The sequence below is a fragment of the Desulfacinum hydrothermale DSM 13146 genome (assembly GCF_900176285.1).
GTDB lineage: Bacteria > Desulfobacterota > Syntrophobacteria > Syntrophobacterales > DSM-9756 > Desulfacinum > Desulfacinum hydrothermale.
In genome coordinates, this window is record NZ_FWXF01000012.1 from 57,113 (window position 1) to 100,796 (window position 43,684).

Annotated in this window: 40 protein-coding genes (1 of these 40 only partly in view); 14 read left to right on the forward strand and 26 right to left on the reverse strand. The window is 60.4% G+C overall.

Annotated features, from left to right (window positions below; all coding sequences use genetic code 11):
* A protein-coding gene (dprA, locus tag B9A12_RS11200) for a DNA-processing protein DprA (RefSeq protein ID WP_212636914.1) crosses the window boundary here: on the reverse strand, positions 1 to 233 show its start. The gene continues 895 nt to the left of window position 1, outside the view; only the first 233 of its 1,128 coding nucleotides appear in the window; its start codon is at positions 231 to 233; its stop codon lies beyond the left edge, outside the window.
* A 103-nt stretch (positions 234 to 336) separates the two neighbouring features.
* On the opposite strand from dprA, the gene B9A12_RS11205 reads away from it, so the two are divergent.
* A complete protein-coding gene (locus B9A12_RS11205; protein ID WP_084057982.1) occupies positions 337 to 1,620 on the forward strand; it encodes a peptidase U32 family protein in 1,284 nt (427 codons plus the stop codon).
* Positions 1,621 to 2,042: 422 nt separating this feature from the next.
* On the opposite strand, the gene B9A12_RS11210 is transcribed toward B9A12_RS11205, so the two are convergent.
* The 19 genes from B9A12_RS11210 to B9A12_RS11300 all read right to left on the reverse strand — a co-directional run bounded on the left by B9A12_RS11210 (position 2,043) and on the right by B9A12_RS11300 (position 20,075).
* Complete coding sequence (locus tag B9A12_RS11210) at positions 2,043 to 3,836, reverse strand: molybdopterin-dependent oxidoreductase (RefSeq protein WP_084057983.1); 1,794 nt, start codon at positions 3,834 to 3,836, stop codon at positions 2,043 to 2,045.
* Between the two features lie 6 nt (positions 3,837 to 3,842).
* The gene (locus tag B9A12_RS11215; protein WP_170920550.1) at positions 3,843 to 4,352 is read right to left on the reverse strand and encodes a 2Fe-2S iron-sulfur cluster-binding protein; all 510 of its coding nucleotides are present in this window, start codon (positions 4,350 to 4,352) and stop codon (positions 3,843 to 3,845) included.
* Between the two features lie 120 nt (positions 4,353 to 4,472).
* Complete coding sequence (locus B9A12_RS11220; protein ID WP_084057985.1) at positions 4,473 to 5,348, reverse strand: NADH-ubiquinone oxidoreductase-F iron-sulfur binding region domain-containing protein; 876 nt, start codon at positions 5,346 to 5,348, stop codon at positions 4,473 to 4,475.
* 62 nt (positions 5,349 to 5,410) lie between these two features.
* A complete protein-coding gene (locus tag B9A12_RS11225) occupies positions 5,411 to 6,832 on the reverse strand; it encodes an NADH-quinone oxidoreductase subunit N (RefSeq protein ID WP_084057986.1) in 1,422 nt (473 codons plus the stop codon).
* A 22-nt stretch (positions 6,833 to 6,854) separates the two neighbouring features.
* A complete protein-coding gene (locus B9A12_RS11230) occupies positions 6,855 to 8,336 on the reverse strand; it encodes a complex I subunit 4 family protein (RefSeq protein WP_245802431.1) in 1,482 nt (493 codons plus the stop codon).
* A gap of 52 nt (positions 8,337 to 8,388) precedes the next feature.
* Complete coding sequence (locus B9A12_RS11235; RefSeq protein ID WP_084057987.1) at positions 8,389 to 10,329, reverse strand: NADH-quinone oxidoreductase subunit 5 family protein; 1,941 nt, start codon at positions 10,327 to 10,329, stop codon at positions 8,389 to 8,391.
* A gap of 79 nt (positions 10,330 to 10,408) precedes the next feature.
* The gene (nuoK, locus tag B9A12_RS11240; protein ID WP_084057988.1) at positions 10,409 to 10,717 is read right to left on the reverse strand and encodes an NADH-quinone oxidoreductase subunit NuoK; all 309 of its coding nucleotides are present in this window, start codon (positions 10,715 to 10,717) and stop codon (positions 10,409 to 10,411) included.
* A complete protein-coding gene (locus B9A12_RS11245; RefSeq protein ID WP_084057989.1) occupies positions 10,714 to 11,238 on the reverse strand; it encodes an NADH-quinone oxidoreductase subunit J family protein in 525 nt (174 codons plus the stop codon). The genes nuoK and B9A12_RS11245 overlap by 4 nt, the downstream gene beginning before the upstream one ends.
* Positions 11,235 to 11,675, reverse strand: a complete 441-nt coding sequence (locus B9A12_RS11250; RefSeq protein WP_084057990.1) for a NuoI/complex I 23 kDa subunit family protein — start codon at positions 11,673 to 11,675, stop codon at positions 11,235 to 11,237. The genes B9A12_RS11245 and B9A12_RS11250 overlap by 4 nt, the downstream gene beginning before the upstream one ends.
* Before the next feature lie 55 nt (positions 11,676 to 11,730).
* Complete coding sequence (gene nuoH / locus B9A12_RS11255) at positions 11,731 to 12,717, reverse strand: NADH-quinone oxidoreductase subunit NuoH (RefSeq protein WP_084058027.1); 987 nt, start codon at positions 12,715 to 12,717, stop codon at positions 11,731 to 11,733.
* Positions 12,718 to 12,738: 21 nt separating this feature from the next.
* The gene (locus B9A12_RS11260) at positions 12,739 to 13,860 is read right to left on the reverse strand and encodes an NADH-quinone oxidoreductase subunit D (RefSeq protein ID WP_084057991.1); all 1,122 of its coding nucleotides are present in this window, start codon (positions 13,858 to 13,860) and stop codon (positions 12,739 to 12,741) included.
* On the reverse strand, positions 13,853 to 14,326 hold the full coding sequence (locus B9A12_RS11265; protein WP_170920551.1) for an NADH-quinone oxidoreductase subunit C: 474 nt from the start codon (positions 14,324 to 14,326) through the stop codon (positions 13,853 to 13,855). Before B9A12_RS11265 ends, B9A12_RS11260 begins: the two co-directional genes overlap by 8 nt.
* Positions 14,327 to 14,328: 2 nt before the next feature.
* Positions 14,329 to 14,844, reverse strand: coding sequence for an NADH-quinone oxidoreductase subunit B (locus B9A12_RS11270; RefSeq protein WP_084057993.1), 516 nt, complete (start codon positions 14,842 to 14,844; stop codon positions 14,329 to 14,331).
* Positions 14,826 to 15,200: an NADH-quinone oxidoreductase subunit A gene (locus B9A12_RS11275; RefSeq protein ID WP_084057994.1), complete on the reverse strand. Its 375-nt coding sequence runs from the start codon at positions 15,198 to 15,200 to the stop codon at positions 14,826 to 14,828. Before B9A12_RS11275 ends, B9A12_RS11270 begins: the two co-directional genes overlap by 19 nt.
* Before the next feature lie 12 nt (positions 15,201 to 15,212).
* A complete protein-coding gene (locus B9A12_RS11280; RefSeq protein ID WP_170920552.1) occupies positions 15,213 to 17,066 on the reverse strand; it encodes an NADH-ubiquinone oxidoreductase-F iron-sulfur binding region domain-containing protein in 1,854 nt (617 codons plus the stop codon).
* Positions 17,067 to 17,077: 11 nt separating this feature from the next.
* Entirely contained in the window at positions 17,078 to 17,548 is a 471-nt protein-coding gene (locus tag B9A12_RS11285) for an NADH-quinone oxidoreductase subunit NuoE family protein (RefSeq protein ID WP_084057996.1), read from the reverse strand.
* Positions 17,549 to 17,707: 159 nt separating this feature from the next.
* Positions 17,708 to 18,799, reverse strand: a complete 1,092-nt coding sequence (locus B9A12_RS11290) for an ATP-binding response regulator (RefSeq protein ID WP_139796599.1) — start codon at positions 18,797 to 18,799, stop codon at positions 17,708 to 17,710.
* Positions 18,800 to 18,938: 139 nt separating this feature from the next.
* Positions 18,939 to 19,358: a response regulator transcription factor gene (locus B9A12_RS11295; RefSeq protein WP_084057998.1), complete on the reverse strand. Its 420-nt coding sequence runs from the start codon at positions 19,356 to 19,358 to the stop codon at positions 18,939 to 18,941.
* Between the two features lie 126 nt (positions 19,359 to 19,484).
* A complete protein-coding gene (locus tag B9A12_RS11300) occupies positions 19,485 to 20,075 on the reverse strand; it encodes a GNAT family N-acetyltransferase (RefSeq protein ID WP_084057999.1) in 591 nt (196 codons plus the stop codon).
* 239 nt (positions 20,076 to 20,314) lie between these two features.
* Here B9A12_RS11300 and proC point away from each other — a divergent pair, with 239 nt between their 5' ends.
* Entirely contained in the window at positions 20,315 to 21,127 is an 813-nt protein-coding gene (proC, locus tag B9A12_RS11305) for a pyrroline-5-carboxylate reductase (protein ID WP_084058000.1), read from the forward strand.
* A gap of 192 nt (positions 21,128 to 21,319) precedes the next feature.
* Here the strand turns inward: proC and B9A12_RS11310 are convergent, their stop codons facing one another.
* From B9A12_RS11310 to B9A12_RS11320, 3 genes are all read right to left on the reverse strand, one after another.
* The gene (locus B9A12_RS11310) at positions 21,320 to 22,630 is read right to left on the reverse strand and encodes a GGDEF domain-containing protein (protein WP_139796600.1); all 1,311 of its coding nucleotides are present in this window, start codon (positions 22,628 to 22,630) and stop codon (positions 21,320 to 21,322) included.
* Positions 22,631 to 22,723: 93 nt separating this feature from the next.
* Complete coding sequence (locus tag B9A12_RS11315; RefSeq protein WP_084058002.1) at positions 22,724 to 24,103, reverse strand: sigma-54-dependent transcriptional regulator; 1,380 nt, start codon at positions 24,101 to 24,103, stop codon at positions 22,724 to 22,726.
* Positions 24,075 to 27,092, reverse strand: coding sequence for an ATP-binding protein (locus B9A12_RS11320; RefSeq protein WP_084058003.1), 3,018 nt, complete (start codon positions 27,090 to 27,092; stop codon positions 24,075 to 24,077). The genes B9A12_RS11315 and B9A12_RS11320 overlap by 29 nt, the downstream gene beginning before the upstream one ends.
* 311 nt (positions 27,093 to 27,403) lie before the next feature.
* Here B9A12_RS11320 and B9A12_RS11325 point away from each other — a divergent pair, with 311 nt between their 5' ends.
* The 12 genes from B9A12_RS11325 (at position 27,404) to B9A12_RS11380 (ending at position 40,575) form a co-directional block, all read left to right on the forward strand.
* Complete coding sequence (locus tag B9A12_RS11325) at positions 27,404 to 27,832, forward strand: Crp/Fnr family transcriptional regulator (RefSeq protein ID WP_084058004.1); 429 nt, start codon at positions 27,404 to 27,406, stop codon at positions 27,830 to 27,832.
* A 17-nt stretch (positions 27,833 to 27,849) separates the two neighbouring features.
* Positions 27,850 to 28,350, forward strand: a complete 501-nt coding sequence (locus B9A12_RS11330) for an OadG family protein (protein ID WP_084058005.1) — start codon at positions 27,850 to 27,852, stop codon at positions 28,348 to 28,350.
* Positions 28,351 to 28,435: 85 nt separating this feature from the next.
* Positions 28,436 to 29,560: a sodium ion-translocating decarboxylase subunit beta gene (locus B9A12_RS11335; protein WP_084058006.1), complete on the forward strand. Its 1,125-nt coding sequence runs from the start codon at positions 28,436 to 28,438 to the stop codon at positions 29,558 to 29,560.
* A gap of 387 nt (positions 29,561 to 29,947) precedes the next feature.
* The gene (locus B9A12_RS11340) at positions 29,948 to 30,940 is read left to right on the forward strand and encodes a TAXI family TRAP transporter solute-binding subunit (protein WP_084058007.1); all 993 of its coding nucleotides are present in this window, start codon (positions 29,948 to 29,950) and stop codon (positions 30,938 to 30,940) included.
* Between the two features lie 127 nt (positions 30,941 to 31,067).
* Positions 31,068 to 32,873, forward strand: a complete 1,806-nt coding sequence (locus B9A12_RS11345) for a TRAP transporter permease (protein ID WP_084058008.1) — start codon at positions 31,068 to 31,070, stop codon at positions 32,871 to 32,873.
* Between the two features lie 423 nt (positions 32,874 to 33,296).
* On the forward strand, positions 33,297 to 34,205 hold the full coding sequence (locus B9A12_RS11350) for a transposase (protein ID WP_084058009.1): 909 nt from the start codon (positions 33,297 to 33,299) through the stop codon (positions 34,203 to 34,205).
* 692 nt (positions 34,206 to 34,897) lie between these two features.
* Entirely contained in the window at positions 34,898 to 35,689 is a 792-nt protein-coding gene (locus tag B9A12_RS11355) for a putative hydro-lyase (protein ID WP_084058010.1), read from the forward strand.
* Positions 35,690 to 35,778: 89 nt separating this feature from the next.
* Positions 35,779 to 37,098, forward strand: coding sequence for an ABC transporter substrate-binding protein (locus B9A12_RS11360; RefSeq protein WP_170920553.1), 1,320 nt, complete (start codon positions 35,779 to 35,781; stop codon positions 37,096 to 37,098).
* A gap of 101 nt (positions 37,099 to 37,199) precedes the next feature.
* Entirely contained in the window at positions 37,200 to 38,114 is a 915-nt protein-coding gene (locus tag B9A12_RS11365) for a branched-chain amino acid ABC transporter permease (RefSeq protein ID WP_084058012.1), read from the forward strand.
* Positions 38,102 to 39,106 (forward strand): branched-chain amino acid ABC transporter permease, encoded by a 1,005-nt coding sequence (locus B9A12_RS11370; RefSeq protein ID WP_084058013.1) that lies wholly within the window; start codon positions 38,102 to 38,104, stop codon positions 39,104 to 39,106. The genes B9A12_RS11365 and B9A12_RS11370 overlap by 13 nt, the downstream gene beginning before the upstream one ends.
* Positions 39,106 to 39,852: an ABC transporter ATP-binding protein gene (locus tag B9A12_RS11375; protein ID WP_084058014.1), complete on the forward strand. Its 747-nt coding sequence runs from the start codon at positions 39,106 to 39,108 to the stop codon at positions 39,850 to 39,852. The genes B9A12_RS11370 and B9A12_RS11375 overlap by 1 nt, the downstream gene beginning before the upstream one ends.
* A 6-nt stretch (positions 39,853 to 39,858) precedes the next feature.
* Positions 39,859 to 40,575 (forward strand): ABC transporter ATP-binding protein, encoded by a 717-nt coding sequence (locus B9A12_RS11380; RefSeq protein ID WP_084058015.1) that lies wholly within the window; start codon positions 39,859 to 39,861, stop codon positions 40,573 to 40,575.
* Between the two features lie 102 nt (positions 40,576 to 40,677).
* Here the strand turns inward: B9A12_RS11380 and B9A12_RS11385 are convergent, their stop codons facing one another.
* From B9A12_RS11385 to pxpB, 3 genes are read right to left on the reverse strand one after another with little or no spacing between them, the layout of a single operon-like run.
* Positions 40,678 to 41,445: a LamB/YcsF family protein gene (locus B9A12_RS11385; protein WP_084058016.1), complete on the reverse strand. Its 768-nt coding sequence runs from the start codon at positions 41,443 to 41,445 to the stop codon at positions 40,678 to 40,680.
* Between the two features lie 13 nt (positions 41,446 to 41,458).
* Positions 41,459 to 42,406 (reverse strand): 5-oxoprolinase subunit C family protein, encoded by a 948-nt coding sequence (locus tag B9A12_RS11390; protein ID WP_212636915.1) that lies wholly within the window; start codon positions 42,404 to 42,406, stop codon positions 41,459 to 41,461.
* Positions 42,393 to 43,094 carry a 5-oxoprolinase subunit PxpB gene (gene pxpB / locus B9A12_RS11395; RefSeq protein ID WP_084058018.1) on the reverse strand — a complete coding sequence of 234 codons (702 nt, stop codon included), beginning with the start codon at positions 43,092 to 43,094 and terminating at the stop codon, positions 42,393 to 42,395. Before pxpB ends, B9A12_RS11390 begins: the two co-directional genes overlap by 14 nt.
* Between the last annotated feature and the right edge of the window lie 590 nt (positions 43,095 to 43,684).

Here is a 43,684-nt window from a genome sequence, read left to right on the forward strand (position 1 = left end):
AGCGCCTCCCATTCTTCCTCCACCGGTCGCAAGGTCCGCTTCCGGCCCAGGGCTTCTTTGGCCTGGCGCCGCAGCCCAGGAACCGTTTCCAGGTCGCGGCCGCCGGCGCGCAGCACCGCTTCGGGAGATCCGAAACGTTCCAGGAGACGCCGCATGGAACGCGCCCCCAGGCCGGGTGTGAGCCGGAGGGTGAGCCAAGCCCTTGTCTTTGTGTCCAGTTCGGTTCGTGTCACGAAGGCTTCCTTGATCCGTTTTTGCTGGCAGTGATAGTTATAGATCCCTTGAGCGTTTGTCAAATCCGGACGCGGCTTGCCTCCCGTCCCCTTTGGAGAAACGATGACCCAACCTGTCAAGAAGCCGGAACTGCTGGCCCCGGGCGGCACCCTGGAAAAGGTGCGCATCGCCTTCCGTTACGGCGCCGATGCCGTCTATGTGGGAGGGACCCGCTTCAGCCTGAGGGCTCAAGCGGGCAACCTGACGGATGAAGAGCTGGCCCAGGCGGTCCAACTGGCCCACTGCTGGGGAAAGAAGCTTTATCTAGCCGTCAATGTCTTTGCCCATCCCGAGGAATGGGCCGAACTGGAAGAGGCTGTCGCCTATGCGGCGGGAATCGGGGTGGACGGACTCATTGTGAGCGATCCCGGGGTGATCGACCTGGCCCGGCGGACCGTCCCCCACGTGGCGCTCCACCTGAGCACCCAGGCCAACACCACCAACGCCGCCAGCGCCCGGTTCTGGGCCCGACACGGTCTGCGCCGCATCAACCTGGCTCGAGAACTCAGTTGGGAAGAGATGCTGGCCATTCGAAAAGCGGTGGACGTGGAATTGGAGGTGTTCGTTCACGGGGCCTTATGTATGTCCTACTCCGGAAGGTGCCTTCTGAGCGCCTTTCTCACCCGGCGGAGCGCCAACCGGGGCCTGTGCACTCAGCCGTGCCGGTGGCGCTATCATCTGGTGGAGGAAAAGCGGCCCGGAGAGTACCTGCCCGTGGAAGAAGACGGCCGGGGCACCTATATCTTCAATTCCCGCGACCTGTGCCTTCTTCCCAAGCTGCCGGAGATACTGGGCCTGGGAGTGGATGCCTGCAAGATCGAAGGGCGCATGAAGGGCGCCCATTATGTGGCATCGGTGGTGCGGGCCTATCGGCTGGCCATCGACCGCTATTTCCAAGATCCCCAAGGCTTTCATCTGGACCCGGCTTGGATGGAGGATCTGGACCGGGTGAGCCACCGGCCTTACACCTGCGGGCTCATGTTTTCCGACCACACCGGGGCCGATGCCGCCGTGGCCCACCACGTGGACTACCGGCGCACCCACACGCTGGCAGGGATCGTGAGACGTCACCCCGCCTCCCACCGGGAACACCCGGAATATGGCCGTCGGGATCCGCTGCCCGTTGTGCTGGAAGCGCGCAGCCCCCTGGTTCCAGGTGCCCGCCTGGAATTCCTCTTCCCCGACGGCTCCAACAGGCCCTTTCACATAGCCGAAATGCTGGACGTGGCGGGGCGCCCCCTGGAAAGAGCCCACCCCAATCAGCGGGTCCTGCTCCAGGTCCCCTTCGAACCCTTTCCCGACCAGGTGGTGCGCATGACATCCGAGCCCATCCGACCGGCGAAGTAAAAGGCTTGAAAGGACACTTCAGCGGGTCCCTTTCGGCCGGTCCGCCGCCTGTGCGGCGGCGTCACGACTCATTCCCGTACCGGCGGACCGTGGCGACAAAAGATAAAAAGCGTGTGGAAAACGAGGGAGGGGGATGGGAACGCAACGCGCCGCGGTGATGAACGATCCGGGCACCTTGTCGGAAGACGGCACCAGCCGCCGGGAGCGCACCCCCCGTCCAGGAGGCTATCTGACAAGGGCCTTTCAGCCTTTTCGGGAGTTTTCTAGCTGACTGCAATTCCACAGTGCTCTGTGGCTCTTATGGAGCGTTGTGGGAGGCGGGTTCGGAACCCGCCCCTACTGCTCAAGGGCCAGGCCGGTAGGACGGGCGCGCCGGGTAACTCTAACCTTCCGGCCGCACAAGAAATGAGGAGGACAAGCTCCTAGAGGCGGGCGGCGTAGAACTTGATCGGCTTTTCCGCCCCTTCCAGCTCCATGCGCTCGGTTCCCGCACCATCGTCTCCGATGGGCCAGCACAGGCCGTCCACCGCCTCATAGGAGACGGGCCCCAGATCCTTGACGAGTTGGGCGGCTTCCGCAAAGGCGGCCGCCGGTCCGGCCAGGGCCAGGCTTCCGTTGAGGCGCCTGAGCAGGCCGTTGATGAGGTCGAAGTCCGTTTGGGCCTGACCGGGCGGGTCCATGACCGGGGCGAGTCTTTGGAAGCGCCGCTCGCAGTTGACGGCCGTTCCCTCCTTTTCCATGTAGGCGGCGCCCGGCAGAACCACGTGGGCGAAGTCGGCCGCCCGGTTCTTGGCCGTATCCTGGACGATCAGAAGCTGCAGTTTGGCCAGGGCCGATTCCACCTTTCTTTCCGGAAGTCCCAACCCATAGGGATCCACCCCCACCAGGTAGAGGGCCTTGATTTGGCCCTTTTCGATGGCTTCAAACATGCTGGGCCAGGAAAGGCCGGGATCGCCGGGCACGTCCGCACCCCACAGGTTGGAGGCGACCTTGCGGGAAGCCGCCTGGGTGGCCGACCGAAAGCCGGGAAGGTACTTGGGGCAGGCGCCGAACTGGAGGGCCCCCTGGCCGTTTCCCGCCGTGCCCATGGCCATCACGCCCCCGCCGGGGACTCCCACCGAGCCCAAGAGGGCCTGCAGGGCCACACACATCCGGTAGAAGGTCTCGTTGGCCGGCTCCCGCGCTTTGTCCGCCCCGTAGATGAGGCAAGCCGGTTTCTGGGAGGCATACAATCGTGCCGCCTCTCGGAGGGCATCTTCCGAAAGCCCCGTTTTCTCCGCCACATCGGCCAGGGAGATCTTTTCCAGGCTTCTTTGGAGCTTTTCCAAGTCCTGGGTGTGGGCTTCCACAAAGCCCTGGTCGTAGAGCTTTTCATCCACCATCACCTTGAGAAGACCGCACACCAGGGCGCCTTCGGACTCCGGCTGGATGGCCAGGTGGCATTGGGCGTTCTTGGTGAGCCCCACCCGGTCGGGATGGGCCACAATCATCACCGCCCCTTCCCGAACCGCCTTGCGGGCTCGGATGGCCGCGATGGCATGTGTTTCCAGGGTGTTGGACCCCAATACCAACAGGCTCTTGGCCTGGGCGATGTCCGATAGGGGATTGGTCATGGCCCCCAGGCCCACGCTGCTGGCCAGGCCTTCGTAGAGCGGAAGCTGCCAGGGACCGGCCACGCTGTCCACGTTTTGAGTTTGCAGACCGGCGCGGGCCAGCTTCTGGAGCAGATAGTACTCCTCGTTGGTCAACATATCGCCGCCCCAAACGGCCACGGCCGCCCCTCCGTTCTCTTCCGTCACCTGTCGCAGACGGTCGGCGGCCACATCCAGGGCCTCGTCCACGGGCACCGGGTCCAATTGGCCGGCGTCGCTTTGGACCAGGGCGCCTCGCAGCCTTTCCGGCGTGTTCACGAAGTTGTAATTGAAACGCCCCCGCTTGCAGAGCGCTCCGCCGCTGGCCGGGGACGGGAAGTATCCGTGGGCCGTTACCACCTTGCCCTCGTGAACCTCGTAGGTCACCCCACAGCCCATGGGGCACTGCAGACACACGGTGGTCCCCTTGCTCATCTTCCAGGGGCGCACTTCATAGCGCCCGGACCGGAATCCGATGGCGTCCACCGGGCAAAAATCGGCGCAGTGACCGCAAAATTCGCACCCGGCATCCTCCAGGGGCAGATCAAAGGCCGTGGAGATCCGCTGCTCAAAGCCGCGCCCCACCTTGGTTCAGATGTCGGCGCCCTGGATTTCGTGGCAGGCCCGGATACAACGCCGGCACAGAACGCACTTGTTCATGTCGATATGCAGGTACGGATTGGGGTCCGAATCCACGGGTAGCCGGTGGCGTTCCCCCGTGTAGATGTCCGGCCGGACCCGGTAGCGGTAAGCCAGATCCTGCAGTTCGCACTGGCCCGTAGCCTGGCACGTCATGCATTCGTTGGGGTGATCGGAAAGAAGCAACTCCAGGATCGTCTTGCGGGACTCCTGCACCTTTTCGGAGTCGGTCTCGATCACCATGCCTTCCCGGACCGGAAAGACACAGGCCGCCACCAGCGTGGACCAACCCCGTCGCACATCCTCCACAACACAGATCCGGCAGGCCTCTTCCAGCGGCAGATAGGGATGGTAGCACAAGGTGGGGATGTACACCCCCGCCTGATTCGCAGCCTCCAGTATCGTGGCTCCCTCTTCCACCTGCACTTCCTGGCCGTTGATCTTTAACGTGATCTTCGCCATACGCCTCATCCCTCTTTCCATGCTAGGATCCGTGGGCTCTTTCCACCGGGAGATCCTCAGGGCCCTTCCGCGCCTCGATCTCTTCGAAAGGCCGCCCCGCTGCCGCCCCGAAACCGGTTGCTATTTGCCCTTTTTCTTTTTCTTGGGCACCGCCATGCGCTCTCGGAACGCCTTCTTTCTCTGTATCTCCACCAAAGCCTCGCAGACGCCCGCCGGACACTGCTGTTCTTGGATGTGAGCCAGGAATTCATCCTCAAAGAAACTCACCGCACTCAACACCGGCCGGCTACTGGCCATGGCAAACTGGCAGTGGGCGGCATAGATCATGGTATGGGCCAGCACCTTGATTTGCTCCAGATCCTCCATGGTCCCGGCCCCTTCCACGATACGCCCCAACGATTCATGCATGCGCTTGATGCCCAGCCGGCAGGGAACACACTTACCGCAGGAAAGGCCCTCCTCGAAGTCCAGAAAATACTTGGCCACCTCCACCATACACACCTGCTCGTCAATGGCGGCCAGCATCCCCGTGGTGCGGTCGTAGAGGATGTCCTGCCGGTAGGAACGGGCGGGATTGACCGACAGATAAGGGAAGAGCAGTTTCCCCCGACGGAGGGTCTCTTCCACGATCAGTCCGGCATCCCGGGGATCCACATTCACGTAGAAAAACCCCTTCTGAGGAAATCCCACAAAGGGCCCCATGGCACACGAGCCGGGACATCCCGTCTTGGCTTTTCCCACCGCAATCTCCAGCCCCGATCGTTCCAGCGCTTCTTCCAGGGCCTGGCGCAGCTCCTCACAACCGCAGCCGCACCCTTCCCCGGGGGCGCACACCGTGATGCACGGGCGTTTGCCGTTGGGATCACAAAACGACCGTTCCGGGGCCGGTCGCCGCAGGGGCACCACTTTGGGCGCCGGCTCTTCGTGCGTCTTCTTGATCGACCCGCGCGCCTTGTCCTGAATGTCCCGAGCCAATTCCTTGAATCGTGCCAGCATCTTCACTTCCTTGCGAAAAGGGCGAAACGATGGATCCCCCCAGGGTATACCCGGTCAGGCCGTCACGGCAGCACGGCCACCGCGGCTTCCGAAAGGGCCACAAATCGGTCGGGGAAGATACCCACGTAGATCATGGCAATCACCAAAACGATGCTCAGAATCCGAGTCCAGGTATCCACTCGAACCGGAGGATACTCGCGAACGGGCTCCAGCAGATACGCGGCCTTGATGACGATGAGATAGTAGTAGAGCGAGATGGTGGCATTGATCATGCCGATGACCACAAGCAACAGATAACCCTTTTCCAGGGCGGCCGCAAAGACCAGGAACTTGCCCGTAAATCCCAGGGTGGGCGGAATGCCCGCCAGGCCGAACAGGGCCAGCATCAAGGTCATGGCCAGGAGCGGGGAGCGCTTGTGCAGGCCCGCCAGCTCCTTGATCTGCAGGTTGTGGCCGTCGTCGGCCACCTTGATGATCACCATGAAGCAGGCGAAGTTCATGATCAGGTAGGCCATGGCGTAGTAGACCGCTCCGGCGTATCCGCGCTGGGTCATGCACAGGATACCCACGAGCATGTAGCCGGCGTGGGCGATACTGGAATAGGCCAACAGCCGTTTGATGTCCTTCTGGATGATGGCCACCAGGTTGCCGAAGGTCATGGAAAGAACCGAAAGGACCATCAACAGCTGGATGAGGGTCTCAGAGTGCCCGGTGGTGAGAGCCACAAAGCGGATGACCATGGCGGCCGCGGCCATCTTGGAGGCCGTGGCGATGTAGGTGGTCACCTGGTTGGCGGCCCCCTGGTAGACGTCAGGCGCCCAGACGTGGAAGGGAAAGAGGGCCTGTTTGAAGAAAAAGCCCGCCAGGGTGAGCACCAGCCCCACCAACACCGCCGGCTGATGGAGCAGATGCGGCAGCACCCGAACGATCTCCGCCACGTAGGTGGTATGCGTCATGCCGAAAAGATAGCTCAGCCCAAAGATCATCATGGCCGATGCCGTGGCGCCCACCATGAAGTATTTCACGCCCGACTCCACGTAGGCGTCGGCCCGGTGGCGCATGGGCACCATGAGATAGAGCGAATAGGACGAGAGCTCCAAAGCGATGTAGATGGTCAGGAGCTCCACGGCACTCACCAGCATCATCATGGCCAGGGTGCACACGGACAGAAGGAAGTAAAACTCCGCATGCTTGCGCGGATCGATCCCGTAGAGCTCGCTGCAGACCAAGACCACGAAAAAGGTTCCCAGGGCGATGAGCACCTTGAAGAACTGGCTGAAGAGATCCACCTTGTACGAATCAAAGAAGAGAAACCCCTCCAAGCGCGTACAGGCCACGGTCACCGCCAGCCCGACCCCCGCCAAAACGACCGCCCATCGATAAAGCCGCCTGGAATCCACCCGCCTTTGCAGGGAGCCCACGAAGAAGACGGCCGCCATGGCCACATAGAACAACTCGGGGGTAAACAGGGTCCATTTCATCATGACCAAATCATCCCTCGCATCGCTACAGGCTGTTCACAAAAGGAATCACGGCACTTTGGATCACGTCCAGGATGAGCCTTGGGAACAGGCCGAAAAAGACCAGGATGCCCACCAGGATGATCCTGGGTGATGCCAGAGAAAGGGGCACGTCCGGTATGTGTTCCCATCGGGGGTTCTTCTCCCCGTAAAAGGTCTTTTGCACCACCCGGAGCATGAACAAGGCGCTCACCACAAGACCCGAAACGGCCAGAATACCCCGGATCGGATAGGTCTTCACCGCGGAGATGAAGACCAGCAGCTCCGCCCAGAAACTGCTCATGCACGGCACACCGATACCGCAAAAGGCCGCGATGATGAAAAAGGCCGACGCCTTGGGCATGGTCTTGGACAGGCCCCCCAGCTCGGGAATCATCTTGGTGTGGGTCTTGTCGTAGATGTAGCCCACGGCCGAGAAGAAGAGGGCCGTCATGACGCCGTGGGAAAACATCTGGAAGACGGCCCCGTTGATCCCGTCCACGGTCATGGTGGCCAGACCCAGCCCCACGATGCCCATGTGGGATACGCTGGAATAGCCGATCACGTACTTGAGGTCCGTTTGGGCCAGACCCACAAAGGCCCCGTACACGATGCCAATGGTGGCAAGAAGCGCCATGAGATCCGACCAGTAGACCAGGCCGTCGGGACACAGGGTCATGCCCACCCGAAGGATGCCGTAGGCGCCCAACTTCATGAGCACGCCCGCGTGGATCATGCTCACCGCCGTGGGAGCCGCCACGTGGCCCACCGGAGACCAGGTGTGGAAGGGCCACACGCCGGCCAGAACCCCGAAGCCCAAGTAGAGCATGAGGAAGGCGATGCGCTGCACGTTCACATCGAAGCCCATCCTCTGCAGTTCAAAAAGATCGAAGGTGTGGGCGCCCGCCACGGCCCACAGATAGAGGATGCCCGGCAGGATGAGCACGCTTCCCGCCAGCAGGTAGAGCGTGAGCTTCATGGCACCGTATTCCTTGCGGGTGCCGCCCCAGATGGCGATCAGAGGATACATGGGAAAGAGCGACACATCGTACCAGACGAAGATGAAGAAGAGATCCATGCTCATGAAGACGCCGTAGACGCCGGCCACGAGCAGGTAGGTGAGCGCGAAGTATTCCTTCACCCGCCGTTCCAGCTCCCACATGGTGAGCACTCCCGTAAAGAGCACCACCGCCGTGAGCAGCAGCATGGGCACGTTGATCCCGTCCACCCCCAGGAAATAGTAGATCCCCAGGCTCTTCACCCACAGGACCCGCTCCACAAACTGCAGCCCCCCCTTCTGGGTGTCGTAGGCGAAGTAGACATAGAGGCACAAAGCCAGCCCCACCGCTGCGAAGCCCAGGCTCACCTGCTTGACCAACTGGGGGCGGTCGTCGGGGATGAGGAGGATCACCACCAGGGCCAGGATGGTTGAAAAAAGAATCACCGAAAGAACCGGAAACTGTGCAAATTCCATGGCCGTCATAAGCATGCCCACTCGCTCTTAGTCGTTGCTGTCAGTGGAACCCCGCCGCCTTTCGCCACTAGAGCACAAAGAACAAGATCACGGCGCCCACGCCCGCCACCATGAGCACCAGATTGTACTGGACCATTCCCGACTGGAGGAAGCTGACCACTCGGCCGCCGCCCACCGTGAATCGGCAGATGCCGTCGATGGCCCCGTCGATCACGCGCCGGTCGTTGCGGGTGAACAGATTGGTGAACCCACCGTAGACCAGATGATCCAGCAGCCACCGGTAGGCATGGTCTATGTACCAGCGATTGGCGAACAGAGCCTCCACCTTGGGGTAGCGCCGCAGGAACCCCTCCTGGGCCGCCCCCTTGCGACCGAATTCCAGCCACGCCCACACGATGCCGCCCAAGGCCAGGGAGACCGCCGAAAAGAGCAGCACGTAATGGCCCAGTCCGTGGCCGGCGCCTTCGCCGTGGAACTCCGCCTCGTGGACCGCCGGGCCGGCGCCCAACAGGAAGTGCTCCAAGTCCTTATGGAAAAAGCCCAGGACCAGGGTGATACCGGCCAGAATCATCACGGGCCAGGCCATGGCCCAGAACGTGGCGCCATGATGGCCCGCTTCGTGGCCGTGATCGTCATGGCCGGTACCTTGGTGGGCCGCGTCGTGGTGGGCCGGCTGCCGGGGAAAGAGGATCATGAAGATGAGCCGGAAGCTGTAGTAGGCGGTCATCAAGGCCCCCAGGAGCCCCGCCACGAGCCACACCTTGTTGGGCTTGGCCGCTAAAACACCCATGATGGCTTCCTTGCTGAAAAACCCCGACAAGGGAAAGATCCCCGACAGAGCCAAGGCGCCCACGGTCATGCACACCATGGGGATGATGAGCTTCCGGCCGCCTCCACGGCCGATCTCCCGCATGTCGTTGGTGTGGTATTCATGGATGAAGATCCCCGAGCACAAAAAGAGCAGCGCCTTGAAACCGGCATGGGTCGTGAGATGAAAGACGCCGGCGAAATATCCGCCCGCTCCCAGGGCCATGACCATGAAGCCCAGCTGGCTGATGGTGGAATAGGCCCACACCTGTTTGATGTCGTAGGCGACCATGGCCATGGTGGACGCCAGCAGCATGGTGACCGTGCCGATGAAGAGCGTCACGGCCATGGCGTCCGGAGACGCGGCGAAGAAAGGAAAGATGCGGCTCATCATGTAGACGCCGGCGGCCACCATGGTGGCCGAATGGAGCAGCGCGCTGACCGGGGTGGGGCCTTCCATGGCATCGGGCAACCACGTGAGCAGCGGGAACTGCGCGCTCTTGCCCACCACGCCGCAGAAGATAAGAAGGGCGGAAAGGGTGACCACTGAAGGCGCGATCCTGTGCGCCTGAGCCGCCTCGTTCATACTGAGGATTCCCAGGTCCCCGAAGCCCAGCAGGACGGCGATGATGCCGAGGAAAAAGCCGATGTCTCCCAGGCGCGTCATGACAAACGCCTTCTTGCCGGCCTGGGAGGCGCTCCACTTTTCATAGTAGAAACCGATGAGCAGGTAAGACGCCAGGCCCACCAGCTCCCAGAAGATGTAGAGCTGGAGCATGCCCGGAGCGATGACCATGGTCATCATGGCCCAGGCGAAAAGGGACTGGAAGGCGTAGTAGCGGCTGAAGCCCGGGTCCCCCGCCATGTAGCCCAGCGAATAGACCTGCACCAGAAAGGCGATCACGGCCACGATGGTGAGCATCAAAAGGCTCAGTCGATCCAACAGAAAACCGAAGGGAATGATCATGTCGTTGGAAACGATCCAGGCCCATTGGTACTGAACCGGTTCAGGAGCGTGGCGCAGCGTCCACAGCAGATAGAGCGCTGAAAGCAAGCACGCCGCGATGGCGGAGATGGAGATGGCCGCCGACATGCTCCTGTAGCGGCGCGTGAAGATGAGAATCACCACCATGGACACAAACGGCAGGGTGGCACAAGCGGAAGCCGCCAAGAGAACCGGATCTTTTGCAAGCCACATCATGGACATCGTCCCTCAACGCATGCAGGTAGTGTTCAATGCAACACAGGTCACCGCCGTCAGACGCCTTGTGCTCTTTCGCTCAGCCCTCGAGCCGTCGGGCCTGCTCCACGTTGATGGAATGCAAGCGCCGAAAGAGGGCCAGGATGATACTCAACCCGATGGCCGCTTCCGCCGCCGCGATCCCCATGACGAAGAGCGTCACGATCTGCCCCACAGCCGGTTCGGGGGCCAGGAAGCGGTTGAAGGCCATGAAATTCAGATTGGCGCCGTTGAGCATGAGTTCGATGGAGATGAGCATCCCGATGAGGTTTCGGCGCAAAATGACTCCGAACAGCCCCAGGCTGAAGAGCACCGCCCCCAGCACCAGATAGACGGAAAGTGAATTCACGAGGACAACCTCCGGCTGAATCCTGTGGTCAAGATGGCCCCGATGATGGCCACCAGAAGCACCAACGAGATGAGTTCAAAGACCAGGTCGTAACGGGTGAGCAAGAGGTGCCCGATGGTGACGATGGACCAGTCCGCACCGCGCTCCGCCGCCGGGTGCCAGACCGTCTTCCAGATCACGGCGGCAATGGCGACAAAGAAGACACCAGAGGCCCCCGCGCTCAGCACCACTTTGCCCATGCGCCTCTTGGGAACCTCCAGGTGCAATGGTGGGGAAAGCATGATGGCGAACACAATGGCCACGCAGATGGCTCCCACGTAGATGAGCAGTTGCATGAGCGCCAGAAAGAAGCTGCCCAGGTAGAGAAAAAGGCCCGCCACCCCCGACAGGCACACGATGAGGCCCAGCACGTTGTAGACGATCTTTCGCGGGAAGACCGCCAGCACGGCCCCGCCGAAGGTCAAGCCCACCACGACCCAGAAGGCCGCGTGGATCAATCCGCTCGTCAGAAAGGAGTTCATGACCGGGATTCCTCCATCCTCGTCACCAGGTCCACCACGCCGTCCCAGCGCGACGGCCCCTCCATCTCGTATTCCGTGGAAAATTGAAGGGTCTGGGTGGGGCAACTCTCCACGCACAGCCCACACAGGCTACACCGGGTGAAATCAATGACATAATGGGTGGCCACCTTGCCGCCCCGGGCATGTTGCTTCACCCCCTGGACCTTGATCACCCCGGAGGGGCACACACGCTGGCAGGTGCCGCAGGCGATGCACCCGTGGGTCCCCGTCTCGGGGAAGACCTTCAGTTCGATGTGTCCCCGATAAGCCGGGGACAGCTCCAAGCGCTGGCGGGGGTACTGCACCGTCACCACCGGCTTGAAGAGGGCCCGGCCGGTGACCTTCATGCCCTCCACCAGGCTCCAACCGCCGACCACAATGTCTTTCCAGTATCCCATTGCCTTCCTTTACCCATCCGTCGACCGATTGACCCAGACCGGATCCTCATCACCCCTACACGAACTTCACCACCAGGGCCGTCACCAAGAGATTGAGCATGCTGAGCGGGATCAGCACCTTCCAGGAAAAGTTCATGAGCTGATCGAAGCGAACCCGTGGAAAGGTCCAGCGAAACCACATGAGCACAAAGAGCAGAAAGTAGGTCTTGGCCAGAAACCAGATCACGCCGGGAATGCCCAGGCTCCATCCGAAGGGACCGTGCCACCCGCCCATAAAGAGGCTGGTGGCCACGGCGGAGACGATGAACATGTTGGTGTATTCGGCCAGGAAGAAGAGGCCGAAGCGCATGCCCGAATACTCCGTGTGAAAGCCCGCCACCAGTTCCGATTCGGCTTCGGGGATGTCGAAGGGGGCCCGGTTGGTTTCCGCCGTGGCGCAGATGAAGTAGATGATCGCCGCCACCGGCTGCAAAAAGACGAACCAGACCCGGTGCTGGGCCATCACCAGTTCGCTGAACTTGAAGGAGTGCACCATGAGGACCACACTCATAACCGACAGGAGCAGCGGGATTTCGTAGGCCACGTTCTGGGCCACCGAGCGCATGGCACCCAGGAGCGCATACTTGTTGTTGGACGCCCAACCGCCCACCAGGATGGCCAACACGCTGAAGGTGGAAAAGGCGAAGATGAGCAAAAGCCCCACGTTCATGTCCCGGATGATGAGCTCGGGACCGAAGGGCAGGACCAGAAAGGGGATGAGCACCGGCATGAAGACGAGCACCGGCGCGATCACAAAGAGCTTCTTGTCCGCCTTGAAGGGGGTGATGAGCTCTTTTCCCACCAGCTTGATGCCGTCCACGATGGTCTGGAGCAGTCCGTGGGGGCCCACTTCCATGGGGCCGTAGCGCAATTGGATGTGCCCGGCTACTTTGCGCTCCAGCCACACCAAAAAGAGCGCGTTGAGCTGGCTGAAGATCAGAACCACGATCAGGCCCACGATGAGTCTCAGCCAGTCTCCGCCCGTGTTGGTCGCCGCTTCCATCATATCGGGGTTCTCCCTCGGCTATCGGTCAATCTCCGGCACAACGATGTCGATGCTTCCCAGGATCGAGATGGCGTCCGCCACCAGGGTCTCCCGGAACACTTCGGTGAGGCAGTGCAGGTTGCCGAAGCTGGGCACCCGCACGTGGCATCGGTAGGGATAGGGACTGCCATCGCTCACCAGATAGTAGGCGGTCAGGCCCCGGGCGCTTTCGAAGGCAAAATAGACCTCACCGCGGGGTGGCTTCACCTTGAGGCGCACCCGTTCCTGCCGATACGGTCCGTCCGGGAGCTGATCCAAGGCCTGCTCGATGATCCGGCAGCTTTGCTCCATCTCCTCCAGGCGCACCCGGTAGCGATCCAGCGCGTCGCCCTTTTCCCCCACCGGGATCTGGAAATCGAAGCGATCATAGACCTCGTAGGGCTCCACCTTGCGCATGTCGAAGGGCACACCCGCCGCGCGCAGGTTGGGGCCCGTGACGCCGAACCGCCGGGCCAGGTCCTTGTCGATCACACCCACGTCACGGGTCCGGTGGATAAAGATCACGTTCTTGGTCACCAGGTTGTGGTAGTCCTTCCAGCGGCTCCGAAGCCGCTTGACGAAGGCCCGGGTCTGTTCGATGAACACGTCGTCGATATCGCGGGTCACGCCGCCGAACCGGCAATAGCTGTAGGTGAGCCGCGACCCGCTCACCCGATCCAGGATGTCCAGGATGTTTTCGCGATCGTCGAAGCAGTAGAGAAACGGCGTGAAGGCCCCCAGGTCCATGAGATAGGTGCCGAACCAGAGCAGATGGCTGGAGATGCGGTTCAGCTCCGCACAGATCACCCGGATGTAACGGGCCCGCTCGGGAGGCTCGATACCCGCCAGCTTTTCCACCGCCAGGCAAAAACCGTGATTGAACAAAAGCCCGGACAGGTAGTCGATGCGGCTGGTGTTGGGCATGAACTGAAGATAGGTGCGGTTTTCGCCCATCTTCTCGTGGCCCCGGTGCCCGTAGCCGATGACGGGATCCGCCTCCACGATGTATTCGCCGTCCAGGGTCAACAGGATGCGCAGGACCCCGTGGGTGCTGGGGTGCTGGGGACCCAGGTTCAGACTGTAAAGGTGCTGCCGTACGGGTTCCGCAAAATGTTCAGCCATAGATCTCTTCCCGTTTTCGATAGGCGTGGACCGTGCCGAAAGTCTTGCGCAGAGGCCGCTCGTCCATGTCCTCCGGCAACAGGAGCGGTCTCAGATCCGGGTGTCCCGAAAAACGCACGCCGGTAAATTCCCAGACCTCCCGTTCCTGCCATAGGGCCGAATCGTAAAGACCCGTGGCGGACGGCACCTCCCCGTCGTGGGGGCAGAGCACCCGCAGGGCCATCCGGGATCGGGGCTCGTAGGTGTTCATGTGGTACACGATCTCCATCGTATCCTTGAAGTCCAGCCCCGTGATGGACTCCAGATAAAACCCGGCGTCCCGGAACACCCTGAGAACGTCCGGAAGGGATGGGGCCGGTGCCTGCACCGTCCAGCTCACCCCCTGGGCATAAGCCTCATCCGGCCTCAACGCCGCCTCACCCAGCAACTCCTGAAGCCGGCGAACCACCTCTTCTCGTGCCGCCATGATCAGCTCGTACCTCCCATCCGCCGAAAACGCCGCAACAGATTTCGGTCCTCGCCTTGGGTGATCTTGTCCTCCAGCGCCAGAATCCCCTGGGTCAAGGCCTCCGGTCGGGGCGGACATCCGGGGACATAGATGTCCACCGGCACGATCAGATCGGCTCCCGGAACGATGGCGTATTGGCCGTCGTATTCAAAGGGACCGCCCGAAATGGCGCAGTTCCCCATGGCGATGCACCATTTGGGATGGGGCATCTGGTCCCAGAGCATCTGGATGGCCGGGGCCATCTTCTTGGAAATGGTTCCCGCCACGATCATCACGTCCGACTGGCGGGGAGAGGGCCGGAAGACGCCGGCGCCGAACCGGTCCAGATCGAACCGGGCCGCTCCGGCGGCCATCATCTCGATGGCGCAACAGGCCAGACCGAAGGTCATGGGCCAGAGCGAATTGGCTCGAGCCAGGTTCAGCAGATCGTCCAGAAGAGCGAACTGAATGACGGGCTCTACTCTTTGGTTTTCCACTCGAAGACTCCTTTTCGCCACGCATACACAATGGCCAGGGACAGAATCCCCACAAAGAGCACCACTTCCACGAAATCGCGGATGGCATACTGGCCGTAGGCCAGGGTCACCGGGAAGAGGTACAGCACGTCCACGTCGAAGGCCAAAAAGATGAGGGCATAGATGTAATAGGCGGCGGTGAACTGGATCCAGGCACTGCCGATGGTCTCCATGCCGCTCTCATAGGTCTGGTCCCGATGCCGCCCCGTGCTTCGCGGCACAATGAGGTGCGACAAAAGGATGGGTATGACGGCGAAGACGACCCCCACCACAAGGTAGAAGGCGATGGCCAGGAAATCTCCCAGATGGGCTTGCATAGATCGTCCCTCTTACTCGATGTAGATGGCCTTGAACTTACAGGTCTCGATGCATATTCCGCACCGGACGCACACTTCCTCGTCGATGCAGTGGCATTCCTTCTTGGCCCCGATGATGGCGTTTTCCGGACATCGACGCCGGCACAGGCCGCAGCCCGTGCACTTGTCCGTGTCGATCACATAGCGGATGAGCGGTTTGCAGATCTTGGCGGGGCATCTTTTTTCATGGACGTGGGCCTCGTATTCGTCCCGAAAGTACTTGAGGGTGCTGAGAACCGGGTTGGGCGCGCTCTTTCCCAGACCGCACAGGGCCGTTTCCCGGATGGTGTAGCAGAGCTCTTCGAGTTTTTCGATGTCGCCCGGCTGGGCACGCCCTTCGCACATGCCCACCACCAGTTCATGCATGCGCTTCACACCCACCCGGCAGGGAATGCACTTGCCGCACGATTCCTCCACCAGGAAGTTCAAAAAATAGCGGGCCACGTCCACCATGCAGGTCTCTTCGTCCATGACGATCATGCCGCCCGAGCCCATCATGGATCCCGCTTCCTTGAGCTTTTCGAAATCCACGGGCAGATCGATCATCCGGTCGGGCACGCAACCACCGGACGGACCGCCCGTTTGAACCGCCTTGAACCGGCGCCCTCCCGGGATCCCGCCGCCGATGTCGTAGATGATCCGCTTCAAGGGCGTGCCCATGGCCACTTCCACCAGGCCCGTGTTGTTGATCTTTCCCACCAGGGAGAAGATCTTGGTGCCCTTGGAGCGTTCGGTGCCGATGGACGCGTACCAAGCGCCGCCGTTGTTGATGATCAGCGGCACATTGGCCCAAGTTTCCACGTTGTTCAGGTTGCTGGGCCGGTTCCACAGGCCTTTTTCCACCGTGTGGATGTGCTTGCCCCGGGGTTCGCCCACCTTGCCTTCCAGCGAGGCCATGAGCGCCGTGGACTCGCCGCAGATGAAGGCGCCCGCCCCGCGGTTCACATGCATGTCCAGGCTGAAGGAGGTGCCCAGGATGTTGTCTCCCAAAAGCCCGTACTGCTTGGCCTGCTCAATGGCCCACAGGGCGTTTTTCACCGCCATGGGATACTCGAAACGCACGTAGATGTAACCTTCCCGGGCCCCGATGGCATACGCCCCGATGATCATTCCCTCCAGAACCTGGTGGGGGTTTCCTTCCAGGAGCGAACGGTCCATGTAGGCCCCGGGATCCCCCTCGTCGGCGTTGCACATCACGTACTTGATGTCCCCATGGGCCCTCCGGCACGACTCCCATTTGACCCCGGCCGGAAAGCCGCCGCCGCCCCGACCGCGAAGCCCCGCCATCTTCACTTCCTCGATCACTTCCTCGGGGCTCATGCCGGAAAGCACCTTGGCCAGAGCCGAATACCCTCCCCGGGAAATGTAGTCGCCGATGTCCCGGACGAAATTGGACCCCGTGTCCTTAAAGACCATGCGCTCCTGCTTGGCAAAAAACGGGATTTCGTACTCGTGCACGATCTTCTCGCCCGTGGTGGGATCCACGTAGAGGAGCTCTTCAATCACCTCGTCGGCCAGGACGCTGCGCTCGACGATCGCCTCCACCTGATCCGCCTTCACCCGCTGATAGAAGATCTCCTCGGGTTCGATCACCACGATGGGCCCCGCGGCGCAAAAGCCGTTGCAGCCCGTGGGCACCACCAGAAAATCGCGCGCCACCCCCCGTTCTTCCAAGACCCGGTTGAACGCGTCCACCAGCCTTTCGGCACCCTGAGAATGGCAGCCCGTACCGTTGCACACCCGGATGCGTTTGCGGATGTGCCGGCGCCTTTCGATGATCTGCTGTCGCAGGGCGTCCAGATCCTGAATGCTCTTGAGCCGCTCCATGGTTCTCCCGCTCACGCGCTCTGTTTCTCGATCTCTTTGACGAGCGCCGCCATCTTGTTGGGGGTCATTTCACTGTGAGTTTCCCCATTCACCACCACCACCGGCGCCGACGCACAGGCCCCCACGCAGTTGACCGTCTCCAGGGTGATGGCCAGATCTTCGGTGGTCTGACCGGGATCCAGCCCCAGATCCTGCCTGACACGGTCCAACAGCTTGGGCGCACCCCTCACGTGGCAGGCCGTTCCCGTGCACACATGAACGATGGTGCGGCCCCGCGGCGTGAGACTGAACACCTTGAAGAAGGTGGCCACACTGTAGACATGACTGACGGGCATGCCCAGGCATTGGGCAATCCGGACGATGCTCTCCCGGGGCAGGTAGTTGAAGTGATGGTTCACATCCAGCATGATCTGTAGGAGCGATTCCGGCTTGGCGCCCCACCGATCGATGATCGCATCCACATCCTGAAGAATGTTTTCCATCGAAAGAGGCCTCCACGCTGCTCGTTGGGGGCTAGAGGTTGGATCGGGCGAGGGAGCACGGAAAGACAAGTGATTTTTTGCACAACGTCGCCTCGCCGTCAAGGGAAAAATTGTGCATTCAGAACCTTTTCCGCGCCGTGCGAGGCCCGGCGCCTGCCTTCAGGCCGCGTGGACCACCACCCGAAAGATGGATCCTTCCCCCTTGCGGCTCACCACCTGGATGGTGCCGCCGTGGGCGCGGACGATCTTGCGGACGATGGCCAGGCCCAGACCCGTCCCTTCCTGCTCCCGCACCTCCCGATCCTTGGCCCTGTAAAACTGCTCGAAGACGAAGGGGACCTCCCTTTCGTCGATACCCACGCCCGTGTCTTCCACTTCCACCTGGACCGACCCGTTCTGGCCCCGGGCCCGGATGGTCACCCGCCCGCCGACCCGATTGTACTTGATGGCGTTGGAGATCAGGTTGCTCAAAACCTCCCGAAAGGTGTCCGGATCCGCATGGATCCGGGGAAGGTCCTGGGGGATCTCCACGTGGAGCGAGACGTTTTTTTGCCGCGCTGCCCATTCCAGGCCCTTGAGCGCTTCATCCAGGCATGCGCGCAGATCCACCGCTTGCAGCCGGCTGACGATATTTTCCTCGCTCAAACGGCTCATGTCCAGCCAGTCGTTGATGAGCGCCATGAGGGATTCCAGCCGATCCTTGGCCCGCTGGAGCATCTCCCGCTGGCTTTCGCTCAGATCCCCGCCGATTCCCGCCAGAAGCACTTCAAAATACTGAAGAATCGCTGCCAGAGGGGAGCGGAGCTGATGGGTGACCATGGTCACGAAGTTTCGTTCCATGGCCTCCTTCTCTTCCCGAAGCGCCCGGGATTCCAAATCCAGTCGGCGCTTTTCCAGCCCGCGCCGCACCGCGATGAGCAGTTCGTCCGGCGTAAAGGGCTTGGGAAGATAGTCGTAGGCCCCTTCCTTCATGGCCGCCACGGCGCCCTCGACGGTGGCATAGCCCGTGATGATGACCGTGACGATGGAGGGATCGTAGGCGTGGATGCGCCGCACCACCTCCACCCCGTCCATGTCGGCCATCTTGAAATCCACTAGGACCAGATCGTGGGGCTCCCGCATGAGCAGCTCCAGCCCCTCGCGGCCACTGGAGGCCAGGCCGACGGTCATGCCCTCCCGGGCCAGAACCCGGCGGCACGACACGCGGGCGATCTCTTCATCGTCGATCACCAGAACCTTCGGTGGATCCACTCTGCGCCCCCTCGATTCACCGGGAACCCCACCCTTCGTCCGGCAGATTGGGACCGGTCCATCAGCCTTTTGGAAGGCCGTGGCCCTGAGCGGCGGCCTTCGCAACGGCGTGGCAATAGCCCATCGGGCCGCAGGCCCTTCACGCCCGCCTGCGGGCTATCAATTCGGCGACTCTGTCCAGAAGCTCTTTGGGTTTGAAGGGCTTGTCCAGGTAATCATCGGGCTCCGGCAGCGACCCCATGTCCTCGGGATCGTCGAAGGCGAAGCGCGATCCCGTATCCGATCGCACGCTGGAAACCATGAGGATGGGAATGTTCTTGTAGGCCGCCAACCGAGGGTCGGAGCGAAGGGAACTCACCAGGCTGAACCCCTCGAAGATGCTCTCCATCATGATGTCCAAGATGATGAGATCGGGGTTTTCTTCCTGAACCTTTTGGAGTCCTTGCTTGCCGTCACTTGCGATCACCACTTGGTAATCGTCCGCCAAGAGAATCATCTTGGTCGACTTGGCGAAATCCGCATCATCGTCCACAATGAGGATCTTTCCCTTCGTCGCCATGGCATTCCCTCCGGGGCTAGAGGCAGGTCCGATGCAGAAGTAAGGGCGCCTGGGAATGTGAAATTGTTCTTTAACCTAGCGGGCCGTGCGGCCCGTGTCAACACGCTTTTGGTCGGTCGATCTTCTTCAGAAGACGTAGAAGAAGTCTTCTTCCATATGAAAGCGCAGCCTTTTGAGCATCAAGGCCACGTCCTTGGTCTTGCCGTCCATGGTCATGAAGTAGTCCTCCAGGGTGGCCTTGACCTCAAAACCCAACTGACGGAAGGCGCGAAGCGCCAACTGGTTCTCCGTGAGCACCTTGGCCTTGAGGAAGTAAAGGCCCCGCAAGGTGGCGATCTCCACCAGTTCCTTGATCAAGGAGGAGCCCAGGCCGAGCTTTCGATAATCGGTGCCCACCACCACGTAGACCTCGGCCACGTGCCGGTAGGCTCCCACCATGCGATTGAGAGACGCCAGGCCCACAATCCCCGCCCGCTGGGCGCTCCACGCCGCCAGGGGCGTCACGCGATCGTAATCCAACCGCCTGATCCAGCGACTGACCGTGCGGGGGTCTGGCACCTGCTCCCGGAACCCTTCCACCTCGTGATCGGGGATATCATGAAAAAACGCCCGGACAGCCTCCTCATCTTCGCCCGTGAGAAAGCGCAGGGTGACGACTTCGCCGTTGTTGAGCACGCATTCCTTGGGTTGGGGCCGATCGCCTGGGCTTCGGTTCATGTGATTCCCTCATCATTTCGGACCTTTGAGGTCCTCGTGGCCAAGAAAGAATCCCGCGATCCGCGAACCTGTTGTATAAGAACAGAACTCTCTTGCATGGGTGTAGGGTTGAAAAAGACTTTAGCGGAAACTTTGGCGCGGCACAAGACCGTCTTCCCCCTTAAGGACCCCCAAAGGATCTCCCTGGGCTTGCGGCATCCAGGGGGCAACCGGCAAACCGGCAGAAGAGGAGACTTACCATGCTCGATACGGCGACGGTTGGCTTCATCGGTGGCGGAAACATGGGCGAAGCACTCATCCGCGGGATCCTCCAAGCGGGGCTTCTTGCCCCGGAACGGCTCGTGGTCTTCGACGTGAGCCGTGAACGCCTGGAGCATCTGGAGGGGGCCTACGGGGTGGTTCGAGCGGAAACGCTTTCGGCCTGTGCCCAGGCCAGCCAGGTGATCATCGTGGCGGTCAAGCCTCAGAACATGGGCGAAGTCCTGGAGTCGATGGCGCCATCCACACCGCATCGCCCGCTCGTTATCAGCATCGCCGCCGGCGTACCCATCCAGACCATCGAGGCCGCCCTTCCCCAGGGAATCCCGGTGATCCGGGTCATGCCCAACACCCCTGCCCTGGTCCAGCAGGGCGCCAGCGCCCTGGCCAGGGGAACCCATGCGGAAGACACTCACATGGAAGCGGCGCTCACCCTCTTTCGATCCGTCGGCATCGCCCATGAACTGGACGAGAAGCTCCTGGACGCCGTCACCGGCCTGTCGGGAAGCGGGCCCGCCTACGTGCTCCATTTTCTGGAGTCGCTCACCGACGGTGGGGTGCTCATGGGTATCCCGCGCCCGGTGGCCAGGGACCTGGTGGTGCAAACCGTCATGGGCACAGCCCGCATGATCCTGGAGACCGGGCGCCATCCTTCGCAACTGAAAGACATGGTCACCTCCCCCGGCGGGACCACAATCCACGGGCTGGAGGTGCTGGAAAAGGAAGGGGTCCGCGGGGCCATCATGGGCGCCGTGCGGGCCGCCACGGAGCGTTCCAAGGCCCTGGGCGGCTGACACCCCGGGGAATGGATCCTGAAACAGCCAGGAAAGTCCCCTTTCGCCCAGACCCGGTGGCTGGGATCAGCCGTGAAGACGCGCCGGCAAATTGCGACGCGCAGGAGTAGAGGTCCTGCGATTGTCTTTCCATGGGGGCCGCAGGACCTTCTCCTGTCCGACCACCGAGGTTCAGTCAAGTTCCTCACCCCATTAGGCCACCACAACCCGGTTCCGGCCCTCTTCTTTGGCCAGGTACAGGGCCCGATCCGCCCGATGGAAGACGTCTTCCGGGGCCCCGTCGGAATCCTCCACCTGGGCCACACCCAGGCTCAGTGTCACTTGGAAGAACTCGCCTCCACATTGGAAGCGGATCTTTTCGGCCTGCACTCGGATGCGTTCCGCCACGGCCGGGGCGTCGTCCTTGGAGGTCGCCGGCAACACCACCACGAATTCTTCGCCCCCGTAACGGGCCAGCATGTCCGAATCCCTCAGGGCTTGGCTCGTTCTTTTGGCGATCTCTTTCAGGCACTGGTCCCCGCTGGCGTGCCCATAGGTGTCGTTGACCTTTTTGAAGTGGTCCAAGTCGAGCACCACCAGGGAAAAGGGAATCCCTTGGGATCGATACCGGGCCCACTCCTCCCGGAGCCTTTGTTCGTAGGCTCGGCGGTTCGGCACTTCCGTCAAGCCGTCCAACAGGGCTTGTTGTTCCAACCGGGGGATGAGGCGGGTCTTTTTTTGAAGCTGAACGAAGGTGGTGCGCATGGACAGAAAACGGTCCTGAAGTTGCGTCAGCTTGCCGGCCAGATCCGTCAGACGCGCCTCATCCTTGCGCTTTCTTTCGTCGATGAGTTGCTGGAACTGGCAAAGTTGTTCTTCCATGCGGGCCTTGAGCTGCTCCAGGGTGTGACTCCATTTGAGAGAAGAGCCAAGCTGTTCGATCTTCTGCCCGGCCTCCTCCGCGCAGTGGGAAAGGGCTCCATCGGCATCAACCGCTTGGAGGAGGCCCCGAATATGATGGTCCAACGTGGCAAAGTGCTTGTTCATCACCCCCACAAAATGCCCGAGTCGCCGCCGCTCCGAGCCCATCTGGACCACATAGTCCTGGAACACCTGAAAGATTTGCCCCATGAGCGGCAAGATACTCTCCACGTCCTCGCATCGGTCCAGCTGGTCCTGATGCTCTTGAAGGCGCTTGAGGGCTGCCCCTTCAAGCCCCGGATACTCTTCGTCCATGATGACGCTCAGGGCTTCTTTGAATTTTTCCAGGTAGCCCTCCTTGATCTTTTGAAATTCCCCACGGAAATTCCCAGCAGACTCCGCACGGGGCCATGAGGACCGGACCGGCTCGCCGGGTGCCATCAAACGGGTCTCTAACCTTGAAATCAAAGACTGCTGCCGCTGAAGCGACAAGCAGAGACTTTCGACCGTCACGTTCCGCCCGCTGGCCCGATGTTCCTTGAGCACCCCGATGACTGCGGAAGCCATGTCCTGCAGCACCTCTTCCAAATCACTTCGCCCCACTTTGCCCCCTTTCAATAATCAATCTTTCCCCATGGCTTCGGCTCCTTACCCACGGCCCCGAACCGATCCAGTTCCAAGGCATGCAGAACCCGTTCAGCCCGTTGAAATGGCGTACTTTTCCAATTTGTAGCGCAGAGTCCCCCGGGGGATGCCTAGAAGTTTGGCCGCCTGAGAGATGTTGCCGCCGCTCCGAGCCAGGGCCTCTTCCAAAAGTTTCCGTGTGAAGCGCTCCACCTCCGCTTCCAGATCGATCGTTGCCTGGACCCCGTCGAATCCGCCCTCCCTGCTCAGTGCCTGCGAACCGACGGAAGCGGCGATCTCCCGGGGCACCATGTCCACATCCAGGGCCTGCCCGTCGTGCATGATGCAGATGCGCCCAATCACGTTTTTGAGCTCTCGCACGTTGCCGGGCCAGGAATAGCGCCGAAAAAGATCCTGCGCTTCAGGGGTGATGCGCGCAAAACGTCGCCCGAACTTCTGCGCATACTGGGACAGGAAGAACTTGGCCAGGGCCTCGATATCCGCCGGGCGACTTCGCAAAGGCGGCAACTGGATGGGAAAGATATTGAGCCGATAATAGAGGTCTTCTCTGAACCGTTTTTCCTGAACGGCCCTGTGCAAGTCGCTGTTGGTGGCCGCCACGATGCGCACATCCACGGCGCGGTTGCGGGTCCCTCCGAGACGCCGCACCTTCTTGTCTTCCAGGACTCGAAGCAGTTTCGCCTGGAGTCCCAGATCCATATCTCCGATCTCGTCCAGAAAGATGGTCCCGCCTTCTGCCGCTTCAAAAAGGCCCGCCCGGGCTCTGGATGCCCCCGAGAAGGCCCCCTTCTCATAGCCGAAAAGTTCACTTTCCAGGAGGGACTCGGGCAGGGCGGCGCAGTTGACTTCCAGGAAGGGGCGTTTGCATCGCTCGCTGAGCTGGTGCACCCTTCGGGCCACCAGCTCCTTTCCCGTTCCGCTTTCGCCCGTGATGAGCACGGTTGTTTCCGGGTGTTTGGCCACCTCAGCGACCTGATCCAGAACCTTGCGGAACTGGGGGCTCTCCGCCACGATGGGGTCGCCCTTCCCGCCGTGTCGTCCGCTGAGGTAATCCACCTCCCGCTTGAGCCGTTGGGTCACCAGGGCCAGTTTGACGATGAGCTTGATGGCATCAGCCTTGAAAGGCTTTTTCAGGTAATCGTACGCCCCCGCCTTGATGGCCTGCACCGCTGATTCCACCGACGCATAGCCCGTAATGACGATGACCAGAAGAGACGGATCCCGCTCCTTGGCCTCCTTCAAAACGTCCAGACCGGACATGTCCGGGAGATTGAGGTCCAGCAACACCAGGTCAACGGACTGGGCCGACAGAAGCTCCAAGGCCTCGGAACCGGCGGACGCCACCCGCGTCCAGTACCCCTCCTCCCCAAGGATCCGTTCCAGATTCTCACAGATAAAGGGCTCATCGTCCACGACCAAGATCCGTTCCATCCCCTTCTCCTTCGGCCTGCGCAGCCGGCACCTCCTGATACAAAGGAAAGTCCATGATGAAGGTGGTCCCCGATCCCGGCTCGCTTTCCACGTGCACCCGTCCCCCGCTTTCTTCCACGATGCTGTGGACGATGGACAACCCCAGGCCCACCCCTCCCGCTTTCCTGCTGAAGAAGGGATCGAAGACGTAGGGCAGGTCCTCCCGTGCGATCCCCGTTCCCGTATCCCGCACACACACCCGCATGGCGGGACCGTCCAGAAGAGATTGGGCCTCTTCAACGGGCAGCACCTGAATGCTCAAACGCCCCCCTGCTTCCATGGCATCGATCCCGTTGAGCACGATGTTGAGCAAGGCCTGTCGAAACCGGTCCGGATCCAGGGCCACCGGCACACTCTTCGGATCCACTTCCACCGCCACGTGGATTTGCCGGGTCCGGCATTGCTTGTTGACCAGAAAGAGGGTCCTTTGCACCTCTTGATCCAAGGAAGTTGCCTTTCTTCGATCGGTGGAGGCCGGGGAAGCGAAGTCCAGCAGGCTGTGGATCAGGTTTTCCAGACGCTCCATTTCCTGCATGGCCCGAGTGATGATCGCCTGCTCCTGGGGCCGGCCCATCAGGTGATCGTGCAGGTCGTCCAACATGAGGCACACCCCCGTGAGCGGGTTTCGGATTTCGTGGGCGATGCCCGCCGACAGGGTACCCAGACTGATCAGACGGTCGGAGCGGCGCAGGTGCTCCTCCATCTTCTTTCGGCTTGAAACATCCCGCAGGACGATCAAAAGCCGCACATCCGGGTTTTCCGCGTCGATCCTTGCCAAATGCGCCTCCACAAAGCGCTCCCTGCCATCTTCCCCGGCCACAGACAATTCCACGGTCCCTTCCTGATCGTCGCCGCTCCAAAAGGCCTCCACCGCCTCCTTCCATCCCGGCAGGGGGGCGAACACATCCTTCCAAGGCCGGTGGAGACGGACGCCCCTGGGCAGGGCCAGTAGGTTCTCGGCCTGAGGATTGATCGAAGACAAGCATCCGGCCGCATCCACCGTGATGATGCCCATGGTGAAATGGCGGAATATGAATTGGACGAAGTTTCTTTCCTGGGCAATCTGTCCATAGAGCATGGAACGCTCGATGGCCCGGGCCGCATCGTTTGCCAGGATCTGCAACGAATCCACCTGTATCTTTTCCAGGGGCCGACCGCTGCTCGCATTGTCGGCACCCAGCACGCCGATCACCTGGTCGCGCACCTTGATGGGCACGAAGGCGAAAACACGCACCCCGGAAACGCGGGAAATCTTCAAGTCCAGAGCGCTGGCCCCGCGATCCTTGTGGATATCGTGCACGAAGATGGCCTCCCCGTGCCGGAAAACCCTCGTGGGAACGCAGTCGTGGTGACGCACATCGTAGCGGGCCGCCTTGGCCCGGGCCTCTTCAGCCGGGGCAAATCCAAAAGTGGCATGACACACCAGTTGGTGGGTTTCGGCCTGGTAGAGATAGAGGATGGACCGGTCGAAGCCCAGTCCGTCCACGCAGGTCTTGAGCACGGCCCCCAGAAGCATCTCCCGATCGAAGACAACCCCCAGGTAATGGCTCAAGTAGTGCAAGTTTTTAAACACATGCAGCTGGCGCTGCAACTCTTCCGAATGGGCCTCCAGGCTCTGCTTCGACGCTTCCAACTCCGCAAGGGATTGTTCCAGACGACGCCGATGGGCCTGGGCCTCCACGGTCATGCGGTGGAACTCGCGGGCCAAGATCTCCACTTCATCGCCCGTTCGGATGCGAAGATCCCAGCTCCCCTCTCCCGCCGCCACTTTTTGGGCCTGGGCCGTCAGGAATCTCAAGGGACCCGTGATGGCCCGAGCCAGCACATAGGCCGCTAGAACCGCACCCACCATGGAAAGGCCCACCAGGAGTAGAAAGTTGGCCCGGGTCCGGCGCACCAAACCGACGATCTGCCGCTCGATCCAGATGGCCGGTTCGGCGAATTTGGCCGTCTGTACCCCGATGGTGATCCCCCCGAAGATGCCGTATTTCTTGTAGGGACCCGTGTCGTATAAGATGGGGGCGTAGGCCATCACCCGGGGATTGCCGCCCACGTTGAACGTTCGCGTCACACCCGAACGGCCTTGGCGCACCTGCCGGGCGATGAAGGGGTAGTTGGCATGGCTGATGATCCAGCCCTCATCGTCGAACATGAAGGCGTAATTGCCGCTGCTATAGCTGGGAAAGACCACGAAGCGCTCTTCCGTGGGCAGGATGTGCTGGGTCATCTCCATCAGGTGCCGATGGTCCAGGGAAAGCATCACCATCCCTTGGAAACTCCCATCGTCGTCCCGGCAGGGCAGGGCAAAACGCACCACGCCTTCGTACTTGGCTCCCTCCACGGCCTCTTCTACGCTGGAGGCCCGCCCCAGCTGCTCCTCCCGGCTCACGTACCAGCCCGTCACATGGGAGACGTGGATCTGGTCCGCCGGGAGCCGTCGCGTCTCCTGGAAATAGGTCTCGCTTTTGTACGTGGTGTTGCGCGGGACACTCACATCGCGCAGTTCCCCCTCCCCCACGATCCGATCGTCCACCACGCGGATCCGCTCCCGACCGTCGGGGCCGATGAAGGCCACTTCCTTGTACAAAGGGATGCGGCGCCTCACTTCGGTGTGGTCCTCGTTGGTTCCCTCCCGGGTCCAGATCTCCCCCCGGTGCGTTCGGGAAAAGTCTTGGTAAACCTGGGCATCCCGGGGCAGCATCTGTAGCGTTCGCAGATCCGCTTCGCATGCCTTCAGAAAAACGGAAACCCGGCGGGCCAGCTCCACCGCTCGAACTTCGATGGCCTCTTTGGACTTGCGCTCCAGTTCCCGGGTGGTACTCTCCACGGCCCGAGTGCCCACCTGCCGGATGCGCTCGATGGTGAAAAAGCCGAGCACGCACAGGGGGACCAACGACAAGGCGAGAAAGGCCAGAAGAAATTTCCGGAAGATACCCGAGGAAAGGGCCATGGGGATACGTCTCGCATTGGCAAGGATCGGATCGGCCGATTTCCGCCGCCCAAATGGTGAATTTCCGCCGCCTTGTTTAGCACAAGGCTGGGCGCAGATGAAAGCCCCTTCCACGGCAGCCCCTGACCGGAAAGGAACAAAGGCCTTGAATGCTCGTTCAAAGGCGGGTATTGGATCGCACAAAAGGCGTGGGCCGGATCACCACCGGGGCAGCGCAACCCGCACCCGGCACCAATCTTGCCTGCTAGCAGCCGGCAACCCCGCGGAAATGGGCCCCCTGGACGTCAAAGCAAGAGGAGACCAAGACCGTCATGATTCCCTCAGCCGAGTTACAACAAAGCCCTTTTCTGGATGATTTGGCGGAGTCGGACCGGGCCCATCTGGCCCAGATCGGCGTTCCGACCCACTGGATGCCCGGCGAAGCCATCTTCACCGCGCGATCACCGGCCAAGTATCTCTATATCTTGAAGTCGGGGTCCATCCTGCTCTGCTTTCCCAACGGCCGTTCCTTCGTGGTCCGCGAACCTGGCCAGCTCCTGGGCTGGTCCAGCCTGGTGAGCCCCTTTCATTACACGGCCACGGGCCTGTGCCTCACGGAATCCACCCTCTTCCAATTCCCCAATTCGGAACTCTACAAGCTCTTCCAGATGGACGCCGGCTTGGGCCAGAGGATCATGCAGAAGATCGCGACCGTCATGCAGGAACGCAGACCCTATCGGACCCGCACGGTACAAGCCTAGAAAAGGAGGGGCAGCCCATGTATGGATTGTCTGCCATCAGCGCCGCCAACGGATGGCTCATTACGGCCGCCGGCATCTCCATCGTCTTTACCGGCCTGGCGGTGTTGGCAACCGTCTTGGCCAACCTGGAAAAGGCCCTCACCGCCTGGGACAAACGCCGTGAGCTCATGAAGAAGGGGAGAGCGACCCCCCGACCCGCCCCCACGCCGGAAGAGGTGGCGGCTGCGAAGCCGAAGGAGGAGACGGCCCCGACCGTACCGGTGGTGGATCTTTCCCAGGAACAGATGGAGGTCCACGGCTATTTTCAGTGGCTCACCAAGCGGCAGGGGGAGATCTTCTCCCTCCCCCGCCTGCTGGAGCAGGCGGAAAAACGCGGGATCCGCAACCCCTATACGCACCTGGATTTTTTTCTCCGACACGGGTTGATTCAAGAGCTTGGAGGTGAACAACGCGGATTCTACCGCTGGAACCCGCAGGTCAAGGCGAAGTCGGCCGAAGAGGCGGAAGTGGGCTCCTAGACAGACCCCCTTGTGCGGCCGAAAGAGCAAGGCGGAGCACATCGCCAAACATTTCGAGATTCTTCCAGCCAACAGGAAAGAGGTTATGGAACTGATCCTGGACTTCTTGGGCAATACCGGTTTTGCACTGGCGGATTACCGCCACCTGATCATGATCGCCGTGGGATGCACCTTTATTTACCTGGGCATCGCCAAGCACTATGAACCACTGCTGCTGGTGCCCATCGGGTTCGGCATTCTAATGGGAAACATTCCTGTTTTCAAGGGCTTGGGACTGGGCATCTACGAAAAGGGCAGCGTCCTCCACTACCTTTATTTCGGGGTCCGCCAAGGGATCTATCCCCCGCTCATCTTTTTGGGCATCGGGGCTATGACGGACTTTTCCACCATGCTGGCCCGCCCCAAGCTGATGCTGCTGGGGGCCGCGGCCCAGGTGGGCATCTTCACCACGTTCCTGGCGGCTCTGGCCTTGGGCTTTCCGGCCAATGAAGCGGGATCCATCGGCATCATCGGAGGCGCCGACGGGCCCACGGCCATCTTTCTTTCCGCCAAGCTGGCCCCCGACCTGGTGGGCCCCATCGCCATCGCGGCCTATTCCTACATGGCGCTGGTGCCGGTCATCCAGCCGCCGATCATGTATCTTCTGACCACCAAGGAGGAACGGCTCATCCGCATGAGTGAGCCCAGGGCGGTGAGCAAACGGGAAAAGATCATCTTCCCCATCGTGGGTTTTCTTCTCTGTTGTTTTCTGGCTCCGGCGGCCCTTCCGCTTCTGGGCATGCTCTTCTTCGGCAATCTACTGAAAGAATGCCTGGTGGCGGATCGTCTGGCCCAAACCGCCCGAACGGGCCTCATCGATATCGTCACCATTCTTCTGGGGGTCACGGTGGGGGCCTCCACGCAGGCGGACGTGTTTCTCACGGCCAAATCCGTGGGCATCTTCTGCCTGGGAGCCGCCTCCTTCATGGTGGCCACGGCCGGTGGAATCCTCTTTGCCAAGCTCATGAATCTTGTCAGCAAAGACAAGATCAATCCGCTGCTGGGCGCCGCCGGTGTTTCCGCCGTCCCCGATTCGGCACGCGTTGTGCAACTCGTCGGCAACCGGGAAGACCCCGGCAACTACCTGCTCATGCACGCCATGGCGCCCAACATCTCGGGCGTGATCGGATCGGCCATCGCCGCGGGCGTTCTCTGGTCTTTCCTTCTATAGCCTTCCTGTGCAAACGGGCCCGGGGGAGGCTGTCCGAAAGCGCTGGGGATGAACCCATTTCTTTCAGGGCAGCCCCTTCGGGCTGGGGAAGAGCCCTCGAACGTGGCCGGGTCTTTCCAGCCGCATCAAGGGTTTCGATGGCTCTTCTTTGCGGACCCGTGCGGCCGGCCTGGCCTTGCGGGAATCGGAGCGGGTTCTTAACCCGCGCCTTCCCCACCCACCGCGCATCTCGCATCGTGGCCCCGGGCGGCGAATCCCCCGTGGGAGGGGGCACCAATGGATCCGGAAAGGAGGTGAGAACCGGATCACGAAGGCTCCAACCTGAGGGTCCAATCGATATCGGAGAACGCATCCCACCATCAAACCAATGCATAAGGAGTGTGCACCATGACCAAGAGATTGCTCGTTGTCGCTCTGGCCGTTGTCTGCATCTTCGCCTTGACCCCCATGGATCAAGCCCACGCCAGGAAGACCTTCCTGGCCATCGGAGGCGGCCCCGTGGGCGGCACCTTCAACTACTTTGCCAACGCCATCGCCATCTATCTGACCAAGAACGTTCCCAACGTGGAGGTTTCCAGCGAAGGATCGGGAGGATCGGCGGAAAACGTCAAGCGGGTGCATCGCCACGACGTGGCTTTCGGCATCGCCTACGCCGGCGACATCTTCCTGGGACGCAACGGCAAGCTCCCCAAGGACACCACCCAGTACAACAATGTCCGTCCCTTGGCCTATCTCTATGGCGCTCCGGCTCAGTTGGTGGTCTTGAAGAGCAGCGGCATCACCAGCGCCAAGCAGCTGGCAGGCAAGAAGGTGGCCGTGGGTAACGCCGGTTCCGGCGCTGCGCTTTCAGCCGAACGATTCTTCCGCACCTTGGGTCTGTGGGACAAGATTCAGCCGCAATACCTGGGCTACTCCGCCGCCGCCGCGGCCTTCAAGGATCGCAAGATCGATGCGTTCTGGGTCCTGGTGGGCTATCCCAACGCCTCCATCATCGAAGCCAGCACCCAGGATGAAATCAGCCTGGTGAACGTCCACAAGGACGCCCAGGAAGCGGGTTTCTACGACGTCTACCCCTTCTACAGCAAGGTGGTGATCCCCAAGGGAACCTATCGCGGCCAGGATGAGGACGTGGTCAGCTTCCAGGACAGCACCTTTTGGATCGCCAACAAAAACGTGGATGAAGAAATCGTCTACAAGGCCCTCAAAGCCATCTTTTCGCCGGAAGGGCTGGCTCACATGAAGAAGGCCCACAAGGCGGCCAGCGACATGTCCATCCAGAACGCCATCATCGGCCTGTCGGCGCCGCTCCACAAAGGCGCCTACCGCTTCTGGACGGAGCAGGGGCTGGACATTCCCGACAAGTTCAAGCCGGTGGACTAGGAACCTCTCCGAAAAGGCCCAGGTCACTCCCTTCTTGTGTAGACGGAAGGCTTGGGACTTCCAGGCGGGCCCGTACGGCCCGCCTGGCCTTGCGGGAGTCGGGGCGGGTTCCGAACCCGCCTCCTCCATGAAGCAACCTGAACCGGTAAGCATCCCCGTTCATGTGGCAACTCCCAGGGAGATGATGTGGGATTGCGGCAATGGACTCTCCTACCCGTTTTCCAAGCACTCCCCTCGTGACCGCCCTTCCGTCTTCGACGTGATTCTGGCCCTGCTGTCCGTCTTGGCCGTGGGCTATTGGGTCCACCAGTTTGAAGCCCTCAACTACCGTATGGGCAGCGAAACCCAGTTGGATTTCTACGTGAGCGTGCTGGGACTACTTCTTTCCCTGGAGATCTGTCGGCGTGTGCTGGGTTGGTCCATGACCCTGGTGGGGCTTCTGGCCGCGCTCTACTGCTACTTCGGTCCCTACATGCCCGGTCCCTTCGCCCATCGGGGCTTCCGCCTGGAACGGATCGCAAACCACCTCTTTCTCACCCAGGACGGGGTCTTTGGGGTCATGGCCAGCGTGCTGGTCACCTACGTCATCCTCTTCATCTTTTTCGGAGCCTTCTTGAAAAAATCCGGCGCCGGCCAATTCTTCCTGGACTTTCCCATGGCCTTGGCCGGACGCACCGTGGGCGGCCCCGCCAAGGTGGCCTGCATGGCCTCCACCTTCTTCGGTTCCATTTCGGGAAGCGCCATCGCCAACACGGTCTCCACCGGCGCCTTCACCATTCCCCTCATGAAAAAGGCGGGTTTCCGGCCCCATGTGGCCGGTGCCATCGAGCCTTCGGCCTCCATGGTGGGCATGTTCATGCCTCCCATCATGGGCGCCGGCGGTTTTCTCATGGCGGAACTCACCCGCACTCCCTATGTGGAGATCATGAAGATGGCTGTGGGCCCGGCCCTGCTCTACTTTCTTTCCGTTTTCACCATGGTTCACTTCGAAGCCAAGAAACACAACATCGTGGGCGTCCAGGACGACATTCCCAGGCCCCTGGAGATCCTCAAAAAGGAATGGTACATGTCCATTCCGCTCCTGATCATCATCGTGCTCATGCTTTTGGGCTACAGCCCCGGCATGTCCGCCTTTTGGGCCACTTTGAGCTGCATCGGGGTGAGCTGGGTGCGGCCGGAAAACAGGATGGGGCTTCGGGAAATCTACGAAGCCATCCTGGACGGAGCCCGCAGCACCCTGGTGATCGGGGCCACGGTGGGCGTGATCGGCATGATCGTGGGCTCCATCGCGCTCACGGGCATCGGACTCAAATTCTCCGATATCATCATTTCCCTGTCCGGCGGCCACCTGGCCGTTGCCATTCTTCTGGTCGGATTGGCCTCCCTGGTGCTCGGCATGGGGGTGCCGGTAACGGCCGCCTATCTCATCACGGCGGTCCTTGCCGTGCCCGCTCTGGACAAGATGGGCGTCCACCCCATCGCCGCTCACATGATCGTCTATTGGTTCAGCCAAGATTCCAACATCACCCCGCCGGTGTGCGTGGCCGCCTATGCGGGAGCCGCCATTGCCGGGAGCGACCCGTGGAAGACGGGGTGGACCTCCTTCAAGTTCGCCAAGTTCCTCTACGTGGGCCCGTTTCTTTTCGCCTACGTGCCGCGCATCCTGCTCATGGGAACCTGGCAGGAGATCGTCATGGCCTACATTTCCGCCACCCTGGGAACCCTGGCCTTCTCGGCGGTGACCATGGGCTACCTGCTGCGCAAAACAACCCCAGTGGAATGGATCATCTTCGCCATGGGCACGTACATGTGCTACCATCCTCGCTTCACGTCGGATCTCATTGGCATCGCGCTGATCGCCTGTGTCTTTTTCTGGCAGCGTTACAAGAATAAGAAGGATGGCGATGGGCTGGCCACGCCGCAGCCCGCCTGAGCCTTTTCGCAGCGCACCCCCGCCTGTGGATACCGGATCCGCCCCAGCGGCGGATCCGGTTTTTTCTTGTGGGAATGGAGGGGCCCGCCGGTGCTGGAAAAAGGATCACCTTTCCGCCGGCCTCTTTTGCGGGGCGGAAAGGGTCGGTATCCTCACCCAAGTTTGCCTCCTTAATCCGTGAAAGTGCGCCCATACATAAGACTATCTTACTGCAGATATCTTATTGAATTTACATCTCATTTATGCCATAGGGTCTCCTGTCACATTTCCACCCGGCAGGCGCACTCACGAAGGAAAATTGAGATCGAACAATCTTCGAAAGCCTTCTAAAGCTGACACGCGAGCCTGGCCCTTGTGGGGAATCTGATCAACAGCACCGAGAGCCTGTGCGAGCAACTGGAAAGGGAAATCTCAGGGCGGCCGATGATCTCGCACGCGGATGTGGTCAAGACCACCTTGGGGCTTCTGTGTCTGGGCAAGAACGACTTTGAAGCCGCTGCAGGGATCTCCTGCGATGACGGGTTCCAAGAGGCTCTGGACATTCAGAAGGTTCCTTCGCAAGAAACCATGCGGCAACGTTTGGACAAGCAGGCGAACGTTTTCGAACGTCTTGCCAGTGCAAGTAGCGTAGAACTGCTTGAAAGGACCCAGGTTCCCGTGACGGCGCTTTCCACGGAGCATGTACCTTTGGATGTGGAGGTTTTCTGCCGGAACCATTCCGACACAAACAAAGAAGGGCTTTCGCGGACCTACCAGGACTACGAGGGATACACGCCGGTCGGGGCCATCCTTGGCCAGGAGGAATGGTGTGTGGGCCTGGAGCTTCGCCCGGGGTCTCAGCATTCTCAGAGCGGATTTGTTGACTTTTTGCACAAGATGTTGCGGCATGCGCGCAAGGTTACCCCCGAGCCCCTGCTGGTGCGAACGGACCCGGCTCATGATGCCCTGGAAACGCTTGTGGAGCTTCGCCCACATCCCAAGGTGAACTTCATCATCCGATGGAATCCGCGCAGGGCGGACATCCTTTCCTGGCGTGATCGAACCTTCAGGGAAGGCCGTGTGCGTGAACCCCGGGCTGGCAAGAAAGTGGCGAGCCTCAGCACGTGGGTGACGCGACACTATGAAGAGAGAACCTATCGGTTTCGGCTGCTGATCCGGGTCACCGAGAGGATATGGGACGGCAAGGGACAAATCTTGATCCGGCCTTTTATCAAGCTGGAGGGCTGGTGGACGTCGCTTTCCGTTCCTGAGGATGAAGTGATCCGGTTGTACGACAACACCGCCAAAACGGGCTCCTGGCCCTTTTTTCGCCACTCGAATCGGGACAATTGACGTCGCATAAAGACCGTGATCCAGGAGCTGATCTATTGGGGAGGGCGTGTGATCCGAAGCGGTCGTCGGCTGAAGCTGTCGTTTGGTCGGCATTGTCCCGCTTTTCATGCTTTTCGGAGTGTTTATCTCAAATTTTGCCCAGCGTAGGGATCGCCTCCGCAAAAGCCTGAAAGCTCCTTTGGCCATAAGGAGGTGAGGTGTGTCCGAAAATGTCTGAGATGGCATCGTCATGAGGGCTTTTCAGTCCTTGAGAAGGCGATGACCCAAAAAAGTGGCTGGACTAGGGCGCGGTGACCCCCCAAATGGGTTCCGAATTCATACTCGTCAGTCCAGCCAATCGCACTTCACCGATTCAGGAACGCGTAAGCAGTCTCTACAGGATCTGCCTTATGATGAATTTTACAGCACATTTTGGACTTGACCCAATATCGAATTTCGAATAATGAAGCTCTGGAGAAAAGAGACTTCGATATTCCATCTTGCCTATTCCCTATTCTAGGGTTTTCACTTTGATGTCCAAGATCCTATCATCCCATCTAGGGGTGGATCGAAGGGATCTAGATATGGCAAAAGCAAATGCTAAGGCCGTCGAATGCTATTTCCTGCGGAATGGCATCTCCCCCAGATTGCAGGGGACGCGCATGGCATCCCCGTAGCAGGCGATTTTCAGCCGGAAGGGAACTTCCCAAATTATGATCGCAGACAAGAACAACCGGGACGCTCGTAATCTGCGGCAAGAAATTCGCGAAGGGTCTTTCCGGGGCCCCACGGCGGGCCTCTGCCCCGGTATGACCCAGGCGAACGTGGTGATCGTACCGGCATCCTACGCTTTCCACTTCCTACTCTATTGCCAGCGCAATCCGAAGCCCTGTCCGGTCCTGGAAGTCCTTGAGGAAGGCTGCTACGAACCCAAATTCCTGGCCCAGGGGGCCGATATCCGTACCGATTGCCCGCGCTACCGGATCTTTCGGCCCGACGGGGTGGAAGAACGCTACGACATTGTGGACCTTTGGCAGCCGGATTGGGTGACTTTCTTGCTCGGTTGCAGCTTCACTTTTGAATCGGCCCTGCTGGAACACGGTATCCCTGTGCGCCACGTGGAACTGCAACGCAACGTACCCATGTTCATCACCAACCGGGCCACGGAACCGGCCGGCCCCTTCCGGGGGCCCCTGGTGGTGACCATGCGGCCTATTCCGGCATCACTGGTCAGCCTGGCCGCTCGCGTGACAGCGGCATATCCCAGGGTCCACGGTGCACCGATCCATGTGGGACACCCGGAGCTTCTTGGCATCGAAGATCTGCAGCGCCCGGATTTCGGAGATCCCGTACCGATCCGTACAGGCGAAGTACCGGTTTTCTGGGCCTGCGGCGTGACGCCCCAAGAGGCGCTCCTGAGCGCCAAATTGCCCGTAGCCGTCACCCATGCTCCCGGCCACATGTTTGTTTCCGATCGGCAGGACCGATTTTTCGCCCATTTATGATCGCCCGCCGAAAAGAGGGAGGAGGACGGATCCGGCGATTCCCGACGGATCCCGATGTTATGGATTTATCCATGAACCCAGGAGGTGTGATGATGAAGCGTTTTTCCATGGGTCTGGCGTGGTGTGCCGCGTTGATGCTGATTGCCGGTGGCTGGCTCGTGCCCTCGCCCGCTGCGGCGGTCAAGGAAGTGAAAATCGGGGTCATCTATCCACTCACCGGGGGGGCCGCTGCAGCCGGCCGCGAACTGCGGGCCGGGGCGGAACTTGCGGCTCAGATAGCCAACGAGGTCATGGACGGCATCGATATGGACATGGCCAAAAAGGCGGGCATTCAGAGCTTAGGCGGAGCCAAGATCAAACTCATCTTCAAGGACCACGAAGGCAATCCCACCCTGGGCGCGGACCTGGCCAAGAAGCTCATTCTGGACGACAAGGTGGACGGGATCCTGGGCTGCTACCACAGTTCCGTGACCAAGACGGTGAGCGCCGTGTGCGAACAGTACGGCGTACCGATGATCAACGGATCCTCCACGTCCCCGGCTTTGACCAAACGAGGATTCAAGTGGTTCTGGCGCACCACACCCCACGACAAATGGTTCACCAAGGATCTGTTCGAACTTCTTGACGGACTGGCGGCCGGCAAAGTCCGCGGTGTCAGCGGCGTAAAAAAAGACGATCTCCAACGCCTGGCGGCCGCGTGCGAAAGAACGGAATGGGGCGCTCACGTGGCGGACCTCATCAAGACCCTGGCCGAACAATACGGCTACGATCTTAAGAAATCGATCCTGTACGCGGCCAAGTCGGCGGACCTTTCCAGCGAAGTACGTTCTCTCAAGGCGGCGCGGCCCGATGTCATGCTTTTTGCCTCGTACACCTCGGACGCCATCCTGATGGTCAAGACCCTCAAAGCGCAGAAAGCGAAACCCAAGTTGATCTGGGGCCAAGATGCCGGTTTTGAAAAGCCTGAATTTCGCCAAACCCTGGGTGACAACATCGTGGGCATTCTCACCCGCACTGTCTTCTTGCCCAAAGTGGCGGACATCAAGCCGGTGGCTGGCCAAGTCAACCAGCTCTACAAGGCGAAAACCGGCCACGACCTGGGTGGGGCCTCGGCTCGCGCTTTCACCGGCGTACAGACCTGGGTGTATGCTCTGGAAAAAGCCGGTTCAGTGGACCATGCAGCGATACAAAAGGCCTGCAACACCATTGAGATCCCCGGAGAGCAGTTGGTGGTTCCCTGGGCCGGGATCAAGTTTGCCAGCACCGGCGATGAAACCGGCCAGAATGTTCTGGGTTCCGGCCTGATCGGCCAGTACCAGAAGGGCAAAGATGGAAAGATCGGCCTGGAAATCGTCTATCCGTTCGATTTGGCCACGGCCGATATGATCTATCCCTTCCCGGGCTGGTAGGATCGCAGCCAGTAGGGAGACATGAATCGGCTTCCGGCGACCCTCATGGGTCGCCGGGCCTCGGCTTGCCACAACCCAGCAATCGGAGTCGTCAAGTTTCCATGGATATCCTCATCAGCTCTTTAGTAGCGGGCCTGCTGATCGGGTCGGTCTTCGCTCTGGTGGCCCTGGGACTCACCATCATTTTCGGGGTGATGGATATCGTCAATTTCGCCCACGGCGAGTTCCTCATGATCGGCATGTATACGGGCATTCTGACGGTCCAGGTAACGGGTCTGGATCCCCTGTTCTCATTGCCGGTGGCGTTAGCGGTTGGGTTTGCTCTGGGCCTGCTCTGCTACGTGGGCTTTGTCAAGTACCTGTTGCGGGGCCCCATGGTGGCTCAGCTCCTGGGTACTTTCGGCCTCATGCTCTTTTTACGCAACCTGGTGCTCCTCATCTTCGGCTCGGAAGATCGGGGCATCCATACAGGGATCCTGGTCGGCAAAAGCCTGGACCTGGGTATGGGAGTGATCATCCCGGCCACTAAACTGGCCGCGGCCGTGCTTTCGGTCCTATCTTTCGTGGCAGTTTACGTGTTCATTCACAAGACCAAACTGGGAAAAGCTCTCCAGGCCACGGCTCTCAACCGTCAAGCGGCCCGCTACATGGGCATTCCGGCCGAACGCATGAATGCCCTGGCCTGGGGCATCGGCGGGGCCACCGTGACCGCCGCAGGCGCGCTGCTGGTCAATTTCTGGTCGGCCAGCCCGTACGTCGGGCTGCTGTTCACCATGATCGCTTTTGCCATTGTCGCGTTGGGCGGGTTCGGCAGTATTCCGGGCGCCTTCTTTGCCGCCCTCGTGGTGGGACTCATCACGGAAATCCCCGGCATCTGGGATTTTTTCACCTACACGTTCGATAACGACTGGATGGCTGATGTGCCGATGAATTCCTTCAAGTACACCGGCGTTTACCTCACCTACTTCATCATCATGGTCGTGCGCCCGAGAGGACTTTTTGGATGGAAGTTGTAAGAAACGCTTTCGACTTTTCTGATTTTCCTAAAACAGATCTTCTGGTGGTCGGCTGCGGGCTCCTGTTTCTGCTCTTTTTCCCGCTCTTGCCACATTCGACTTTTGCCATGGCCACCATGATCCAGTTCCTCATGTTTTCCCTTTACGGCATGGGCTGGAACACCATCGGCGGTTACGGCGGCCAGGTGGACCTGGGCAAGGCCCAGTACGTGGGCATCGGCGCTTACACCACGGCGGTCATGCTAATTCGCTGGGACGTACCGTTCTGGGTATCCATGCCGGCGGGGGTGATGTTTTCGGTGACCTGGTCCTTCATCATCGGCTATCCCCTGTTTCGATTGACCGGCCACTATTTCGCCATCGCCACCATCGCCACATCCCTGGTCCTCAAAGACGTTTTCGAGGTCTGGGATTTCGTGGGAGCGGCTCGGGGCCTGGAAATTCTGGCGACGAAATACGACGCAGTCGATTTTACCCACCTCATTTTCGAAAACGACAACTACTACTATTACATCTTGCTGGCTTTCTTTCTGCTCGGTATTCTAATCATCAACTGGTTTCGCCATTCCCGCCTCGGCTACCAGCTCCGCTGCATCAAGGACAATGAACTGATCGCCCAATCCCTGGGGATCGACGTGCACAAGTCCAAAGTCAAGACCTACGCCCTAGCCACCGCCTTCGTGAGCGTCGTGGGGTCCTTCCACGCCTGTTACATCAAGAATATCGAGCCGGAAGACACCATGAGCCTGGATCTGTCGATCCTCATCGCGCTCATGGCCATGCTCGGTGGAGCAGGTTCCCTGTGGGGCCCCATCATCGGAGCCGGAATCCTGATTCCCCTCAAGAGTTACCTGAAGGAATGGCTGGGTGCTTCGGCCGGGCTGGTGGGAATTGACCTCATCCTCTACGCCCTCATCATCATGGTCGTTTCGGCTGTGGAACCCCGGGGGGTCTGGGGGCTGATCGAAAAGATCCGGGCGAGGAGGACTTGATGACGCCTTTGCTGAGAGTGGAACGCATGACCAAGACCTTCGATGCCCTGGTGGCCAACCGCGAGGTGTCTTTCCAGGTGAACCAGGGAGATCTTTTCGGGATCATCGGTCCCAACGGTGCCGGCAAGACCACCCTGTTCAATTGCATCGCGGGCCGTTATGCTCCGACCTCCGGCCGAATTTTTTTCGACAATCGCGATGTCACCTCCTTGAGCGCGCACCAAATGGCCCGTCTGGGCCTGGCGAGGACTTTCCAGGTTTATGCCGCCTCGGGCGACCTCACGGTTTTGGAAAATGTCATGGTGGGCTGCTTCCTGCGGACCCGATCGCGGTTCAAAGCCCGGCAGCGAGCGAGCGAGATCCTGGAAGAGTTCGGCCTGGCGGATCTGGCGGATACGCTGCTCGTAGAAGTCCCGGTGGCTTATCAAAAACTGGTAACCGCGGCAACGGCGGTGGCCACCCGCCCCAAACTCCTGCTGCTCGACGAGGTGGCCGCCGGCCTCAACCCCACGGAAGTGGAGCAGATCATGGCCATGATCCGGCACATCAACCAAAACCGGGGCATCACCGTAATCCTCATCGAACATGTGATGACCCTGGTGATGAATCTTTGCCACCGCATCATGGTACTGGATTCGGGGGAAAAAATCGCCGAAGGACCACCCGAGGAAGTGGCGGCATTGCCGGCGGTGATCAAGGCGTATTTGGGAGAACGGTATGTGCAGACCCAGCTGGGGGGGCAATAGATAGCAATGGCCAAAGAGCTGCTGCGCGTAGAAGAAATCACGGTTCGCTATTCCGGATTGCCGGTGGTCCAAGGGGTCTCCCTGTCCGTCGCCGCCGGAGAAACGGTCTGTGTTGTGGGAGCCAACGGAGCCGGGAAATCCACGATCTTGCGAGCCGTCATGGGCGCGCAACCGGCCATTCGGGGACGCATCCTGTTCCGGGGAGAGGAAATTCACAAGCTTCCCACGGAAGAAATTGTACGCAGAGGCGTGGTCTATGTACCCGAGGAACGGATGCTGTTCCTGCCCATCAGCGTGGAAGAGAATCTGCTGTTGGGTGCCTACATCCATAAGGACCGGCGCCGGGTGGCTCGAAACCTGGAGAAGACCTACGATATCTTCCCGAAGCTCCGGGAACGCCGTCAACAGGCGGTGTCCACACTGTCGGGGGGAGAACAACAGATGGTGGCCATCGGCCGGGCACTCATGAGCGAACCCAAGGTCCTCATGCTCGATGAGCCGTCTTTGGGCCTGGCCCCCAAACTGGTGGACGAAGTGCTCGATACCGTGCGGCGACTCAAAAATGAGGGGGTGACCATTTTGTTGGTGGAACAGAATGTGCGCGAAGCACTGGATCTGGCCGATCGAGCCTACGTGATCCAGTCCGGCCGGGTGGTCCTGGAAGGCACCGGAGCGGATCTGCTGGAAAACCCGGAAGTCAAAAGCGCCTACCTGGGCTTTTGAGACGCACCGGGAAGCAGGTGGCAACCACATCGTAACTTGGTCCCGGGGCAATTAGCCCCGATCCCCGTCGTTGCGGCCGGTTTTCTGACCGGGCCGCTGGCGCTAGGCGACAAAATCCCCCATCGGTTTCACTTCTATTCCCACCTTCTCCAGCTCGTTGCGGATGTCCACGGCAAGATCGGCGGCACCAGGAGTGTCGCCGTGGACACAAATCGTGTCCGCTTCCAGGGAAATGGTCTTGCCTTCAATGGAGATCACTGTGCCTTCCAGAACCATGCGGATCATCCGCTCTCGAACGGTCTTGGGGTCATGAATCACCGCTCCCGGCAAACTTCGAGAAGCCAGCTGTCCATTTTCCTGATAGGCCCGATCGGCAAAGGCCTCGCGCGCCACCCGCAATCCGGCTTCCCTAGCAAGTTGAGCGAGAACGGAACCGGGTTGGGTGACCAGGATCAATTCCCGGCCCACCGCTTGAAGCGCTTCCACCACCTCCCGGGCCACCACCGCATCGGCGGCTGCCAGATTATACAAAGCGCCGTGAGGTTTCACATGCTGGAGTAGCTTGCCATGTGCATGGGCAAAGGCCGTCAATGCACCGATTTGATAGATCAGGTAGTTGCGAATTTCGCCGCGAAAGGTTTCCAGCTTCCTCCTGCCAAATCCCATCAAATCCGGGAAACCCGGATGAGCCCCGATTCCCACTCCATTGTTCACGGCGAGCAGGACCGTTTTTTCCATGACCAGAGGGTCCCCGGCATGAAAACCGCAAGCAATGTTGGCCGACGTGATGGCCCTGATGATCTTCTCATCGTTTCCGATGGTGTAGGAACCAAAGCTTTCGCCCATATCGCAATTGATATCGATCGCCAACGTGATTCCTCCTCTATTCAGTCTTCTTTTGTGCCCTCTGTCGCTCCACGAAACGTTTGACCAAGAAAGCCCACTTGAGATGAGCTTCTCGCGCCTCCTCAATGGTCACGGCGCAAAAATGCAATACCGCTCCCGGCAGAAGCTGAGCAACCAGAGGGATATCCCGAGTCACCACGGTGGCCGCCTTCACATAGCCGCCCGTAGTGGCCCGGTCCGCCATGAGGATGAAAGGTAGACCTTCGCCGGGAACCTGGATCGATCCCAGAGCGATACCGTCCGAGAGGATGTCGGCACCTCGGGTGTGCGTGAGTTTGGGCCCATCCAGCATGATCCCCATTCGGTCAGCACGCTGGGTGACGGTGTAGGGGGAGCTCAAAAGATATTGAAGGCCCTGTTCGGTGATTCTTTCCGCCTGGGGTCCGAGCACGACCCGCACCATCGGGCTGGGATCGTAAGCAGGGCGGAGACGCCGGGGGATACAATCCAGGGCGGTATCAACCGGGACACCGGTTGCCACCATATCGCCTTTCCGAAACGCTCTTCCTTCGTGGCCTCCGAAACCGCCTCTTACATAGGTGGATTTGCTTCCCAGCACCAACGGCACATCCACTCCGCCTTTCACGCACAAATAGTGGCGGGCCCCGAAATCTCCCGCATCCACTGCGACCGTATCCCCCGGTGCGGCCGTCAGCGATACCCAGGGTGCCACCCTCTCACCATTGTGCCGCACCTCGGGATCGGCCCCGGTCACGGCAAAAACGGTGGAGTTAAGAAAGGTCGCGCGAAACCCTCCGAACAGGATTTCCAGCGCCGCCTCGCCCGGCTTGTTGCCGACCAAGAGGTTGCCCAAGATCAAAGCGGCCGGATCCATGGCCCCGCAGACGGGAACCCCTCGATCCTGGTAGCCGAAACGACCCGCATCCTGCACCGTGGTCAGCGGGCCGGGATCATCTATGCGCAAGGCGTTCAAACTGTTCCTTCGTAATGGGTTCGAAAACCACTGTGTCTCCCGCCTCCACAAGGAAAGGCGGAACGCGGTTGACATCGAACAATCGCAAAGGGGTCCGACCGATGATTTGCCATCCTCCGGGACTTTCGATGGGATAGATTCCCGTTTGCTCCTCGGCGATCCCAACACTCCCGGCGGGCACTCTGGTCCTGGGTTGTTTCCGCCGTGGGGTATGAAGTTCCGGGTTCAGCCCGCCCATGTAAGGAAATCCAGGCGTAAAACCCACCATGTAGACGTGGTAGCGTCGCCCAGCGTGTTTTTCAATCACCTCGTGTTCAGTGAGCCCGTGGATCGCCGCCACTTGAGCCAGATCGGGCCCGTAATGGCCTCCATAACACACGGGCACCTTGACAACCCTGGATCCCCCGGTGTCGTTGCTGAGGCTCGCCAAGTTTTCCTGCACAAGCCCTATGATGCGCTCGTAGGAACAGCAGGTGGGATCGTAATGGATAAAAAGCGATCGATACGTGGGGACCAGTGACAGGATGCCCGGTGCAGACCCCCGCAAACGTTTCCCGAGTGCGTGAACCCGTCTGTTGAGGGACGGATCCACGGCGTTTCCCAGCTCCACCAACAGCCCCATATCTCCGCAATGGAGAAACCGGGGATAAGAATCATCCTTTTCGTCGGCCAGGTCCATGAAACTTCACTCCTTGGCTCTTTTCGTCCGCCTATTGGGCCGATGACTCGCAGTATAGGAGAACCGATGTATCTTATCAACTAAAACAGCCCTCCCATGTGCTGGCGCGGTCAAGAAACCGGCCCAAACGGAAACGGAAAAGAAGGAGACCAAGCAGAAGAAGACAGATGGAAACCGTTAGGTGCACACGTATGCGCCTTTGGCGGAAATTGATAATGCCACGGATTGTTTCCGGTCATGAAAACGATATCCCTGAATCAGTGAGATTTGATTGGGTGGACTGACGTGCATGGCTTCGGAACCCATTTTGAGGGTCACCGACGCCCCAGTTCAGCCACTTTTTCGGGTCATTGCCTTTTCAAGGACTGAAAAGCCCTCATGACGATGCCATCTCAGACATTTTTGGACACACCTCACCCCTTATGGCCGAAGGAGCTTTCAGGCTTTTGCGGCGGCGATCCCTACGCTGGACAAAATTTGAGATAAACACTTCGAAAAGCGTGAAAAGCGGGACAATGCCGACCGAACTGCAGCTTCAGCCGACGACCGCTCCGGATCACACGCGCTGCCAGATAGATCAGCTCCTGCAT

Coding starts and splice junctions, on each gene's coding strand:
- B9A12_RS11205 (WP_084057982.1), top strand. CDS start 337: ATGACCCAACCTGTCAAGAAGCCGGAACTGCTGGCCCCGGGCGGCACC.
- B9A12_RS11215 (WP_170920550.1), bottom strand. CDS start 4,352: ATGGCGAAGATCACGTTAAAGATCAACGGCCAGGAAGTGCAGGTGGAA.
- B9A12_RS11220 (WP_084057985.1), bottom strand. CDS start 5,348: ATGCTGGCACGATTCAAGGAATTGGCTCGGGACATTCAGGACAAGGCG.
- B9A12_RS11225 (WP_084057986.1), bottom strand. CDS start 6,832: ATGATGAAATGGACCCTGTTTACCCCCGAGTTGTTCTATGTGGCCATG.
- B9A12_RS11230 (WP_245802431.1), bottom strand. CDS start 8,336: ATGCTTATGACGGCCATGGAATTTGCACAGTTTCCGGTTCTTTCGGTG.
- B9A12_RS11235 (WP_084057987.1), bottom strand. CDS start 10,329: ATGATGTGGCTTGCAAAAGATCCGGTTCTCTTGGCGGCTTCCGCTTGT.
- B9A12_RS11245 (WP_084057989.1), bottom strand. CDS start 11,238: ATGAACTCCTTTCTGACGAGCGGATTGATCCACGCGGCCTTCTGGGTC.
- B9A12_RS11250 (WP_084057990.1), bottom strand. CDS start 11,675: ATGGGATACTGGAAAGACATTGTGGTCGGCGGTTGGAGCCTGGTGGAG.
- nuoH (WP_084058027.1), bottom strand. CDS start 12,717: ATGGAAGCGGCGACCAACACGGGCGGAGACTGGCTGAGACTCATCGTG.
- B9A12_RS11260 (WP_084057991.1), bottom strand. CDS start 13,860: ATGGCTGAACATTTTGCGGAACCCGTACGGCAGCACCTTTACAGTCTG.
- B9A12_RS11265 (WP_170920551.1), bottom strand. CDS start 14,326: ATGGCGGCACGAGAAGAGGTGGTTCGCCGGCTTCAGGAGTTGCTGGGT.
- B9A12_RS11275 (WP_084057994.1), bottom strand. CDS start 15,200: ATGCAAGCCCATCTGGGAGATTTCCTGGCCATCGCCTTCTACCTTGTG.
- B9A12_RS11280 (WP_170920552.1), bottom strand. CDS start 17,066: ATGGAGCGGCTCAAGAGCATTCAGGATCTGGACGCCCTGCGACAGCAG.
- B9A12_RS11285 (WP_084057996.1), bottom strand. CDS start 17,548: ATGGAAAACATTCTTCAGGATGTGGATGCGATCATCGATCGGTGGGGC.
- B9A12_RS11295 (WP_084057998.1), bottom strand. CDS start 19,358: ATGGCGACGAAGGGAAAGATCCTCATTGTGGACGATGATGCGGATTTC.
- B9A12_RS11300 (WP_084057999.1), bottom strand. CDS start 20,075: ATGAACCGAAGCCCAGGCGATCGGCCCCAACCCAAGGAATGCGTGCTC.
- proC (WP_084058000.1), top strand. CDS start 20,315: ATGCTCGATACGGCGACGGTTGGCTTCATCGGTGGCGGAAACATGGGC.
- B9A12_RS11315 (WP_084058002.1), bottom strand. CDS start 24,103: ATGGAACGGATCTTGGTCGTGGACGATGAGCCCTTTATCTGTGAGAAT.
- B9A12_RS11320 (WP_084058003.1), bottom strand. CDS start 27,092: ATGGCCCTTTCCTCGGGTATCTTCCGGAAATTTCTTCTGGCCTTTCTC.
- B9A12_RS11325 (WP_084058004.1), top strand. CDS start 27,404: ATGATTCCCTCAGCCGAGTTACAACAAAGCCCTTTTCTGGATGATTTG.
- B9A12_RS11330 (WP_084058005.1), top strand. CDS start 27,850: ATGTATGGATTGTCTGCCATCAGCGCCGCCAACGGATGGCTCATTACG.
- B9A12_RS11335 (WP_084058006.1), top strand. CDS start 28,436: ATGGAACTGATCCTGGACTTCTTGGGCAATACCGGTTTTGCACTGGCG.
- B9A12_RS11340 (WP_084058007.1), top strand. CDS start 29,948: ATGACCAAGAGATTGCTCGTTGTCGCTCTGGCCGTTGTCTGCATCTTC.
- B9A12_RS11345 (WP_084058008.1), top strand. CDS start 31,068: ATGAAGCAACCTGAACCGGTAAGCATCCCCGTTCATGTGGCAACTCCC.
- B9A12_RS11350 (WP_084058009.1), top strand. CDS start 33,297: ATGATCTCGCACGCGGATGTGGTCAAGACCACCTTGGGGCTTCTGTGT.
- B9A12_RS11355 (WP_084058010.1), top strand. CDS start 34,898: ATGATCGCAGACAAGAACAACCGGGACGCTCGTAATCTGCGGCAAGAA.
- B9A12_RS11360 (WP_170920553.1), top strand. CDS start 35,779: ATGATGAAGCGTTTTTCCATGGGTCTGGCGTGGTGTGCCGCGTTGATG.
- B9A12_RS11365 (WP_084058012.1), top strand. CDS start 37,200: ATGGATATCCTCATCAGCTCTTTAGTAGCGGGCCTGCTGATCGGGTCG.
- B9A12_RS11370 (WP_084058013.1), top strand. CDS start 38,102: ATGGAAGTTGTAAGAAACGCTTTCGACTTTTCTGATTTTCCTAAAACA.
- B9A12_RS11375 (WP_084058014.1), top strand. CDS start 39,106: ATGACGCCTTTGCTGAGAGTGGAACGCATGACCAAGACCTTCGATGCC.
- B9A12_RS11380 (WP_084058015.1), top strand. CDS start 39,859: ATGGCCAAAGAGCTGCTGCGCGTAGAAGAAATCACGGTTCGCTATTCC.
- pxpB (WP_084058018.1), bottom strand. CDS start 43,094: ATGGACCTGGCCGACGAAAAGGATGATTCTTATCCCCGGTTTCTCCAT.